Raw genomic sequence first — 42,248 nt, 5'->3', positions numbered from 1 at the left:
CAGCCAGTCGGTGTGATTTCCCTCGCCGGGCCATGTTAGCTTGCGTGTCCACATGCATGAACATTTGCAGAACTTTAGTTGATTCGGGAAGAAGGTCGCGTGTTGATCATCCTCGCGCCTGATGCCTGCTGGTCAGGCCAGCTTCATGCTTCCCCGCTTTTCGTATCCAAACGCGTCGTAGTCCTCTGTGTATAACCGCTCAATGCTCGCCACGAATTCAGCATTCAGTTCGGGGTTCTCATACTTGCCCGCAAGCTTCTGACCCACCTGGGCAGACGTCTGCTCGCCCGTCAGCGCCTCAAGCCAGGCATAGAAGCCGTCAAAGCCGTCCTCCAGCTTGAAGACCTCACACCACTCGGGAACGAACGTCACCTGTGGGAGGAAGTGGTTATCATAGAGAGCATGGCGCTCGGGATCGAATTTCGGCAAATCCGTCAACCACTGCTGCGGCGTGACGTTTGCCGCGATCTTCCCCCGCTTCACCTGGTGAAAGTTGAAAGCGCTCAGGAAGCGGTCGACAGGATTGCGCACAAAGGCAAAGCCAGCGTCGAAGAACCCTTGCGGGAACAGGGTAGACAGTTGCGGCGCGGGGATATGCTGCGGCGAGTTCGCGAGCCAGTTCTTGCTGTGGCCCGGCTTGAATTTGCGGTTCTGGAACGCCAGCTGCCCGAAACGTTTCGCAAGGTAATCCTCAATGCTCGTGCCGGCGCACTTAGGAACGTGTGCGAAGAAGCACACCTGCTCACCTACCTTGAAGATCGGCATCCATGTCCCTCGCGTTGCTGGCTTATCCACTAGAATGAAACACGCGCAAGGCGACTGGGTAAAGGTAAAATCTTCTATAGATTGCTCATCGCTAGGTACCAATCATGTAACGTTGGGCGTAAGTCGAGAGATTGGAGCGCTCCGCGGCGGTCAGGGCACGGGGCACGATGACGACCTCGGCGATGTCGCCACCCAAGCGGTAATCGAAGCGCGACCCGCCAAGGGCGCGGATCAGCCACGTGTCGGTGAAGTGCATTTCCTGCAGGCACGCCTTGCCGCTGGCGAACAGCGCGTCGTGCGCTTCGGCCCGGGTTGCGGGTGACACGAGCACACCGTTGACGCGCCATGTCAGAACACCCCGGTATCGCTGCCAGGCCGTGCTGGTGGAGTTCTGCCCGCCGATGGGCACGATCGGGACGGTGTCCGGCGACGTCGTGTCGTCCAGCCCGAAGCCGACCAGCGCCCGCAAGGGCGATAAGCCCGCGACACATTGCAGGATCGCGACGATTGTCGCCTCATTGGGCAGGACCGCGTCGAACGCCAGCTGGTGGGGCGACGTCGCGAACCGGGGCACCGCCTTTCCGGCGATCACGCCATCGAGGCCAGGTTGCCGCTCGACGACCGTCTGCGCCAGCCCGATCGTCCCGGATCTGGGCGAGATGCGCGACACGCGACCGTTCGTCAGTGTCCGGCGGCTGGCGTCCGTCATGTCGACCCACGAGGCGTCGGCGATGCTGGCCGGCGTCCACGCCATCGGCTTGGCCCAGGCAAAGCCCGACCCCTTCAGGGCCAGCACCTCGCCCGCCGCGCCCTTGATCTGCTTCGCCGTCGTCAGGTCCAGCTTCGGCATCAGACCCTCACGATCAGTTCGGTGGGCCCTGGCACAGCCGCGTCATAGGCCGCCTGCGTCGTCACGGTCGTGATGGTCACGCTGGCGCCGGCCGCGCCTGTTGCGCCAGTATCGCCCTTGGGCCCTGTCGCGCCTGTGTCACCTTTCAGACCAGTCGCCCCGCTGTCGCCTTTCGGCCCGACTGGTCCGACATCGCCCGTGGCACCAGCATCGCCTTTGGGACCGACAGCGCCCGTTGCTCCGGCATCCCCCTTAGGGCCTCGGGAGCCGGTCGGGCCTACATCGCCCGCATCGCCCTTTTCCCCTTGAGGCCCCTGCGCGCCGACATCGCCTTTTGGCCCCGGCACACCTTGAGGGCCCGCGGATCCAGCGGCTCCGGGTGCCCCGCGAAGATCCCCCGTCCGCGACATGGTGTTGTCAGTGTAGGCGAAGGTCACGATCCCCGTGTCAGGATCGTAGCTGGTGGAGGCAATGCCGCGGCCCGCCTCTCCCGATCCGGGATAGGTCGGTACCGGCGCCGTTCCGCTGGCAGACTGGAGCCCGCGCTCGATGGTAATCTGGATGTAGCCGCTCTCGGGATCTGTTTCCGAGGTGCCGTCCGCGTAGAGGATCGTAAACTCGCCCCGCATCACCCCCGACACGCCCGTATCGCCCGCCTGCCACTGATAGACCGCATGCCCGTCCTCAATGGTCGCCTCGGCACGGTTCACGATGACGCGGTCGTTGTGGGTCATGGTGAAGACGGCCGAGGCTCCGGCCAGATCGCCCGCCACTTCCAGCTTGTGGCGCAGCGCCGGGGCGGTGTTGCCCTGCTTCAAGGTGATGTTCATGTGCGGCATCCCCGCTCGTGCAGCGCCACCCGACGCTGGTCCGATACCTGCATGATGTTCTCCAGAGATAAGGAAGCCGACCGGATGCGAAGTGCACTCGATCCGACATATGAACGTTGGCGCTAAAGAGGATCGTCGTGGTTGCATCCTGCGGCCCGGTGCAAACCTAACGGCATCACAGCGGACCCACGAGCAGAGTGCCAGCGCGGCGTTAACGGAAAATTAATTGTGCATGATGAGTCGAATTCGATCCTGCCCGGCAACCGCTGCTCCTAGACCTCGATGATCTGAAGCAAAGGAATATGTGTGTGGTCAAAAGGTTGGGTGGAGGACATCCTAGACACAGGTGTGTTCTTGGCTTGAATCAGCCTTGTGACAGACGCCTGCCAAGTGTGGCAAATAAGCCAAGGTTCAACGCGGGATTGACGACCCTGCAAACTTTTACCAAATGGTAATGACGTTTCTGCATATATGCGCACAAAATCGCCGAGAAGCGCATGAGGGACGATATGGACGAACGCCACAAGGGATTGCAGGGCGGGCTTCTTAGCCTAAGCGCCTGTGCCTATGCCGCTGGGCTGCCGAAGCTGGCGGAGGAACTCGTCCGACTGATCGGCATCATTCCGACGCCTTTGCATGATGAGGTTCAAGCCGCTCCCGTGAAACTCGTGCACACCTCATCGCTCGTCCGCAAAAATGCGGTGCATGAACACTGCGCGATGCGGGCCGTTTCCTGATCAGAATCAGTCCGAAGTTCGCCCAACGCGGCAACTAGGACAGAGCGCGGAACACCCTGCTCTTCCAGCATGTGAGCCAGCTTGAGAAGTGCCAGAGAGCCAGCTCGACGGACTGCCACTACCTGGTCTTCTAAGCCGTAGATGTAGTCCATGACGCAACTCCACTTGCGGTTGTGGAATTGTACTTGAAGCATGTGCGTCGTCCAGCTTCTTATTAAGTATTGACGGTTGATCGGCAGTTTTGCGCACGCTGGAAGTGTGGCAGCCTACGGGATCTTGCCTATTGATGCATTGTGAACCTTGGTGTCGCAAGTCTGTCATATGGAGGATCCAATATGATCGATCGAGCAAACCTGATGGCGAATCCCCTGCTGAGCTTGAGTGCGTGCGCTCGCAGCGACGGTTTCACGGAAGTTGCCGCCGCTCTTGAGGAGCTTATCAAGCGCCTCCCTACCCCGGATGACACCTGTCTCTCGCAAAGGCCGCTCCCGGCCGCTCCGCCGTACCTTAATATGAGGAGGCGCAGGTACCCTAAGAAAGTCGGTACCCCCGCGACGACGGCCTCCGATCCGGCCGAAGTGCATGTTGCAGTTCGCTAACCAACCCATTGAACGCAAATACAGTACCGTCAAATTTGAGTGACTGAGGCAGGCAACATACGGGCAAAAGCGGGGGCGGTCCGGCGACCCCCGCCGCCTGCACTATCTCAGAGGTCAAAATGCCATTTCAGCAGGAATACCGTGGCTACGTGATCCACTTGGACGATCCGGCCTCACAGCTGCATCCACTATCCACTTGGAAGATCACTGGCTATGGGCGGGAGCACGCTTCTGGTGACAGTATCACGCCTTTAGAAGCACTAGCTGCCGCGCGTGCCGTGATCGACAAGCTAGAGACTAACCCCTATCGCTTTCCAATCAACCTGATAGGGTATCCTAGTCAACCTGAAGGCGACGTCGTAACTAGGGACGGTGAGGTCATCGGGCGCTGGTGCTTTGACCCGGTTTTAGAAGAACTGGATTGCGTTGACTTTTATCCTAATGGCGCATCCGATCCGATATTTTCTGGGCACTTCATAAGTCTACTCTGCGACGAAATACGAATTTGGCATGAGTGTAAGTGAAAACTGATACGCGTCGTTTGCGTTTTTAGGATCTGCAATGAATTCTTGGATAATGAAACTTGCATCCTATGCAGCGTCTGCCATCGGCGCCATACTTGCGTTCCTTCTTCTTGAGGACAACAGAACTTGGGGTCTTGTTGTTGCTGCTTTTTCGGTCCTTAGCGTTTTGTTGGCGGTAAGGGCGGACTTGATGTCTAACCGCTTGCAGAAGCAGAAAGAGCAGGAGCTTACGAAAGCACAGCAGGATTTGGGGGAGGTCTATCGAACCATCGGATCACGCGTTCTTTCAGGCAAACAACGCTCAGATTTGATATCGCGATTAGATGATCCGCGTCTTAGGGGGGCAGTGATTGAGATAACAAAGGCTAGCGGTCAGGAAACCGCAGATTTCGCGAACTCATTGCGAGACGCTTTAATTGCATCCGGAATGAATGTCGGTCCAGTCACAGGGAGCTTCACGGTCATACACACATATACAGATCCAGATTGGGGACAAATCAACTACGTAAGAACCGAGTCAGCCTTAAGACTGGCTAAAATTCTTAATGAGGTTTTTCCCAAATTCCGTCTTAAAGAAATATCTGAATTCAAGACCGACGGGTTTGTTAATCCGGAAGTGGAGGAAGAAACCAAGTGGAGGAAGTGGCTCTCTATAAGCATCACGACGAAGGGCCAATCCACCCTTCGCTAACTCGATGTGCAATAATCAACCGATCGATTGCCGTTATCGGGGCAGCCGGTCCTTGATGACCTCGCCCAATCGCTCCATGCGCTCGGATCGCTCCTCCAGCTGGTCGAAGCGGCGCTCCATCTGATCGATCCTGCGCATTACATCGTCCAGCTTCCGGCCGAGCTGCCGCACCTCCTCCAGAACGAAGGGGATCAGCTTGGCGTTCTCCTTCACCGCCTCCATCGGCGAGGCGTGCGGCTCCGGCGGCGGACGCTTCCACATGTAGACGATGGCGAAGATGAAGCCGAGCAGCGCCAGCGTTCCGATCAGGCCGTATTCGCGCAAGGATTGTTCCGTCAAGGCATCAATGGGTGGCATAGTGGATGCGCTCCCAACGCAGGCGAGAAGCCGCGCGGAACTCGGCTATGACGAAGGCAGGATAGATGGCGAGAAGGAAGCCGGGCGCGACGGAGACGCCTGACAGGTAGTCGAACCAGACGTTGTACGACAGCATCCCGAAGAACATGCACGAGCAGAAGGACATGGCCGCGCGCCAACGAGGCGTCCGGAAGTGGAAGCCATTCACGTAGAGAGCGAGGAACCTCCAGCCCCCGAAGCCGCACAGGACGGCCGCGGCGAGGGTCTCGGACAGTCCGCTCTCGTACATCTGGCGGTAGGTGGGAAGCATAAGCGTGTTCTCGGGCAGGATCAGGATCAGCCCCATGAAGAACATGACCTTGCTCATGTGGTATTCGATCCCCCGTCCCTCTCGGTCCATGACCGAGAAGAAGTCGGCGATCATGCTGAAGAGAAAGCGTACGGCCTTCATGTGCCTACCCCCGTGATGGCGGCCTTTACGACGGCGACGGTGGTGTTGCAGCAGACGATCTTCTCCATCGCTGCCGTCACCTCCACGTCCGCGCCGACCTGAGCGACCGTCGCCGGAGCGATGCCGGACCAATCTGCCAAGCTGAGAACGTCCCCGGCCGCGAAGTCGGTGATCGTCTGGACGTGGCCCGTCCGATGGATCGCGAACGTGTCGTTGCCCGCGCCCCCGCTGATCAGGTGCTCGCCGCCGGTGACAGTGATGGTGTCCGCTCCGTTTCCGCCCCGGATCGTGTCCTTGCCCGCCTCGGCGTAGATCAGGTCGTTCCCGTCGAACCCCTCCACCACGTCGTTTCCGGCACCACCGTAGAGGGTGTCCGCCTCCTGCGAGCCGTAGAGCGTGTCGTCTCCCTCCTCGCCATAGAGCAGCGCCCCCCGCCGGATGCCCGACCGCAGGATGTCATTGCCGGCACCGCCATAGGCGATGACCCGGACCTTGTTGCCAAGGAAGGCGGGCACCACGTCGTCGTAATGGCCCTCGTGCTGGCGCACCACGTCGTCACCGTCACCCAGGTGCAGGGTGATCGCGCTGTCGACCTCGAAGCCGAGGCTGACGATCACCGTGTTGTTCAGGCCGTTGGCATAGAGCGTGTGGTTGCCCACCGGGTTGACGAACTCCACATCCTCAACGCCCTCGGAGAGGCGCATCAGGTTCTGGGTGCCGCGCTTCGACACCTTCCACAGCTTCTGATAGCCGGGCGACTTCGCGCGGACCTCCACATCTCCCGCCACGACGAAGCTGGTGGTCGGGCTGGTCACATCGACATCATAGCCGAGATAGGAGGCCAGCGGGGAGCCTGCGATGATGGACACGCCCTCTTCCACCAGCTGCATGCCCCAGTCGAAGCAGCAGGCCAGCAGCGCCTCGCGCGCGGCCGCATAGCTGGCGTGCTTGCCGGCGAGGTTGTTCGCCAGCCACGGATCGGCCTTGATGTTAAAGTATTCGGCCGAGCCGTCCTGGTAGACCGTGATCCGGTAGTCGCCGATCGCGGCCGAGGCCGACCCGAACCAGAAGGACGGGATCGTCCGCACCGGAAGGCTGCCGCCGTCCAGATAGAGCTTGAGGCTTTCACCCCGTAGGCCTTCCCGCACCGGCAGGCCGAGACAGTCCATGGCCGTGGGCCCGATGTCGATCAGGCTGACCGGATCGAACACGTCCCGGCGCGTCGTCTGACCGGGCATCGACACCATGTAGCAGGCGTTGCAGGCCTCCTCCCACAGGTCCATCTTGTGGAACTTGCCCTTGTCGCCGAGATGGTAGCCGTGATCCGACCAGAGCGTGATCATGGTGTTGTCGGCAAAGGGGCTGGCTTCCAGCGCATCCAGCACCTCGCCCAGCTTCTCGTCCAGCCAGAGGATGTTGACGATGTAGTTGCGGACGGAGTTGCGCCAGGCCGTCGTCATGGAAGCGGTCCACGTCGAGGGGTTTGCCGTCACGAGATCGAAGCCGACGTTGAGGCCGGCGGCGAAGTCGCCGCGCATCTGTTCCTGCGTGAACGGCAGCAGGGTCCAAGACAGCGGCCAGTCCTGCGGCTTGATGATCTGGCTGGTGTCGAAGGCGTCGTAGATCCGCTGTGGCGCGTACCAAGGCACGTGCGGCGCGCGGAAGCCGACCTCCCAGTGGAAGGGCTTGGACCCGTCATAGGTCGAGAGGAACTGGACCGTGTGGCGCGCGACCATGCTGTCGAAGAAGGCGTCCTCGTTTCCGACATAGCCGCGCCCGTCGATCCCGCCGTTCTCCGTCCAAGCTCCGCCGGGATGTGACGTGTTCACGTACCGCTCGTTGTCATAAAGCACGCGGTAGGTGCTCTGGCTCTCCGGCTCGTATCCGTGGAAGATCTTGCCCACGGTGCCCATGTAGTAGCCCGCGCGCTTTAGGTCGTAGGTCCAGAGGCGGTGCGGCCCGAGGAAGGTGTCCCAAGGCGTCTCGTTGGACAGGACGCCGCTCTCGGCGGGCGAATAACCGGACATGATGGCTGCCCGGCTCGGGCCACAGACCGGCACCACGGCCGAGGCGCGGCGGAAGATGGTGGACCGGGCTTCCAGACGCGCGAGGTTCGGCAGGTCCGGCGTCACCCCGAAGGGCGCCACGCCAAATCGGCCGTTGGGACGCAGGAAGTCCAGGTACTGGAACAGGTCGTCCGTTGCGATGAAAAGGTGGTTCACTGGCTCACCCCACGTACGCTGTCTTGGCGTAGTTCTCCCACCGCGCCATCAGGTTCGGTGCTGTCGTGCGGATATCGCCGGCAAAGAGCGCAAGATCGCTGACAGGCCCCGCGACCACCTGGTTCGCCGCCCCCCCGAAGTCCAAGGTCACCGACGTCACCGTCTGTGTCGCCAATGCGGCCACGTCCTTCGTCACCCACGCGGTTGTTGCGGAAGCGTTCACACACATGCTCACCTTTTTGTTGGTCAGATCCACAACAGTCGCGGCGTAGTAGAGCTTCTCGTCGATCGCGGCACCGGTCACCATGCTGGTGAAGCCCGACGTGCCGACGGCGACCCCAGACGCGCCGTTGAACAGAGGCACTCCCCTGATCTGGAACGTGCCGAAGTTGATGGCCCAGCTGACGCCGCCGGTGTTATCGGTCTGTCCAACCCGGCCGCAGTAGCCGCGCTCCAAGATCGTGAACACGTTGCCGGGCGTCGGAAGCACCGCCTTGTACCGGTCCACCCCGCGCAAGAAGTCGGCGATATTGCAGGGCCCGTCTTTGACCCAGCGGGCGGCGGCCGCTGTCGCGGTGCCCGCGTTCGCAGTCAGGTCAAGCACCATGTCCACGCCGCCAATGCGCGCAGGAACACGGGAGGCCGTCGCCGAGATCACCGCCTTGGCTTGGTAGACCGTGTGAAAAGACACCACGCCCGGAACCGCACCAAGAATGGCATCGATGTCCACGAGGTTGATGGGCGGGTTCGGAACGGTGAAGGGAAGCACGAAGGCCATGAGGCGGATCCTTATTGCACAGCGACCCGGCCCGAGAGGGCGCGGCGATAGAGGGTTTCGTTCGGGAAATTGGCGGACGGCGCCGACCAGCTGTCGCGCAGCGAGCCACGGTTGGCCGGGAAGCCGTCGCCGCGGTCGGCAGTTTCACCAAAGGCGTAGCGGAGCGTCAGCGTGCCGGTCGGCACGGCCGACATGGTGATGGTCGCCAGATCGCCGTTGACGGTTACACTGGTGATCGTGGCGCCGTTAGTCACGCCATCCACTGCGAAGCCGTGTTTGGTCGGATCGTCCAACACCAGCGACGACAGGGTGTAGAACCGCGCGGTGATGACCGCCCCGGCCCGAGTGGCCGTCTCCAGCGACGGAGGATACCATTCTCCGCCCGCCTGCACGGCCTCCAAGGCATGTGCTTCGATCTCTGCCAGGCGCAGAGCGGCGTCCGCTGTCAGGGTGCCCGCCGTCCCCGCCTGCAGAGCGAAAGGGTAGCGCGGTGTCGTGACAAGGAAGCCAAGGCTGAAGTGCCGAATGTGCAGCCGCCCCTCGGCCAGGATGACCTCGCTGGCGCCATTGCTCCGGGTGCCGGCCGATTGGGACACCACGACGGCGGGGGCCTCGCCCTGCCCGGTCGTCTCCGCGATGGCGAGCCGCAGGCTGTTCCCAACCGCCGCGTAGTTGCTGTCGGCCGTCAGCTCTAACGTGGCCGGCGCCCCCTCCAAAAGGGAAAGGTGCAGCCGATCGAACACCACCGTCTTGCCGAAGGCTTCCGCCGCAGCCACGGCCGCAGCGATCCGCGTCATGAGGGCTGTCCGTTTTGCCGAGCCTTCCAGCGCGTCTGCCTCGACCGTGCTGGGCACCGCCTCGGTCACGGCGATCATGGTGTGCCACGCCCGGGCTAGCGCACCCTGCCGGTCCAGCCATGCGGCGGCCGAGGCCTGAGCCGCCCCCGGCCGCTCCGGCTGTGCCAGAGCCTCGTTCACGAGGTGCCAGCGGTAGGGTTCCTTCGTGGAAGCGGCCACCCCGGACGCGCCACCGCCGAAGGCGGCCACGCCGACCGCGACGGACGGCGTCTGCGCCAGGATCTTCCCGTTGCGATCTTCATAGCCGATGGTCTTGCCGCGCCATGCATCCGACAGGAACCGGCCGACACCGTCGCTCTTGATGGCCTGCCATGCATTCCCAAGCCACGCAGGCTCGTAGAACTCGACCGTCGTGCCGCCGACGGGAGGTGGCGTTTCCTCCTCATCCGGGCTTGTGGGCGGCCAGAGCGTACCGGTCCGCGTATCGATCGCTAGAAGAGTATGGCCCGACTCGTCCACGAACAGATCGACCAGATGTTCGCCCGGGTCGCCGGATACCGGAAACTCCACCGGCGGCACTTCCGGCTCATCGCTTTCCGGGATCACGAAGTCACCGAGAATGCGGCCATTCTGGTCGATGGCCAGCAGCGGCTTGTTCGCGGCATCGGTGGCGAGGATCAGTCCGATCTTCCCGGGGTCGACCTTGGGCCGGAACTGCTGCTCGATGCTCTTCTCCAGCGCAGTGAGAGCGATGGCATCGGCCTTCCCGGCCAGCGCTCCCTGCCCGATGTAGACCCACGCCGTCCCGCTGTAGCTGTAGTAGCCGCCCCCGCTGGCCTCCGGGGCCGTCACGAAGCCGATGTCGTTGGCGGCGGCTCCTTGAACAGCATCCAGAAGCGCCTTGGTGGCACGGGTGTATTTGGCGGGCAGCGCATTGCCAGCCGCCGCGGCCGCGTTTTCTGTCGCAATCCGATCCTGCCGCACCTGCGCCGCACTCGCCTGCACCCCCTCGGTCACGGCCGCGGCGGCCAGCACCTGCGCCAAGACATCCGGCGGAGTGGGGGCGCTGACCGGGATCTGCAACAGGGCTGAAATATCTACCGGCCCGGCTTCAGGAACGACGACAGGCCCCATCGGAACAGCAAGGTCAGGCCGGCCCGCTCCAACCTTCAGGTGAGCGGAGACGTCGTAGACCGTGCCGCGATCGCCGCGCGCGTTCGGCCACAGGTCGATGCGGAAGGTGCCATCCTTGCCCACGGCGGCCGTGACCGTGACGGGCATCAGGACGTTCCTGCTGGCCTTGTCCACATCCAGGCTGCGCAGGGTGAACCAGATCTGCCCATAGGGCAGCACCAGATCGGTCGGCAGGGGCACGCGGCCGGTGACGGTGGTTTTCGTGAGTGCCATTAGCGAAGCTCCGACCAGCTGCGGGCGGACCCACTGCCTGACATGCGATAAAAGTGGTTGTGCGGAACGATCACCGCCACGAAGTTGCGGTTGCCGTCGTTGATGGTCTGGGACTGCCGCACCACGACCCATACAGACCCGTCAGGCGACACCTCGAAGTCCCCGCCGCCGTAGGTGCTGACCTGAATGGGACGTCCCGTGGTGTTCTGATAAATGGTCCCGTACAGCCGCTGGTCTGTCATATCTTGCCAGGTCTGCCCCCAGCCGAGGGCGTTGGCCAGCATGTGCTGCTCCGTGGCCAACGGCGTCATGAGCCGATCCGTCGCCGCGCCCGCCGCGGCCTGCGCGGCAGTCGCGGTCTTGCCGGTGAGCCACGTGCCCAGAAACTTGGTCACGTATTGCTCGACCTTAAGCGGGGTCATCAGCTTCTCGGCGTCGGTGCCCGCCTCGGCCTCGGCCCGGGTGGCCAGCCGGCTCGACAGCCACGCCGGCAGGCTGGCCGGGGTCACGATCAGATTGGTGGCCGTGCCCGCGATCACCTGGGCGGCCGTGGCCAGCCGGTCGCCATAGTGCTTCAGGAAGGACTGATAGGACCGGAGCGGGGTCATCAGTTTGCCGTTGTCGGACCCCACCTCGGCGTCGACTTGCGTGGCGATGACGATGCCAACGGAGGACGCGGTGTCCGCCGCCTGCTTCGCGCTGGCCGCGGCCGCTTTCTCGCTGCCGTCAGCCCGCAACGCGCTGCCCTGTGACGCCAATGCGCTGGCGGCGGCCTTCTCGGCGTTGTCGTCGATCGAGTCGGCGTTAGCGACGGCACGGGCGGCGGCCGCCAAGGTCTGGGCCAGCAGGTCCGGAACGGTCGGCTCCGGGGCCTCCATCGCCAGCAGGTCCGTCAGATCCACGGACGCGCTGCTGACCACGGCCGGCACCACGATCTTGCCCAGAAGGAAGGGCGACGTGCGGCGCGTGACCGGGGACATCAGGTGCACGGTCACGCGGTAGCTGGTGCCTTGTTCGCTTCGGGTGTTCGGCCACAGGGTGGTGTCGATCCGACCCTCGCCATTCAGCGCAACCGGAAGCGCCGCCGGCATCACAACATCATTGCTGGCCTTGTCGGTGTCGACGCCCGTCAGCTGAAACTCGACGTAGCTCCCCAGCCAGATCTGATCATCGGGCAAGGGCAGTCGCCCCGTGACCCGGGTTTTCGGCAGCGCCATCGGCGTCTCCATGTAGAAAAGCCCCGCGCAGGCGGGGCGTATGACAAGAAAGCGGGTGGCTTAGCCTGAGGCGGACGCCGACAGGGTCACGGCCACCGGCCCGGCCGGGGCCGAGGGAACCCCCGACGGGTTGATGGTCAGGGCCCAGTAATAGTAGGTGCCGGGGGCCGCCGGAGTGTCGGTGTAGTCTGACACGGCCCCGGCCACCCCCGCCACATTGGCCAGGAAGACGGCGCTGCTGAACTGGTTCGTGGTGCCACAGCGCAACTGCGTCCGGTAGAAGTCGTCGGCCGCGTTGGTCCAGTCCAAGGCCGCGTCCCCGCCAAGGCCCAGACCGGAGAACCGACCGGGACCATCCGGCACATCCGGGTTTGCGATGACCTCCACCGATCCCGCCAAAACCCACTCCGTCCGGCCTTTCCATCGAATCCGGATCGTGTAGGTCTCTCCATCGTCCAGAAGGCCGGTTTCCGCGCGCGCTCTTGCCGCCGGCATGTCGACCCACGCCGCACCTGCCTCGGGATCATCAATGTATCCGGGAGCGACCTGCGCCTGGAAGGTTAGGCTGTCCTTGGCGGGGTCATCGACCGTCACGACCAGCTTCACTGCCTGGACGTTCTGGTTGATGGTCACGTAGGACTGCGCGATCACCGGGTTCTGCGGCGGGGGCTGCGGATTGTTCGGCGTCCCGATCGCGGCATAGGTGGGCGGCAGCGGCTTTTCCTCCGTGGCCGGGTCCCACCCATAGGGGTTCTCGATGCTGGCAATCCCGATCTCACACCAAGCGCCCTCGATGCTGTAAGTGTGCGACGTCACCTCAAAGATGCCGTCGAGCCTGAACTCCTCCGCCACGATCCGGATGGTGTGCAGGCCATCCCCCTTCGGAAACCGCGCCTTCAGGCCAACAAGGCTCGTGCGGATCTTCCCCGTAAACTCCCGCCGGTCCTTCCCCATCTTGATCTTCATCAGACGCTGCAGCTGCGTTCCGGAGGGGCACATCTCCACCTCCAGCCGATCGGGGCGGCGGTCCTCCGTCGCCAGCGCCGCGTCGTCCCGCAGCTCGGCCACATCCACCGGCTGGTAAGCATGGGCCGGGCTGACGAATGAACCGGTCAGCACGTTGTAGACCTTGAGGGGATCGTATCCGTCCATCATCTCGATCTCGAGGATGTCGTCGCCGGTGATCGTCACGTCCGGCTCCGACCATGCCCCGCCAAGAATGCCGATGCGCCCTTCGGCCGTCTCATAGACCTGTCCATCGCACGTCGCGAGCATGCGGCCCGCAACCTCCTTCAGCGGATCCTCCAGCGTGTAGTAGCCGCACAGGCGATACCGGGGCTCAAAACCACCCCCCTTAAGTGCGACAGGCTCGGCGCAAAGGGAGGTGAAGCGGGCCCAGCTGTCCGGGTCCAGCCGCTCCATCGGGATGTTCCATCCATCAGCGTGGGTCATCAGGTCGCGCAGGCACAGGCCGGAGTTCTCGGAATAGACCGGGGCCCCGTCCAGATCGGGCACGCGCGACGCCCGAACCTCCACCTGGACCACCGTCTGCGGACCTTTCGGGAACCGCTTGGCGAAGTCTTCGTCGGAAGGATCGCCGAAGTTCGTGCAGAAGGTCGCTTGTCCCTGAAGCCGATGCTCCGAGGTCCAGAGATCGCCAAAGCGATCTAGCGTTTCGTAATCCCCGCCGACCCCGCTGCCGTCCCGGAAGTAGGCTCGCTTGTAATCGGCAAGTCGGCCCTCCATCCCGTAGGGCTTCGGCTCACCGTCCCACCAGAACCGGATCAGCCCGTCGACCGGACCGTGATGAAAGACCACGACCTGGTACAGGTTGTCGTCTTTCGCGTCGAAGAACGCGCGGACGCCGCCGAACAGGTTCCGGCCATAGGCGCGGATGCGGGGCTGATCCGACTGCGTCAGGTTGGCCTGCACCTGCTGCCGGTCCACCTTGGGCCGGAACAAGGCGGCCGAGGCCAGAGACCAAGCGACAGCTTGACCAAGGGCCACGGCGGCGCCGGCGGCCACGGCCGCAAAGCCCGACAGGCTGGCAAACCATGCGGTTGCCGCGATCGCGGAAAAGACAGCCATTCAACGCACCCATGCCAGTTCTGCCCGGGCGTAGCCGAGCCGTGTCAGATCCGGGCCGTCCGGAGCGGTTGACAGCTGCACCAGCGTCGCGCCGCGCTCCTCGGCCCATGCCTCGAAGGCCCGCAGAAGGCGGACCCCGTCGCGGCGATCTCCCGACCACCATCCCAGTTCCTTCGCCACCGGCTTGGGGCTGACCAGCGTGGGCTGCAGCAGCCCGGCAATGAATCCCGTGCGCGTGACAAAAACGCAGGCGGACGGCGACACCATCAGCTGCGCGACCGTTCGTGCGGTCCAGTCTCGGTCGACCTCCACCGGACCCTGCACGGAGGCCCGCAGCGCCACGATCATGTCCACGATGCGGGGAATGTCGGCCCGGCGGGCCGGGTTCACCCCCGCCATTTGGTCTCGTACCCGTTCGCGAAAAGCGGCAATCGCTCCAACCCCCGATCGCCGGGATAGCGGGCCTTCTGGTCCGCGTCGGTCCAGCGGCCGCGCGGCGCCGCGTTTCGGCGGAAGAACAGGCCTTCGCTTTCCAGGCTCAGCGACCGTTCGGTCGGCCCCTTGCCACCCCACGTCATGCGCTGCATCGTTCCCGAGAACAGGGAGAAGGCAGCGATCGGGCCATCCAGATCGGATCGGTAGGTCACGCCGCCGATCGTGACCGGCTCCAATGCGAACAGCGTCTGATAGATGGTGATGGCACGATCGCGCACGCGGCCTTTGGCCTCCAAGGCCAGATCCACCATCTCCGGCGTCGCGGCCAGTTGGAAGGTGACCTTCTGCGCCGACAGTGCGAAGGCACTGGTCAGGTTGCTGATCGAGATGACGTCCCCGACGCCCTGCCACAGATGGCCGTCGTAGGCCATGTCCGCGTAGCCGGTCCACCAGCGCCGCGGGGCATCGCGGAAATCCATGTGCACGAAGACCGCGTGCTGGATCATCCCGGACCGAAGAACCTCGTCCGGGATCGCAAGAAGATCGTCGCGCGCGGTCATATCGCCTCCACAAAGTTGACGTTCACGGCCGGCAGCTCCGACAGGGCCTGATCGAACAGCCCTTCCGTTTCCGTGGTGAAACGCATCCGGCACACCGGCCGGTCGATCTCGACAGCCGCGCCGGCGGCCACGGCCGCCCGAAGGGGCGGGTTGAAGCTGATGCGATGCACGCCGCCCAAGGCCTGTACCGCCTGCACCTTGTGCAGCCGGTCGCCGACGCTGAACGAATGCCCCGGCAGGATCCCGGTCGTGTCCTCATAGACGACATCCAGCCAGCGCTGGCGCAATACGGCCGCGCTGGCCACGGTGACCCGCGGTGGAAAGGCAGGGGGGATCACCCCGTTCCGGTCGGGAACGCCCGCCGGGGCACCCGACAGGGCGCGCCCAAACCGGTCGCGGGGGCGCAGGCGGGTCCGGGCCGGCACCAGCGTGGTGCCGATCCGCCCCTCCATCCGCGCGAGGAACGCCTCCCACTGCAGGCGGGCCGCCTCGCCGCTGAGCACAAACGAGGCGCTGGCCACCCACCGGCCCCGCGGGACGGGAACGATGGTCTCCACGCCGGTGATGCCCTGCTCGGGGTCCAGCGACTGGCCGACCAGGTAGAACTGGGCCGTCTGCGCCAGCGCCAGATATGGAAAGTCCGCCTGCATCACTCGTACCGCGCCTGATGGTTGCTCATGATCGCGGGCACATCAGCCCGCAGCTTGCCCATCGCTCCGTTCAGCCGGTCGATGTCGCTTTGGGTCACCTGCCCACCGATGTGGAAGACCGGGGCGAAGGTTGCGCCGCCCTTGCCCCCGCCGAGGCGATGGTTCGGGATGACCGTCCCCACCGCGCCCGGCACGATGACCTCCGGGCCGCGCTCTCCCACGACATACGCCTTGCCGGCCTGGACCGGCCCGCCGTCCGCGCGGAAGCCGCCGAAGCCCTTGGTGACCGCGCCCAGGACTGATCCCCAGATGCCGCCGCCCGACCCACCGCCCATGCCAGCCAGCGTGCCTTTCAGGGCGTTGCGGATGCCGCTGTTCAGGATGTCGGCCGCGATCCCCTTGAAGATCCCGGCCAGCCCCTGACGCAGGCTCTGACCTTGGACCAGCACATTGCTGATGGAACCGGCGATGCCGTCGACCGCCTGGTCGAACTGCGCCTGTTCCAGCTGGCCCCGTTCCAGCTCTCCGGTCAGGCGTCCGACCTCCTCCGCCTGCTGGGCGATCTTGGCCGTCAGCTCGTCGGTCAGCGGGATGCCGGCGCGGCGGGCCTCATCCGTCATCGCCCATTCGGCGCGCATCCGGGCGGTCTCGACGCTGTTCTTGCCGATCAGCTCGATCTGCCGCTCCAGCGCCGTGATGTCGTCCCCGTCCAGGATGTCGGCGAGCTTCTCGTCCTTCTTCTTTGCCTCCTTGGCCGCGTCGCTGGTGCCCTTGCGCCCGGACCGGGACGCCTCGGCCGCCGCGCGCTCGGCCGCGATGCGCTGCTGGTTGATCCGCTCCTCCTCGGCCGCATTGGCGGCATAGGTGGCCTCTCGTTCCGCAAAGTCGGCCTGCTGCTCCGGCGTCAGGGTGACATCTTCCGGCAACGTGCTGCGGAACTCGTCGCGGGCCAGCGCCTCGGCCTCTCCGACCGGGTTGTTGAAAAACTCCTGCCGGATCCGCGCGCGGGCCAGTTGGCGCGCCTGGCTGGATTCCAGATCAGCCAGCTTTCGTGCCGCTGTGGAGAGGGCGTCCGCTAGATTGAGAGCGCCGTCCACGGCCCCGTCAAAGCTGATCCCACCGGCGGCGAGAGAGATGTCCTCCACGCGCAGCGCCACCTCACCGGCGACCTCTGCGCCTTCGCGCAGCTCGACCGTGATTTCATCCAAGCCGTCCGCAACGTCGGCCAACTCCTTGCTGCCCGTCGACCGGAAGATGGCTTGGATGTGCTCCAGTTGATCTGCAGCTTCCGTGAAGTTCTTGGCGTCCAGAGCTGCATCCAAGGCGCGCCAATATTCGTTGACGCTTTCGATCTGCGCCGGCTTGATCCCGAACTGCGCCACTTCCTCGTTCAAGCGGCGCGCCTCTTCCTGGAGGTCCATCAGGTTCAGGCGCTCGGTTGCCTCCTGCGCACCGAAGACGGTGCGATCATTGATCTTCGGCCGAGCTTCAAGCTCGGTCAGCCGGCTTTGCGCGGCCTCCTGTTCGGCGCGCATCTGGTTGAAGCGGCCGAAGATCTCCGCAACGCGATCTTGGGCATTCCCCAAACCGCCCATCGCCTTGTCGATCGACAGCTCGAATCCCTCGAAAGCCTCCTCTTGGGACGCTTCCCGCAGACGCTCCATCAAGCCACGCACGGCAGCGTCCGCGCGCCCGAACCGCTCGATCATCGCTTCGGTGGCCTCGGCCCCCCGGGTGTCGGCCACGTCCGCGAAATCGGCCATTGCCGCGCGGACCTCTGACAGCGCGTCGTCGAAGGTCTTGGACTTGTTGGCCGCCTCTTCGCTGTCACGGCCGGCCCGGAACAGCGCTGCGCCCACCGGGATGGCAAGGGCCGCGACAAGGCCCAGAACCGCGCCCAAGGCACCGAATGCCCCCAGAAGCTGGGGAAGCTGCTGCGCGGCCGCCGTGGTGGCGGCGGTCCCGCCTTGCACCTGAACCACGAAGTCCTGGAATTGGAAGGCGGTGTTCTGCACCTGACCGCGCAGGGCCGCCATGCCCCCGCCGGCCTGATCCGTGCCGCGTTCCAGCGCCTGCGCGCTGGTCTCCGTGCGGCGGAAGGACGCCAGCAACTCGTTGTTGGCAGAGCGGGTGGTCGTCGTGGCGGCCTGCAGGGCACCAGCCGCCTGCGTGACCTTGGCGGCATACTGCTCCTGCGAGATGGCGCCGACGTCCATCGCGCGATCGAGGCGCTTCACCTCGTCCTCGTATTGCTTGGCCGCGCGATAGGCCGGGTCGTAGGACCGGGACAGGCGGTCCAATTCCTTGGCGTGGGCCCGGGCCGCCTGCGTGTTAATCACGCGGCCCTGCGCGTCCTGGAACGCCTTCTGGGCTTCTTCCCCCCGCCTGCGGTAGAAAGCGACGACCTTGTCGGCCTCCTTCACCAGTTGGGCGTCGGAGAACCCGGCGGATACGATCAGGTCGGGTTCTTGCCCTTGTGCCATCAGATACCCTCAATCCCCAGTTCGCGCATGCGCTCGTCGCTCATCGGCTTTCCGCGCGACTCGGCCTTCCAGCCATTCGCGCGACCAAATCCTTCAAGGCAGGCCATGAAATGCCAGGGCGTCATCCGCCCCACCTGTTCGGGCGCAAAGCCCATGGCGGCGCCCAGCCCGTAATAGGTGCTGAAGCGCCACTTGCCGTTGTTCAGTCTTCCGGTGTCGGCGTCACCGGCAAAGGCTCCCCCGGCTGATCCTCCGGAGGGCCGTAGAGGCAATGGGCCAGCACGGCCTGCGCGGGCACCTTGAACGCGATGCCCGGATGATCCTCGAACGCGCCTTGGATCATCTTCAGCGCCTGGACGTGCGGCATGCTTCCGCCGATCAGCCCGAGGCGCAGGACTTGGATCAGGTCGCTCAGATACCACTGGCCCGCGTTGATGCGGTTCAGCAGGTGCTCGGGCCCGCAGTCGGTCCGCTGCTGAAGCGCCTCCAGATCGGCGATGCCGAGGCGGAAAGGATGCTCCCCGCCCGGCCAATTCAGAACGATCGGCTGCATCAGGCGGCGTTCGTGAATTCGACGCCTTCCTTGAACCGAATGTTCAAGGTTGAGGTCAGCGCGGCACCCGTGGTGTTGCCGATGCCGTCGATGTTGAAGCTGGGCAGCATGCCGATGCCGTCGATATATTCGACCTCGCCTGCGGCGGCGTCGACCATGTGCAGGCGCAGCGGGATCAGCAGCTGGTCGGCCGCCCAGCGGATCAGCTTGTCCCGGTTCGACTTGGCGAACTGGGCGTTGATCGTCATCGTCACGTTCTGCGCGCCGTAGGCCACGACCACCTTCGACGGCAGCGACCAGTCATCGCAGTCGCCGACCGTCTCCTCGGTCACGCTGTTCTCGATCGCCAGTGTGATACCGGTCGCACCGCAGAAGTTGGTGAAGGTCGCCGGCGCGGCCGGGTTGAGGGCAGCCATGACGACCACATCGCCACGGTAGGAAAGTTCAGGAATCGCCATGTCGTTGGTCTCCAGTTGCGGTGCGGGTTGATCGTTTCCGGGGAACGCGCGTGGCGGCACCGGCTTCGACGGCGCGGTCGATGACCCACGCCGGGAATGTCTGAGGGCGGTCGGAGGCTTCGATCCGTATCGACACGCCCTTTTTCGTGTCGGTCGCATCGAAGCGGCGGGTGAACAGGGCCTTAGCCATTGCGCCATGCCTCCCGAATGGCCGCGCGGACGCGGTCGCGGATCTTCTTGCGGAAGGCAGCTCGCTTCGCCTTCCACCCCGGGAAGAAGAAGGGATGCGCCGGCATGTCGACGGTGCCGAACTCCTGAAAGCGGGCGTAGAAAGCGTCCTTGTCGCCAGCGTAGATCTTAATGCGCAGGGTGGCGTACTGGTCGCCTTGGTTCTTCCCGCTCCGGATCTCGTCGATCATGAACGACCCGGGTGGCACCTCACCCCAGGTCCAGGAGATGCTGCGGACTAGATCGCCGCTCTCCTTGGGCGCCAGGCGGCGCATCTCGTCGACCACATCCTGCGCGGCCTCTTCCATCGCGGCCCGGGCGGCCTCGACTGCGACGTCAGGAATTCGCTTGAGCTTGGCGACAATGCGAGGAGATAGTTGTGCCATTCGGAAAAGGAACCTTCATGAGATTTCGTATCGCCGCAGCCATTGCCGTCATCGCAACTCCCTCATTCGGTCAAATGCCAACACCGGAGCCGACCGAGTGCCGCGAAATAGTTGCGGCCGCTGACTTCATGCTGGGTTCACAAGAGTTGCTTTTTCGGGGCTTGACCCAAGCCTATGGCGATGGAGGCGAACAGGAAAAAGGTGTCCTTTCGTCATCGGAATTAATGCTTTTCCAGAGCAGAGCTCAGTTCGCGCGTATCAAAGAAATCTGCGGGGCTGATTAGGTTTCTACTATCACCCGAAGATCAAAAGGCGGCCCGCTGGGGGGGCGCCTGCCGTGGGAAGTAACTGATCGCCTGAACTCGAAGCGCCGTGCCTTAACTAGTCACGCCACGACCGCCTTCCTGGACAAGCCGCACCTTTCTTGAGCGCGCCTCAACTCGACCGCCTAGCCCGACCGTGCCCTGCCTAGCCTCGTCTTGCGGCGCCGTGCCTCACCATGACCGCCTCGACGTACCTAACCAAGTCGCGCCTTATCTAACCTAGACCGCCATACCCCGCCTTACCGGGCCTAGCCACGGCTCGCGTTGCCAAGACCGCCTTACCTCGACCAGCGGGCGCAGCCTAAGCCGCATCCACCACACGGCCATCCAAGGACGCCGCGATTTCTTCGATCGGCGTCACGTCGACACCTGCCACATCAGCCACCCCGCCGAAGCGAGCCAGCCAGCCGCGCAGGGCAACTGCGCCCTGACGCCGTAGTTCAGCGACCATTTCCGGATCGTCTGGATGAAAGTGCGAGTAGCCACCACCTTCCTTCCGTCCGGCGACCGGTGAGACCAGAGCCGGAAACTCGCGCACCCGAACGTTGACCGTCGACGTGGCCTCAGGCATGGCGTTTACGCGCGCAACGATCCGTAGGCCGCTAGCCATCTGCCGCGCCATGGCAATCCGGTGTTCGCGCGCCGCGGCCTCATCCCCCTGCCCGAAGAACCACTCGTGTGCTTCGTGCTCGGGATGTTCGCCCAGCCAGTCGATGAACTCACTGGGCACGAACTGATTGCTGCCAGTCGCCGCAAGGTAGCCGTCGATGATCTTCTGCCGGTCCGTCTTGGTGAAGGCCATTAGCTGGCCCTCCGCTGACGTTCCTCGCGAAGCATGTCGAACAGCTCCTCGGTATCAAGATCCGCGCATTGCGGCTCGATCATCGCGGCTTCTTGGACCTCACGTCCTTCCGCGGTGATTTCCGCCCACTGGTCCGCCCACGGCCCCAAACACGATCACCAGCGACAGCACCATGACCGCGCATATGAGTACGGCCCCTTAAGGGACCGTTGAGTTGCTTCCGGTGGCAACCTTGACCTCAGGCTAGGTCACCGGTCGCAAGCAATCCCATCGCCATCGCGGTCCAAGCCATAGACGTCCGGTCCGACAACTTTGACCGGGCCGCGGACGTACGCAGGGCCGTTCCCGCTGCCACCGGCGCAATCAACGTCGCTAGCGATGGGGACGCAAGCGCCCTGATAGCTGGGGTGGCATTCTTGTGACCATCCGGCCGATGGGATCAGCAAGGGAAGAAGAAAAAGGACACGCTTCATGGGGTGCTCCAAAGGACAATGTCCAAGAAGCCTCTTCACAACCTTAGGTAGAGTCAACGCCAATGGTTAACGGTTTATTAAGATGTCCTTCCTCAACCCTTCGACCTGCACCATCCCGTGGACTCGATCTATGATCCCCTCACGGAACAAGATCACCAGCGACAACGCCACCACACCGGATACAAGTGCGGCCCCGATGAATCGCTTGGTGGCCAGATGATCGAGCATGTCGTTCCCTACGCAGATTCGTATAACGGTCATGTGGGGATGATAGGTGCTCTCGCATGAAGATGAAGAAGAAGTCCGAGCTGCCAAGTAAGGTCTGCCCGGTCTGTGGTCGTCCGTTTTCGTGGCGCAAGAAATGGGAACGCGACTGGGATCAGGTCGTCTACTGCTCCGAACGGTGCCGCCGGGAGGTAAAGGGCAAGCTGGCGAGCGATAAGTAGGCCTGCCAAACCTGCGCCTAAACCCTATAGCCCACCGCCCAAGCCTGCGGCACCTCGTGTCCCAGCCAGTGGAAGATCACCCCCTGCTTGGCTTTGCTGGCCGAGCCATAGACGGATGATATAGAAAGCCCCGCACTGGCGGGGCTTGGTACTCTCAGGTTTCAGGACTTGAGCCTGATCTACATTCAGACGAGCGGCGGCGCGTAGACCGTAAAGCCCACGTCGTCATCGGTCCTCACGTGCTCCGGCCGTTCCTTGAGCTCTTCTTTCGTCCAGCCGATGTGCGCATGGATGTCACCACCCACACCGTCATGTACGAACTGAAGCGCTTCGAACGGAACGGCGACGTGTTTGGCGCCGATGCCTAGGAAGCCTCCGACATCGATCACCGCGGAACGGATCATTTCATCTGCCGACAGCAGCAGATCGCCAACAACGCCCACCTTCTCGTGTTCCGGACCATAGACGGAAACCCCCGTCAGGTTTTCGATCGTCAGTTCAGCGCCCGTCAGGATAACGTGTTCATGTGACATGGATTGTCTCCTTCTGGCACACAAACAACAGCGGGGTCATTCCGTTCCACTTTGCGTCAGCGTCTTTCAGTCAAGATCCTCCGGTTAGTGGAACGTTCCCGTAGACGGGCGTGCACGATTGTCAGACCATTCCACGAGTGGCGATAGACGAGGCGGCACATGGCGCTTGAACAGCTTGTGACGGATTTTGGTGCGGTCGGGCTGTTCCTAGGAGCGGGGTTCGAGGGCGAAGGCGTCGCAATGATGGGTGGCGTTCTGTCCCATCGCGGCCTGCTGCACTTTTGGCTGGCCATCCTGTCCGTGGCGTCGGGATCCTTCCTTATAGACCAGCTGTTCTTCTTGTTGGGGCGGCGCTACCGCGGCCATCCACGGGTGCGGTCTGTCCAGGCCAGTTCAGCGGGTGCCAAGGTGTTGAGGACGTTCGAACGGCGCCCGGATCTGTTCGTCTTCGCGTTCCGCTTCCTCTACGGCCTGCGGATTGCAAGCGCGATCACGATCGGCACCACGACGTATCCGTGGGGTCGTCTCATCCTTTTGAACGCCTTGGCCGCGCTGATCTGGGCGTCCCTCTTCGTGACGATCGGCTACCTGTGCGGTCAGGCGATCGAGGGGATGTTCGGTCATCTCCATGCAGCTTTGCATTACCTGATCGCCGGCACGGGCATCATCTTCATCGTCGTGCTGATCACTGTCGTCACTCGCAGAACCCGCCGCAGGGCGACACCGGATGTGAGTAAGGTGGATACTTGAGGCGGTAAAGGTCTTGGAAGCCGCTTACGCTGCCGGACTACCCGCCTTGGCGTCTGCTTCTGGGACGAAGCGGACGTTCGACGTCTTGCCGAGATGGAGCGGCGAAGATTGGTTCTCGTTAAGAGGCCAAAGTGCGGGTTGGTAAGTTCTTGTTTGTCTAGTAGCTCGGATCACGGTGATGCCATCGGCTGTCTTTTGAAGGTGACATGGATGCCGTTTCGGTCCATGAGATATGAAGGAAAGAAAGGTTACATTCGTGGATCTGCCAAGCAATACCACCGGGGCGGAACCCATGCTGCCGAACCTTGATGACCCTTTCGCCGCTGCCGTCGTGGCCACGCGGATGCCGATAATCGTCACCGACCCGCGGCTGCCGGACAATCCCATCGTGTTCGTGAACGACGCCGTCACGAAATTGACGGGCTACAGTCGGGAAGATCTTCTGGGGCGCAACTGCCGCTTCCTTCAAGGTCCAGGCACCAACGTCAATGACATCACCCGACTCCGTGATGCCATCGCCCGTCGCGAAAGCATCGAGATCGACCTGCTGAACTACCGCAAAGACGGATCGTCCTTCTGGAACCGGCTTCTGGTGTCGCCCGTATTCAGCAAGACCGGCGAGTTGACCCATTTCTTCGCTTCGCAGTTCGAAGTGTCGCCTGAGCGCAACCGCGTGGCGGAGCTGACTCGCACGCAGGGGGAGTTGGAGGTTGAGATCGAGCGCCGGATGCATGATGTTGCCGCGAGCGAAGCTCGGCTGCACTTCATCCTGAGCGGCGCAAAGATGGGCACGTGGACATTGGAGATCGCCACGAAGCGTCTCGTCAGTTCCGTTCGATGTCGTGCCATCTTCGGTCGAAATCCCGAAGACAGGTTCGAGCCTGAGGATGTGCTGTCGTCCATCCACCCCGAGGATCGGGATTGTTGGGAGGCGACCCTTGGCAAGGCCATTGAGGATCGGTCCAGTTTCGAAATCGAGTATCGCATCCATACACCCACCGGCGAGCGGCGCTGGATCGATTGCCGGGGCGAGGTATCATCCGACAAGGGGGATGTGGCCCTGACCATGGTGGGCGTGTGCCAGGACATCACCGAGCGCAAGGAAGCCGAAGAACATCGCAAGCTTCTGGCGCGGGAACTGGCGCATCGCGTCAAGAACACCCTTGCGACCGTGAAGGCCGTGGTGGTGCATTCCCTGAAAAATTCTGTGGACATGAAGGACGCGCTGGAACGGGTGTCCGGGCGCATTCAGGCCATGTCCGCCGCGCAGGACACCTTGACCAACGACAGTTTGACCAGTGCCGATCTTCGCGGCGTCATCGAGCAGGTTCTCGAACCCTTCAAGACCTACGACATCCGCTACGACGGTCCTCGGCTCGTTCTGGACGAGCGTGGCGTGTCTGCCCTGACGCTCGCCCTCTTTGAGCTGGCGACGAACTCGCTCAAATACGGTGCCCTTAGTGTCGAGGGCGGATCGGTTTCGATTTCGTGGGAGATCGTCGGCGAGGACCGTGATCGTTTCATCTTCCACTGGTCGGAGATGGGCGGCCCGAAAGTCAAGCCCCGCACGCGGCAGGGGTTCGGGTCCACCATCATCGAGAGGGTGGCGGCCGCGGACATGAACGGCACGGCACGCCTGTTGTTCGAGCCGGCTGGTGTGGAGTTCAAGCTGGAAGCGCCGATCCCGATGATGAATGGCGACGAAGCGTCTACCGCACCCGGTGCTTCAGAGTTTCGGGCTTCTCGCCATCGGGCAGAAGCTCCTGCAGCCGGTCGTAGACGACATCCGCGCTGAACGGCTTGCCAATGAACACCCCGCCCTTCGGCATGTCGCCGAGGCCAGGTTTCGCGCGTCCTGATGCGACCAGTATCTTAATGTGCGGCCAACCCTTTGCACACTCCCGTGCCAGCTCCAAGCCGTCGCGCTTGCTTGGTGGCATCTGCACATCGGTGAACAGGAGTCGGATGCTGTCGCCCGCATGATCAAGGATCGACAGGGCTTCTTCGACATTGGCTGCTTCGTGAACACGGAACCCTGCGTCTTCGAGAATATGAACCACATCCATGCGGATCAGAGCGTCATCGTCAGCGATCAGTGCGAAGGGGATAAGGTCGTTCGACATGAGAGCTCCACTACATAACGGGAGCCAACTTTTCGCGGTGCCCCTTTGATCCATGGTCGAGAGAGCATTTTCAAAGATCGTGTCCGAACGCATTGTCTGACGTTTGAGCCGTGCGGTAATCCCACATGGTTTCCGACGGCAGCCGTCTAGGTCAGCTTAGGGCTCTTTGCGTTGATCATGGGACGGATCCGACCTTCACCAGACAAGCTTGACGCCCGACATGAATAAAAGGATCGATAATATCCCACGCAACCAGAGGTCAGAAAGATAGCGGCTTCCAATATAGGCACCAATGGTGCCGCCTACCGCAACAGCAACCAGCCACGCTGGAAGCGCTGATGGGATATGACCCCAAGCGGCATAGGCGCCAAGCAGCGCTGCGCAGGAATTCATAAGGTTGTAAACCGCCGTGGTGGCAGCAGCTTGGCGGGCTGTAGCCCACCGCATAGTCAGGATAACTGGCGCAAGGAAGACGCCGCCCCCGGTTCCCGTCGTTCCCGAAACGAACCCGATCACTGCCCCGACAGCCAAGGCTGCTGTGAAGGGAGGTGTGACAGGCGCCTCCGCCTCCATTCTCGTGTCAAAGAGCGCTGTGCGAGCCATTTGAAATCCAGAAAGGATTAAAACCGCCCCGACTAGCGGAAAATATATGCTCTCAGGCAGGTGAAGCGCGCCTCCCAGCATCGAAAAAGGAAATCCCAGTAAGGCAAATGGCCAGACATTCCGCCACGATAACCGCCCCGCCCTCAGAAACAGAGCGGTGCCTATGGCGGCAACCAAAAGGTTCAGAGAGAGCGCAGTCGTTTTCATGGCAAGGGGGCTAAAGCCTGCCAATCCCAAAATGGCGATGTAACCCGATGCCCCGGCCTGCCCGACCGCTGCGTAAACCATGGCGGTGATCAGAAATGCTATCGAGAGTAGAATCGTTGGGCTGTCCAAGTCGAAACCGGCATGTTGTTTACGCCTAAGCTATGACGCATTGCGTGGTCGTGACCAAGGGCAGCTATGGGCTCTGAACGCCGAGGAGGAACTTAACCGACCTTCAGTCATATAAGACGACGGGCCATGATCACTTCATCGACCTCTTCACCCTCGTGGATCATCCCGGCTGGAATGAGGCCGATGGCACGGAAGCCGTTCCGCTCGTAGAAGCGGATTGCCCGGCTGTTCTGGCTGCTCACATTCAACTCGATCTGCAAAATCCCGCATTCCGTAGCGAACTTGGCTACAGCGTCCATAAGCCCCTCTGCCAGCCCTTGTCCCCGTGAGCTGCTACGCAAATAGACCATGATGAGCGTGGACCGGTGCTTCATCTTGCTTGCCTGCTGGCGAAGCAAGCCCATGACACCCACAGGCTCCCCAGACTGAAAAGCTACGAACACAGGCAACTGCAACCTGCTGGCCCATTCGTCATCAGACAGGGATACCCAGTCTTCCACGCCGCTGGCATATGCCGCTGGTTCCATCTGAAGCGCTTCCAGCCGTATCGCCTTGAACGCGGAAACATCATCCTTCGTGAGCTGGCGGATTTCTATGTCAGGCACGGGGAAGCTCCTTTTTCGCCGGAGGATCCACGACTAGTCCTTCTTGTGCAATGGCACAGGAAGGGCAGCTTCGGGCTCATAGTCACCTCTGCCCCTGCTCAGCCATGGTCACTCAGCATGCTGATTTAGATCTGCTAGCCCTCCAGCAGCGCCTCCACTTGCACCACGCCATGCACCCTATCGCCAGGCTCGTCCAAGACGCGCACCAAGCTGATGACCAGCGGTCTCATAGTGATCCGGACAGGATCGCTCCAGCCGGCCAATGCCGCAGTCACATCGTCAACCAGATCCTCGACCACGCCCTTGTTCGCTTGGCTGTGCCAAATGTCGATCTGCAGTGTCATCTGGCGTGCCGTGACACATTCCACGCTGGCATCGGTCCAGTAGCTGGGTCCGAGGGTGCACGACGGAAAGCTTGTTCCTTCCGTCGCACGGTCATAGACCCGTCCCTCCAGTGCCGGCACCTGCGCGATGATCCGGTCCATCACGATCCGTCGTAGGGTGCGCCCTGCCCTCATCGGTCTCGCGCCTCCACCAGAAACTCAAGGAATGCGCGGTCTTGCGTTTCGCGGGGGTCTTCCTTCACGTCATACTCGCGCCCGTCGATCGTCACGCGCCACTCGCTCGTGACGGATCGTGTCAGGGGCGAAGCCCGCACGGTCACGATCGCTGGGTTGCGACTCTCCATGCGCGCCTGCATAACGCTCTCCCCGCCGCGCAGGGGAAGGAGGTTCGCCCAGACAGTGCCACGGTCGGCATAGCCCTGGATGATCTGGCCGTCCTTGTCCCGCCGCTGCACGGGCTCCAGCAGCGTGGCGCGTCTCGTCAGATCGCCAGCCGAGAAGGACTTGGGACGGTTATGCAAGGGTCGGGGTCCTCAGCGGGTAGAGCAGCGATATCACGGGCGTCGGCAAATATCCCGGCTCGAACGCACGCTCCACGTCGTTGTCAGGGTTCCGGCGGAGCATCCCGACAAGCAGCAGCGTCGCCACCTTCACCTGCGACGGGACCTCACCCTTCAGCTTGCCATCAGCCCCGACGAACGGATCGGCGGCCGTCTTCAGGTAGGTAAGCACGGACGCGCTGGCGGCGCTGATGAGCAAGGCGAGGGCCGCATTGTCATCCTCACCGTCGATGCGCAGCATCTTCTTGGCTTCGTCCAGATCGACAAGGTCAGGCATGTCAGCCTCCGCTCTTGGAGAGTTTGGCCGGCACCATAGCGCCGTCTTTACCGTCGCGGCCCTTTTTGACTGCCAAGCGCCAGTCCTCGCTCTCGCCCGGCTTGGCGTTCGTGTCCTTCTGGCAGATCCAGAAGCTGCCGCCGAAGGTAACGCCGTCGCCCGGCAGGTAGCCTGAGCCGTCCTTGAAGACGCCGCGATCGACGAAGCCGGGGATCGGGATTTCCTTCACCTTGCCAGCGGTGATGCAGCGAAGGACCGGGCGCGGGCCATTGATGTCGACGGTGAAGTCCTGCAGCGAGGCCCCGTCCGCGCCATCGCGGCCATCCTTGCCGTCATGGCCATGTCGACCGTCGGCTCCGTCTTTGCCGATGATCCGGCCGAGGTTCTTCATGCGACCGTCCGTCATGGAAGCGATGAGCGCGCCGTCGCGATCAATGATCAAGTCAGCGATGCCGGCGCCATCACGCCCGTTCGCGCCATCCTTGCCATCGGCCCCGTCGCGGCCGTCCTTGGGCATAGGAACGCCCTTTATGGCCTTCCCGACATGCTCCTCGATCAGAGGGGCCATGTCCTCGATGGTAATGCTCAGACCATCTTTACCGTCGCGACCGTCTTTGCCGTCAGCCCCGTCCTTGCCGTTCTGGGGCACAGGCAACTCGGCCATCGTACGGGCAACTTCTGCCGCGATAAGAGGGGCAACGTCCTCGGCCGTGACACTGGCACCGTCCCTGCCGTCCTTGCCCTTGGCGCCATCTTGCCCCTTCTCCGCCGGCGGAAGCGCCGCAACCACGCGGGCAACCTCTGTGGCGATCAACGGCGCGATATCTTCGATAGTCACGCTCTGACCATCACGACCATCTGTGCCGGGCGCTCCGTCCTTCCCATCTTGCGGCTGCGGGATATCCTTCAGGCGCTTCTCCATCTCGGACAGCCGCGCCAGCAAAGGCGCCGTCGCGCGATCAATCGCCTTCATCGTGTGGACGACCATCGCGTCGGTCAGCTTCTCAATGTCGAGCATCGGCGGCCCTCATCATCTTCGCTTCCAGCATCCAGAGGGCCTCGTCGGTGTCGTCGGGTTCCGGCTCAGGCGCGGGAGGCGCCACCGGTGCCGGGGCTTCAGATTGCGCGATCAGCAGCTTGTCGCGGGCCGCAATGGCTTCGATGCTGTGATCCTGCTCCTGCATGTAGACGGTGGCGCCGCCGGTGATCGGCTTGCGGTCCAGCCGCGCGCGGCGCTCGTCCAGCGTCAGGACATTCTTGGATCTCTCCAGCACGTCCATCTGGGTCACGCTGTCCATCCGCAGCAGGCCGTCCAGGTCGAACTCCGTGCCGATGCCGTCGGACATCGCCAGCCCTTCGTCCAAGCACAGTTCGGCCTCCTCGATCAGCGACTGGAGGCACTGAGTGTAGTATTCGACGTTCAGCGCCTGGACGTTGTTGTACGACGGCAGCGCCCCAACCCCAATCTTGTAGGGCGGGACGTGGAAGGTGCTGCACACCACCTCGGCCGTCCACTTCAGCTGGTCCACCATCTCGGCGTCCTTGGCCGTCACGGCAAGGCGCTCGAACTTCAGGTTGTCGCCCAGCACCGCGATCTTGCCCGCGCTGCGGCCGGAGTAGTTCGTCTCCCAGTGGGACTTCAGACGCTGCGCTGTCTCGTCGGTGATCGCACCGGGCGCCGAAAGGATGCCGCCGGGGGTCGAGGCGTTGCCGAAGAAGGCTGCGCTGTTGTTCTGGATGTTCAGGCCCTGCGTTGCGGCCAGTCCGCTCGCATAGATCGGCGACAGGCCAACCAGCGGGTGGAACAGGGTGTTGAACCGATCGTGGATGATCTCGCGCGCCGGCACGACAACCTGCTGAGTGCCTGCGGCAAGGTTGTCCGGCTGGATCTCGTAGAAGACCTGCCCGTCGTCGGAGATCAGCGGCCGGACCCGGTGGGGGTCAAGCACGTGCATCTGGATCACGACGCCGCGGTTGTCGCGAACCTTCAGGATGTAGGCGTTGCCGTGGGACAGCTTCGACAGGATCCAGCTTTCCCAGAACTGGATGCGGGTCTGGTAGCTGTTGGGCTTCCGCAGCACCGGCGAATACGCCGCGTTGGACGTCTCCGACCAGATACCCGAAGTGTCCCGGACCACCAGCTTGACCCGCAGCTTGGCGATGTCGCGGGCGATCAGCGTCATGCAGGCGAAGACCGCGTGGAAGGCCAGCACCGCGGTCTGGTCGATCTCGACGTTGCGCTGCCAGTTGCCTGGCGCGGCCTCGTGGATCATGGAACGCCAGCCCCCGCCGGTCGCGGGCTGTCGCAGCGCCTTCTCGCGCGCCTTGCGCCGGAACAGCCGGAGCATGCGTTATTCCTCGCCGGTGTTCGTCGCCTCGGCGATCTTCGCGCGCAGCGTGTCTGCGTCCCAACCGTGATAGGCCTTCTTGCCAACCACGTCCTGATACTCGGCGCGCAGCTCCGACAACGCGTCCTCCTCCTCGTGAGCCTGCACTGCCGCGGCCAGATCCGACCGCTGGTAGCCAAGCTTACCGAGAACGCGGGCGTAGCGCGGATCGGCCGCACGCAGCGCGCGGTCCATATACGTCGATTTCTTCATGTCCCGCCTCCGTCAGAGGGAGGGGGCGACCGAAGCCGCCCCGCCCGGACTATCAGACGGCCGGGGCCGCGGCCGCACCCCAGGTGGCGCCGGTCAGGATCGCCACGGCGGACGGACGACGCCGCGACCAGTTGATGAACCGCTCGACCCGGAACGCAACCGAGTTCGTCTGGAACATCGAGACCAGCGACGTCGCACCGGTGGGCGTGGTGGAGTTGTGCACCGGGTTGTCGGCCATCTCCAGCGAAGCCTCGCGGGACATGTCGACCTGGATGCCGCCCTCGTCCGCCAAATAGATGTCGCTGGCGTTGGCGAGGATCACCGTGCCGGCCGGGATGTAGTCGGACACGATGGCCGGCATGCCCGCGAAGGTGCCGCCCGTCATGGTGATGCCCGGGAATTCGGCCTGCCCCAGCGGGTTGACCATCATCGACGTGGCCAGAGCCGTGGTGGAGCCCATAAGCCAGACGCCCGTGGTCGGGGCATTGTTGGCCGCGATGAAGGTCGCCATCAGCGCACGGATGTCCGCGCGGATCGCATCAGCGTCGCCACCGGTGGAGGCCACAGGGGTCACGCCGTTGGTGATAGCCGCCGGGGAGACGCCGGCCACGGCCGCTTTGGCGGGGTTCACGAAGTCGGTGTCGAGGCGTGCGATGATGGCGGCGGCAAGGCTGTCGCGCAGCAGGCCTTCCGCCGCGGGGCTGGAGCGGCGGAGCAGCTCCTCGGTCGCGACGGCGATGCTGGCCACCTTGTAGATGTCGAGGATGTTGCGCTCGAAGCCGAAGTTGGTCAGGGGCTTCGCACGACCTTCCCCGACCCAGTAGCCTTCGCCCCCGTCGGTCTGGCCCACCAGCGGGACATTGAACGGGACCTGACGCAGTGCCGGGATGCCGTTCTGGCCGAAGCGCCCGAGGATCGTGCGGGGACGCAGGAACTCGACGAAGTCCGCGATGACATCGGTGCCCTCGCCATACAGAGGCGCGGCCCAGTTGCCGTCCTGGGTGGAGCCTGCGGACACAGCGGCCTTGCTGACGATGCCGTAGACGGCGGAGTTCTCGCCGTAGAGCTCCTTGGCCACGGTGCGGACGCTCTCGCCATCCAGCTTGGCCAGCGCCTTGACCTTGGCCAGACGGGCAAAGCCGACGCCCTTCTCCAGCTTCTCGGTCATCTTGACCTGCGCCGGCACGCGGGGATCGCGCGACTGGCCTGCTGCCGTGGGGTTCTGGCCGTCGACCGCCTTGGCGGTGTCCATGGCCGCCTTCTCCATCGCGCGCAGGCGGGACAGGTGCTTGTCGACGGCTTCGTTCTCGGCCTGCAGCTCGTCGAACTGCTCCTGACCTTCCGCGTCCAGCGTCTCGCCCTTCTCGGCGGACGCGTCCATCAGCGACTTCATCGACGCGACGTTGGCCGCGCGCTTCGCCTCGAATGCGGCGATCTGTTCGGCATAGGTTGCCATTGTGGTTCTCCATGAGGGGTTGGGACGCGGTCGCGACCCGCTGGCCTTGTCCAAGGGCAGGATGAGGACGGGGCCGTCAGCGGTTGATGCGGCGGATGACGAAGGGTTGCGCCTTCGGCTCCTTGTGCAGCTTCACCACACGGACGGCTTGCCCCTCGGCGGAGGGCGCGGGGTTCGACGGCGACGGCAGGCGGCCCGACGGGGCGAGGTCGACATCGAGGGATTTCACAAGCTGGAGCGTCGCCTCGGCATTGGCCGGGATCGTCACCAGCGACAGTTCGTAGATCTCGCTTTCGAGGAAGCGGTAACCGCCCCCTTCCATCAGCGAGTATTCCAGAGGGCGGAAGCCGATCGAGACACCGGCAACAAGGCCATGCGTCACGGACTGCCAGGCTTCATCCACGCGATCCTTCAACACGCCCGGCTCATCGATCCGCGGCAGCGTCGCCTCGAACTCGATGCCGGCCGCCGTCGGCGCACTGAACTTGACCGTGCCCACCGGCTTGTCGTGCCGGTGCTGCCAGAGGAGCGGCATGGGGTTGGAGAACTTGACGCCAAGCGGTTCGACCACGTCGCCCTCGCGATCCGGCGTGGGCGTCGTAGCGATGCCGCGCAGCACGCGATCGCCCTCCCGGACGGCTTTCACCGTCAGGAGGCTGTGGGCTCTGTTCTTCATGGTGTCCTCTCAGACGAAGATCATCTGGTATTCGGGCGCGCGCGCCACTTCCGGGTTGCGGCTCATCACGGTCACGGCGTCGAACAGCGCCATGGCTGGGTCGATCTTGGCGTCGCCTGCGTTCTGCTTCGTGGCCCGGATCGCGGTTGCGGTGGGCTCGATCTTGATGTTGCCCACGCACCAAGCCATGAGCGGTGCCCCAGAGTGCCGCAGCGTGCCGTTAGCCAGCTTCCGCTCCGTCGTCTTAATGGCGTTCATCATGGCGTAGCCCTGAGGCGCGCCGACCAGCAGTCCGGCCTCCTGCGTGACCTCGATCTCCGCCAGCGCCTCGATCAACTCTCCCAATCCGGCCGGGTCAACCGCGACCGACGCCAGAACACCGCGGGCCTTCACGTCGCCGATGATCTCGATGATGGCCGAGATGTCCTGCAGCTCGTCATCCACGATCGTCAGATCCCCGTTCCCGGCGAACCCTTCCAGCTTCGTGGCGATCGTCTTGCGCCGCTCCAGAACGCCCTTGTGACACCAGGCGTGGGACCATGCGAGCCAGTCCCGGCTGCCGCGCTCCCGGCCAACCACGGACAATCCGAACAAGTCGTCCAGACCGCCGCCGTCGATGCCGACCACGACGACCTCGCTGCGCTCCAGAACGGCCTCCAGCGTCAGGCTCTTGTCTCCGCGCGACGCCCAGAAGTCCGCACCCGGCCACCGGTTGGCCCGGAGGTTCATCCCAATCTCGACGTTCAGGTGCTTGGCGAAGAAGGTGGCGCGCGTTGCCGCGTCCTTCCCGAGCTCCTTCTTTAGCTCGCGCTCCAGCCATTCCTTCGACACCGACCGGCCCATGTTCGGGTTGGTGATGTAGAAGTTCGCGGGGTCCAGATAGCCTTCTCCGGCGATGATCGCCTTCGGGAACTCGTAGATCACCGGCAGGAACTTGGGGTCGTTGATCCGGCCGTCCCGCACGTCACGTGCATAATCCAGCTTGTCCTTAAACACGCCCGCCGGTGGCGCGTCCGATTGCGTCGTCAGGTAGATCACGAAGCCCTCGGGCCGCGATACCAGCCCGCCTGTCGCCTCGCGCAGCATCGCGTCGGCTGTGGGCCGCTTGCCGAAGATCCACAGCTCGTCGATCAGGATGCGGCCTGACTTCTTGCCGCCTACCGTGTCCGTGTCAGCGGCCACCACCTTCAGCGCCGACTTGTTGACACGGTGAGTAATCGTCCGCACATGGTCCTGCACATGCAGCAGGTCCGAAAGCTCCGGATCTGCTCGCACCATCGCAGCCGCCGGCTTGTAACTGTTCCCTGCGACCTCGACCGTAGGGGCAAGGATCAGCAGCTCCTCTTCCTCACGCCAGCCGATGATCAGCGCCGTCAGCATGATCCCGGCGGCCAGCGTCGATTTCGTGTTCTTCTTTGAGATGCAGAGGAAGAACTCCGAGATCAGCTGATCGCTCGTCTCGGGATCATTTGCCCCGAAGATCGCGGCCACGAAGTCGAAGACCCACTCCTCGGTGCATTCCCCAAATGTCGGCTTGCCCGGCAGATCCGGCACCCGTAGCGACTTGAACACGCCGAGGGCATAATCGGCTTCCGACTGGAACAGCGGGCGGAGCGGGATCAGCCCCTGCCCCCGGACGATCCGATCCTCCCAATCCGGGCAAGCGGTGGACCAGTCCAGCATCAGCCGTTATTGACCGCCAGCTTGGGCCCGCCCCGCGGCGCGAACTTGCCGGCGGCGACCCTCTCGGCGGCCTCTTGCTTCTGTTCCTTCTTGCCGGACGCCGCGGCCTCAGCCCGGGCATGCATGAACGGCGCCGCCGCGATGGCCAGCCGGTCACGCCGCGCCTCATCGGCTGTCGCGTCGTTCATCACGCCGAGCATGTATTCCAGCGGGGTCTTCTGCTTTGGAGCCGCCGCCCCATCCTCAATCACGGCGTTATCCTTGGTCTCGACCGGCTTCGCCGCCGTTCCCTTTGCAACCGGGACCGTTCCGGCCTCCTTGCGTGGCCGACCAGCCCCAGGGCGATATCCACCACGGGCCATTTAATTACCTCTGATTTCGGATTGATTGCGGGGCCCGGAAATCAAAGACCCGGGTTTAAAGTGCGAATGTTTGGGACGCGGGTCTAGGCGGCCTGCCCCTTCGGGATCTTGACCTACCCCCCCCGGCACGTCAGGCATGGCCGCGCCGTTCCATCCGCTGCTTCGCGCTGTCGTGGCAGCCCTTGCACACGCACCAGAGGTTGCCTGCATCCCAGAACAGCGGCTCGCTGCCCCGGTGTGGCGTCCTGTGGTCAGCGACCAGCTTGGAGGTGTCGCTCTCGATCTTGCCGCACATGCCGCAGGTGAAGGTGTCGCGGACGAGGACGGACCAGCGCAGCTTCTGCCAGCGGCTGGTCTTATACCAGCGGCGCCAGTCCTGCGTCTCATCACGCTCCCGATGACGTGCGGTCTCGTCGGCAGGGAGGCGGCCAAGGCGCGGGGCGAGCATCTGGACCTTGGGGCGCAGCGTGGTCAGCTTGGCCATTGCTTCACCCTGTATCGCAGCCAGCGGCGATTGCGATTTTCACCAATCAGGCACTAGATGCCAATTTATCTCACTGATTGGTGCATTTATCCATTGCCAACATTCACCAATTGGTGCATATTGAGCATACGAAAGGGGCGGAATGACCCGCCCCTAACCTAGCAAGGAGAGAAAGGCATGAAGTTACCACACCTTGCCTTCATCCTTCAGGTCATCGTGGCAATGGCGTTGATCGTCAACATCATCCACCACTGGTGATCTGAAGGTGCCAGCCTCGGTGACGCGGGGCTGGCGCTCTCTCCCTTCAATATAGGAGGCTCTCGATGACCGCTCAAGACTTTCTCGCCTGGATGGACCACTGCGGCCTCAAGACGGCCAAGCAGGTCGAGGAGGCGCTTGGATGGGGGCGCAATGCTGCCGCGCGCCATGTGGCATCCGCAAAGGTTGGGCGGTCCGTCGATATTCCTCGCTATATGTCTCTTGCGATGTCAGCCTATTCGCAAGGTCTGAAACCTTGGGACGAATACAGGAGGTAGTCCGATGTCCGACCGTCTCGCCTACGCATCCATTGCGGTGTCTCTGGTCACGCTCGTATTGCTGGCCGTGAACTTCGCGGTTCAGTGACCCTCGGGGCCTCCGGTTCGCCGGGGGCCCGCCCTTCATGTGAACGCGGCGGTGGCGATCAACTCCACCGGGTCAGCATCGCGGCGGCGGCTCTAACCTCAAGTGCCCTTCCTACGCGATCAAGACGTAAGCAAACACACTTACGTAGATCAGCACGATGAGAGCTAACATCTTTTTATCGATCATGCGCCGACCCTAGCGCAGGTACGTTGCCGCATCAACGTTCTTGTTTGGTTCCGGAAAGCTGAACCTTAGCTACCCGCAAATTATCACTGCGCAACCAATCACAGTTATGGCGAAGAAAGCGCCCAGAACCCATACCCACACCATAAGCCACTCTCGCACGTTCGTTTCTTGTCAGTCAACGATTGATAGCGGGGTTAGTTCGCATCCTATGCAACGACGATTGGTAAGCGTACGATCCGTCCTCGGGAGGATGACGCCGCACATCGCGTGGCCCGAACCCTTAAGGTGCACCTGAGGCTCGAGAACGTCACCCACCAGAAGGCGGCATCGAGAGCGCGGCACTAGGTGACCACGCGAATTGTGTATCTATCCTGCGGCAAAGGCGTAGTGTGGGCGACCCGTCGATCCTCGTCGGACCATACAGGAGCCAGACCATGGCCAAGGGCATGAACAAGCGTAAACGCGATGAAAAGAAGCCCAAGAAGGAAGTGCCAAAGGTAATCGCCGCAGCGCCGAGCTTGAAGGACGCCGTGTCCAAAGCGGTTGCGAAGGGGCGGTAAGGCGGAAGCGCGGCACCGTCAGAGGTAGCCGCGCCACCACACCCGCAGCTTGCCTAACCATGACAGCGAGGCGTGCAGATCGTGAAGGCGGACGGCCATGTCTCCGATCTGATGCGCGGCGGAGATGAGGCTTCGGCTGTCCATGTGACCCTAAGGAAAGGCGCGGCACCCGAAGGCCCGTGCGCGTACTCAAGCACAATCGTGCCCCTTCATTATAACCACGATGCCACAGATTGTAGGGGTGTCAACCCTTTTCCGCCATATCTGCCAAGTGGCGCAAGGCATCGAGTGTCGCGATCCCCTGCCCCGTGGGATTTCCATCCTGCCAAAGTGCCGGCCCCGTCTCACGCCGAGCCGCGTGCAGCGCCGCTTGATCCACCGACGACAGGTGGCCGAGATAGCCCCGCCACCGCATCCAGCCATTCACCGCATCCCGATCGCGCTCGTCCGGCGTGCGGGTGTCGACGCTGTGGCCGTCGTCCGCCTGCATGGGTTCCGGCACCATCGCGATGGCCGAGGATTGCGCCGTCTCGCTCTGCCCCAGATACCGCAGCCGATACGTCCGCTCGGCCGCGCCCCACGACTGCCAGACCTGCCAGAGGCGCGACACCTCGGCATCCCCGCAGCGGGCCTCCAGCACAAAGCCGATGTCGCAGGCCATGTGCTGGCCGCTGACCTTGTGGCGGTTGCTGCGGTTGGGGCTGAGCCCGAAGCGGATGCAGCGGATGTTCAGCGCGGCGTTGCGCGGATCTTCCTCGGCTTTCACAAAGCGTCCCTTCTCCCTGGCCTGTTTCTCACGGCGCGGCACCGGTGCGAGGTCAAAGCCCGCGATCCGCGCCTTCTTCCGGCGCTTGCGCTCTGCGATGCTGCTCATTGCCTTGCCTCCTGACGCATATCGGCGCGCTGGATTTTTCCGCTTCGACACTCGGTCAGGCTGCGTTGCATAATTCTTACGCTTTCCATCAACAGATTACTCGTTAAGCAGAAAATTAGTTTGGTGGTTAATCGATGAAATGCTGGATATGTTCTTTCACCGTCCTGTCTCTTGGTAAGAGAGTCTGGTCGGAGCCACTTATGAGCCACGTTTGGGAAGAGCCGATTGCGTTCGCAAACCCGGAGACAGGCACGTTCCACATCATCCGCGCGACAGGCCATGCGTTGATCTTCCTCACCGAGAGCTGGCTCTGGGGAAGATCCACGGCCTATTACGACGCTGTGGCTCGGTGCACTGCTGCGTTCGAAGCGAGCGAGTGCCAAGACGATGCGCGCGATGCGTTCTTGGCCGCGCTGATCAGTGCCGGCTTGCTTGATCGCCTGCCAGAAGCCGTTGATCCGCGGCGGCGTTCGGCAAGCTGATCGCAACGCGTAGGGCTGACCCGCTCCGTCCGCGCTGGTGGTCATTGCCGCGCCTCGTAGGCCTTCAAAATGGCGATGAGCCACGCTGCCGCATGAACCCTGCATTGGCCTGAATACTGCGGTGTGGCTTTGGCTACATCGCAGACGAAGGCGCTGCCATTCGTAATGTCGAAGGTCCATCCGGGCACCAGTGCGTCATGCAATGCTCGCGCAGCATCAAGAGACCCGTGATAGGCAGCGATGAAGTTCCCCCACTGGCGCAAGGGAATTGCTTTTTCCATCACCTGCACCTCGAAGTAGTCCGCCTCCACCATCTCAATCAGCTTCCTCAGGTCGCTCATTGTTGTTGTCCTCTGCTCAGGCTTGGGCGGTGCGATCTCTAATCCGCTCATGCTGGTGGCGACGCTCTCTGCGTTATCAAATGTGTGGTGCGCCGCAGCGTATTTGAAGCATGGCGCAGGCACATGTAGATGTTGATCCTGCATCAGTGCTTCCTCCTGCGGAATGGCTTGGCGTAGGCGTGGGTGACGTGATGCTGGCCGCAATGCTTGCAGCGATAGACACCGATCTGCTTGCCGGGCCGACGGGCGATCTCGTGCGCCTGCGCCGGAGTCAGGCGGTCCTTCCCAACGCATTGCGCGAGGATGGCCTCTGCGGACTGGGGAACGCTGTGGATGCCCATCACGCCTTCCTCCCGCGGATGCGGCGCCACCGGTCGGCCACCGAACGCTCGCTGCGGTCCATCTCGTCGGCGATGACGTGCAGCTCGGAGCCGTTCTCCATCATGCGGCGCAGATCCTCGTCGTCCTGCTCCGTCCAGGGGTCGCCGGAGTTCTCGCGGCCGGCCACCGGATCCGTGCCGACGTCCAGCTTGCGGGTCAGGCGGTAGCCGGTCCCCCAGACTGTTTCGATCAGGTCCGGGTGCTTTTCGCGGACCTTGCTGGCCATCACGGCGACCGACCGTATGTCCTGCTCCCACCCCGGGCCGTGGATCGCAGTCATGATCTGCTCCTTCGTCAGCGTGCGGGGGAACGCCGCGTTGCGCGCCAAAAGCATCTGCGCGTGCTTCTTGGAGACGCCCAGCTGCTTGCGGACGCGAACGACGTCCTCCGCAGACTGCCCCGTCAGCTGCTGGAGGAGTTCCAGCGCGTAAGGCAGCCGTTCCGCGGCGGGCAGTGCCATGATCTCCTTGTGGATGGCGTTCATGTCACCCCCACTGGATTGCGATAAGGGCGACGAAGACAACCAGCCCGATGCCGAAGGCGTGGATCCAGCGGAGGCGCATCATGCGTCCTCCTGTGGGGCGGGAGGTAGGGGCATCCATGCCACGACGCGTAGGGTATTGCCCCAGTCCGTGTCTCGGGGATGGGTGCGCTCGATCGGCAACGACGTTCGGCCCTGCGAAACATACCACCTGGCATAGTCGCCTTCTTCCGAGCGATCGGTGATGATCTCGTGCCAGCCATTCGACAGAGCGGCCAAGACGGCCAACCCCTTAGGGATCGCGTCCATGTCCGTCCGCCACCCCTGCACGGGCGCAGGCTCAAGGGCGGCCAAGATGCGGGCCTCGTAGTCGGATTGGGCAGCGGCTTTGGCGGCGTCGGCTGATGGATATGCTTGGCTCTTGGCCCCGTGCATCATGAAGGCGCATCCGTCTTGGAAGCCCCAAACAACGTTGATCAAGCCAAAGCCACTCTCTGCGCGCTCGCACTCTTTCCCAAAGCAATACCACACCAGCGCCTTCACCCGCACGGCGGGCGTCTCGGCCTCGGGGGTGGCGCGGGCCACCAACGCCCGCAGCATGTCGGCGGTGCGGCGGTTGCCGAGGGCGTCATCATAGGCCGCGCGTTCCAGCACAGCGGCAGGGGATGTGTCAGCCATGGCTTGCCTCCTCTTTCGCCAGTCTCTGCCGCACGACCTCCGTAAACGGCAGGTTGCGGTCCTTGGCTTCCCGATTGATCCGGTCGAACATGTCCGACGGCAGGCCGACGACGATGCGCCGCATGTCGACCTTCCAGGAGTCGTCGACGTGGCCTACGGCTCCGACATGGCGGCTGCGAGTGGTGAAGCGATGGGGTTCCGTCATGCCAGCCCCCGGATGATTGCGCGGATGATCGCGGCCCAGATGCAGGCGCCGCCGAGGATGCAGGGGATGAGCCACCAGCCGGAGGGAAGGATACGGTCGGTCATTGGATCTCCAGTGCGGTGATGGCGGCGTGAAGGCGGAAGCGCAGCGTGTCGTCGTTCTCGCCGTTGCGGAGCTTGGTCGAAACAAGATCCCCGGCGCGGTTGAACATGAAAGCGCGGTCGTCGCTGTAGGACATGCAGTGCTCGTGGCCATCCGGGACGGCGAGGGCAAAGCGGTCCATCATCTTGACTAGGGTGCTCATACTGCCTCCTTCGGCGGGTGGTTCTCGTCCAGCCACCGGGTGAATGTGTCGTGGTTGCGAATGCGGCCGCTGGCGTCGAACAGGTGCGGCTCGGTGCGGCGGGCGCGGCAGATGATCGGGCGGATCCACTCGTTGAAGTCGGTGGAGCGCAGGGCCGTCTTGCAGACCGGCAGACCGTGGTGGCGGAGGAAGATGGCCTCGCGTTCGGTCATGCCAGATCCCTCGCGATACGGGCGCGGTCCTGCTGGATGCCGTAGACCACAGTGGAGTGATCGCGGCCGGTGAGGTTGCCGATACGGGTGGTGGACCAGCCGAACCGTTCCTTGGCGAGCAGGTAGAGATGCTGGCGGGCATCCACCCAGAGCCGAAGCCGCCGGTTGCCCAGCAGGTCGGCGCGGTCGATCTGGTAGGCCTCGGCCACCTCGTCAGCCAAGGCCATGAAGCGGGCGCGCGGAGCGTTGGCGATGGTGCGAAGGTCCGTCATAGCGGCACCTGCGCTGCCTTGTGCCGGCGCTCAATCTCATGCTGGAGATACCACGCTGCCTTCTGCAAGTCCTCCAGCGCCGCGCCCTTCAAGTCCGCGCGCCAGACGTATTTCACCACGTTCCCGAGAGAGAACCCCATGTGGGAAGTCACGTCGATGCACTCGATGGGGCAGCCGCACTGGGCGCACACCGCGGGGCCGCTGGTGTAGTGGGGCGGATGGTTGATCAGGTCGGTCATGCCGATGCCCTCGCCTTGTAGGCCTTCATGTCCTTCTGACTCTGCACCGCCATGGCGCGGCCCAGCAGTTCGTCGGTGCGCCCCTGCTTCTTGAGCAGTGATATCTTCTCGGGACGAAGGCCCAGTTCCGCCGCAGCCTGCCGATGACTGGGCCAGTGGAAGGGGCCTAGGATCAGCGGGACCGACTTGTAGTGGCTGTTCGCATGGGCGCGGGAAACGCTCAGGCCGATCCGGTCGGCATCGCCGCGGCAGACCATGGAACGGACCGTCTGGACGTGGAGGCCGAAGTGCGCGGCGCACGCGGCGGCGTCGATGAAATCCATGTCCCGGACCCGGACCGGCATACCGACGCGGAAGGCGACGCCCCGGCGGTCGGGCAGGTTCCAGCGCAGCGCCAGCTTGGTGAGCCAAGCGCGGCTGATCCCGAGACGCTCGGCCATGTCGCGCACTGTGACGGTCCGGTCGGGCCACCACTGACGCAGCAGGCGCTCGGCCTCGGCGTGGCTGACCTTCATGGAGCGAGAGATGTTGGGCGACCCTGCCCCGATGTTCCGGCTCTTGGTCATGCGAACACCTCGGTATTGGGCGCCACGCGCTTGTCCGGCATCGCGAAGGCACCCCTTCGGCGAGATTGCGTCTGGCGATGAAGCTGCTCCGCTTCCTCATGCCGGCGGATCAGGTCAGCCTCGACGCGGCGGGCCTTGTCCTCTCCCCAGGTCTCCTTCATCGAGAAGAACAGCGCGGAGCGATACCGGCGCAGGGCACCCTGAATAGCCCCGAGTTTCTTAGACGCCTTCACGTCTCATCATTTGCTGCCGCTCGAACTCGGTGGGCGACAGCATCCCGTTTCTCACGTGCTTTCGCTTCGGGTTGTAGAACATCTCGATGTAATCGAACACGTCCTGCC

Annotated in this window: 59 protein-coding genes; 10 read left to right on the top strand and 49 right to left on the bottom strand. The window is 63.4% G+C overall.

The window, feature by feature from the left end; all coding sequences use genetic code 11:
- Nucleotides 1–132: 132 nt before the first annotated feature.
- The 3 genes from PIJ50_RS15350 to PIJ50_RS15340 all read right to left on the bottom strand — a co-directional run bounded on the left by PIJ50_RS15350 (nt 133) and on the right by PIJ50_RS15340 (nt 2,445).
- Complete coding sequence (locus PIJ50_RS15350) at nt 133–765, bottom strand: sulfotransferase family 2 domain-containing protein (RefSeq protein WP_271976428.1); 633 nt, start codon at nt 763–765, stop codon at nt 133–135.
- A gap of 91 nt (nt 766–856) precedes the next feature.
- Complete coding sequence (locus PIJ50_RS15345; RefSeq protein WP_271976427.1) at nt 857–1,615, bottom strand: hypothetical protein; 759 nt, start codon at nt 1,613–1,615, stop codon at nt 857–859.
- A complete protein-coding gene (locus PIJ50_RS15340; protein WP_271976426.1) occupies nt 1,615–2,445 on the bottom strand; it encodes a collagen-like domain-containing protein in 831 nt (276 codons plus the stop codon). The genes PIJ50_RS15345 and PIJ50_RS15340 overlap by 1 nt, the downstream gene beginning before the upstream one ends.
- 509 nt (nt 2,446–2,954) lie before the next feature.
- Here PIJ50_RS15340 and PIJ50_RS15335 point away from each other — a divergent pair.
- From PIJ50_RS15335 to PIJ50_RS15325, 3 genes are all read left to right on the top strand, one after another.
- Entirely contained in the window at nt 2,955–3,182 is a 228-nt protein-coding gene (locus PIJ50_RS15335) for a hypothetical protein (RefSeq protein ID WP_271976425.1), read from the top strand.
- Between the two features lie 718 nt (nt 3,183–3,900).
- On the top strand, nt 3,901–4,305 hold the full coding sequence (locus PIJ50_RS15330; protein ID WP_271976424.1) for a hypothetical protein: 405 nt from the start codon (nt 3,901–3,903) through the stop codon (nt 4,303–4,305).
- 52 nt (nt 4,306–4,357) lie between these two features.
- Nucleotides 4,358–4,996 (top strand): hypothetical protein, encoded by a 639-nt coding sequence (locus PIJ50_RS15325; protein WP_271976422.1) that lies wholly within the window; start codon nt 4,358–4,360, stop codon nt 4,994–4,996.
- 33 nt (nt 4,997–5,029) lie between these two features.
- Here PIJ50_RS15325 and PIJ50_RS15320 read toward each other — a convergent pair whose 3' ends face one another.
- The 15 genes from PIJ50_RS15320 to PIJ50_RS15250 all read right to left on the bottom strand — a co-directional run bounded on the left by PIJ50_RS15320 (nt 5,030) and on the right by PIJ50_RS15250 (nt 20,066).
- Complete coding sequence (locus PIJ50_RS15320; protein ID WP_271976420.1) at nt 5,030–5,320, bottom strand: hypothetical protein; 291 nt, start codon at nt 5,318–5,320, stop codon at nt 5,030–5,032.
- A 19-nt stretch (nt 5,321–5,339) separates the two neighbouring features.
- Nucleotides 5,340–5,804, bottom strand: a complete 465-nt coding sequence (locus tag PIJ50_RS15315) for a hypothetical protein (RefSeq protein ID WP_271976419.1) — start codon at nt 5,802–5,804, stop codon at nt 5,340–5,342.
- Nucleotides 5,801–8,026 carry a sulfatase-like hydrolase/transferase gene (locus PIJ50_RS15310; RefSeq protein WP_271976418.1) on the bottom strand — a complete coding sequence of 742 codons (2,226 nt, stop codon included), beginning with the start codon at nt 8,024–8,026 and terminating at the stop codon, nt 5,801–5,803. The genes PIJ50_RS15315 and PIJ50_RS15310 overlap by 4 nt, the downstream gene beginning before the upstream one ends.
- A 4-nt stretch (nt 8,027–8,030) precedes the next feature.
- Entirely contained in the window at nt 8,031–8,804 is a 774-nt protein-coding gene (locus tag PIJ50_RS15305) for a hypothetical protein (RefSeq protein WP_271976417.1), read from the bottom strand.
- A gap of 11 nt (nt 8,805–8,815) precedes the next feature.
- Complete coding sequence (locus tag PIJ50_RS15300) at nt 8,816–11,008, bottom strand: hypothetical protein (protein WP_271976416.1); 2,193 nt, start codon at nt 11,006–11,008, stop codon at nt 8,816–8,818.
- The gene (locus PIJ50_RS15295) at nt 11,008–12,225 is read right to left on the bottom strand and encodes a hypothetical protein (RefSeq protein WP_271976413.1); all 1,218 of its coding nucleotides are present in this window, start codon (nt 12,223–12,225) and stop codon (nt 11,008–11,010) included. Before PIJ50_RS15295 ends, PIJ50_RS15300 begins: the two co-directional genes overlap by 1 nt.
- Before the next feature lie 60 nt (nt 12,226–12,285).
- Nucleotides 12,286–14,313 (bottom strand): phage tail protein, encoded by a 2,028-nt coding sequence (locus tag PIJ50_RS15290; protein ID WP_271976411.1) that lies wholly within the window; start codon nt 14,311–14,313, stop codon nt 12,286–12,288.
- On the bottom strand, nt 14,314–14,712 hold the full coding sequence (locus PIJ50_RS15285; RefSeq protein ID WP_271976410.1) for a hypothetical protein: 399 nt from the start codon (nt 14,710–14,712) through the stop codon (nt 14,314–14,316).
- Nucleotides 14,700–15,308 carry a hypothetical protein gene (locus PIJ50_RS15280; RefSeq protein ID WP_271976409.1) on the bottom strand — a complete coding sequence of 203 codons (609 nt, stop codon included), beginning with the start codon at nt 15,306–15,308 and terminating at the stop codon, nt 14,700–14,702. Before PIJ50_RS15280 ends, PIJ50_RS15285 begins: the two co-directional genes overlap by 13 nt.
- On the bottom strand, nt 15,305–15,958 hold the full coding sequence (locus PIJ50_RS15275; RefSeq protein WP_271976408.1) for a hypothetical protein: 654 nt from the start codon (nt 15,956–15,958) through the stop codon (nt 15,305–15,307). The genes PIJ50_RS15280 and PIJ50_RS15275 overlap by 4 nt, the downstream gene beginning before the upstream one ends.
- On the bottom strand, nt 15,958–18,441 hold the full coding sequence (locus PIJ50_RS15270; protein WP_271976407.1) for a coiled-coil domain-containing protein: 2,484 nt from the start codon (nt 18,439–18,441) through the stop codon (nt 15,958–15,960). The genes PIJ50_RS15275 and PIJ50_RS15270 overlap by 1 nt, the downstream gene beginning before the upstream one ends.
- On the bottom strand, nt 18,441–18,596 hold the full coding sequence (locus tag PIJ50_RS15265; RefSeq protein ID WP_271976406.1) for a hypothetical protein: 156 nt from the start codon (nt 18,594–18,596) through the stop codon (nt 18,441–18,443). Before PIJ50_RS15265 ends, PIJ50_RS15270 begins: the two co-directional genes overlap by 1 nt.
- A gap of 47 nt (nt 18,597–18,643) precedes the next feature.
- On the bottom strand, nt 18,644–18,994 hold the full coding sequence (locus tag PIJ50_RS15260; protein WP_271976405.1) for a gene transfer agent family protein: 351 nt from the start codon (nt 18,992–18,994) through the stop codon (nt 18,644–18,646).
- Complete coding sequence (locus PIJ50_RS15255) at nt 18,994–19,512, bottom strand: phage tail tube protein (RefSeq protein ID WP_271976403.1); 519 nt, start codon at nt 19,510–19,512, stop codon at nt 18,994–18,996. Before PIJ50_RS15255 ends, PIJ50_RS15260 begins: the two co-directional genes overlap by 1 nt.
- 122 nt (nt 19,513–19,634) lie before the next feature.
- The gene (locus PIJ50_RS15250) at nt 19,635–20,066 is read right to left on the bottom strand and encodes an HK97-gp10 family putative phage morphogenesis protein (RefSeq protein ID WP_271976401.1); all 432 of its coding nucleotides are present in this window, start codon (nt 20,064–20,066) and stop codon (nt 19,635–19,637) included.
- A gap of 17 nt (nt 20,067–20,083) precedes the next feature.
- Between PIJ50_RS15250 and PIJ50_RS15245 the strand changes: the two genes are divergently transcribed.
- The gene (locus PIJ50_RS15245; protein ID WP_271976400.1) at nt 20,084–20,350 is read left to right on the top strand and encodes a hypothetical protein; all 267 of its coding nucleotides are present in this window, start codon (nt 20,084–20,086) and stop codon (nt 20,348–20,350) included.
- A 340-nt stretch (nt 20,351–20,690) separates the two neighbouring features.
- Here the strand turns inward: PIJ50_RS15245 and PIJ50_RS15240 are convergent, their stop codons facing one another.
- Nucleotides 20,691–21,191 (bottom strand): hypothetical protein, encoded by a 501-nt coding sequence (locus PIJ50_RS15240; protein ID WP_271976399.1) that lies wholly within the window; start codon nt 21,189–21,191, stop codon nt 20,691–20,693.
- 539 nt (nt 21,192–21,730) lie between these two features.
- Nucleotides 21,731–21,892, bottom strand: coding sequence for a hypothetical protein (locus tag PIJ50_RS15235; protein ID WP_271976398.1), 162 nt, complete (start codon nt 21,890–21,892; stop codon nt 21,731–21,733).
- A 56-nt stretch (nt 21,893–21,948) separates the two neighbouring features.
- On the opposite strand from PIJ50_RS15235, the gene PIJ50_RS15230 reads away from it, so the two are divergent.
- The gene (locus PIJ50_RS15230) at nt 21,949–22,110 is read left to right on the top strand and encodes a DUF2256 domain-containing protein (protein ID WP_271976396.1); all 162 of its coding nucleotides are present in this window, start codon (nt 21,949–21,951) and stop codon (nt 22,108–22,110) included.
- A 185-nt stretch (nt 22,111–22,295) separates the two neighbouring features.
- Here PIJ50_RS15230 and PIJ50_RS15225 read toward each other — a convergent pair whose 3' ends face one another.
- Entirely contained in the window at nt 22,296–22,643 is a 348-nt protein-coding gene (locus tag PIJ50_RS15225) for a PRC-barrel domain-containing protein (RefSeq protein WP_271976395.1), read from the bottom strand.
- 159 nt (nt 22,644–22,802) lie between these two features.
- Between PIJ50_RS15225 and PIJ50_RS15220 the strand changes: the two genes are divergently transcribed.
- Nucleotides 22,803–23,393 carry a DedA family protein gene (locus PIJ50_RS15220; protein ID WP_271976393.1) on the top strand — a complete coding sequence of 197 codons (591 nt, stop codon included), beginning with the start codon at nt 22,803–22,805 and terminating at the stop codon, nt 23,391–23,393.
- Nucleotides 23,394–23,649: 256 nt separating this feature from the next.
- Nucleotides 23,650–25,188: a PAS domain-containing protein gene (locus tag PIJ50_RS15215; RefSeq protein WP_271976391.1), complete on the top strand. Its 1,539-nt coding sequence runs from the start codon at nt 23,650–23,652 to the stop codon at nt 25,186–25,188.
- Here the strand turns inward: PIJ50_RS15215 and PIJ50_RS15210 are convergent.
- From PIJ50_RS15210 to PIJ50_RS15145, 14 genes are all read right to left on the bottom strand, one after another.
- The gene (locus PIJ50_RS15210) at nt 25,103–25,516 is read right to left on the bottom strand and encodes a response regulator (protein WP_271976390.1); all 414 of its coding nucleotides are present in this window, start codon (nt 25,514–25,516) and stop codon (nt 25,103–25,105) included. The two genes, PIJ50_RS15215 and PIJ50_RS15210, sit on opposite strands and share 86 nt — an antisense overlap.
- 195 nt (nt 25,517–25,711) lie before the next feature.
- Nucleotides 25,712–26,455: a sulfite exporter TauE/SafE family protein gene (locus PIJ50_RS15205; protein WP_271976388.1), complete on the bottom strand. Its 744-nt coding sequence runs from the start codon at nt 26,453–26,455 to the stop codon at nt 25,712–25,714.
- 107 nt (nt 26,456–26,562) lie between these two features.
- A complete protein-coding gene (locus tag PIJ50_RS15200) occupies nt 26,563–27,060 on the bottom strand; it encodes a GNAT family N-acetyltransferase (RefSeq protein ID WP_271976386.1) in 498 nt (165 codons plus the stop codon).
- A gap of 134 nt (nt 27,061–27,194) precedes the next feature.
- The gene (locus tag PIJ50_RS15195) at nt 27,195–27,545 is read right to left on the bottom strand and encodes a DUF3168 domain-containing protein (protein WP_271976385.1); all 351 of its coding nucleotides are present in this window, start codon (nt 27,543–27,545) and stop codon (nt 27,195–27,197) included.
- A gap of 29 nt (nt 27,546–27,574) precedes the next feature.
- Nucleotides 27,575–27,925: a phage head closure protein gene (locus PIJ50_RS15190; RefSeq protein ID WP_271976384.1), complete on the bottom strand. Its 351-nt coding sequence runs from the start codon at nt 27,923–27,925 to the stop codon at nt 27,575–27,577.
- Nucleotides 27,918–28,241: a head-tail connector protein gene (locus PIJ50_RS15185; protein WP_271976383.1), complete on the bottom strand. Its 324-nt coding sequence runs from the start codon at nt 28,239–28,241 to the stop codon at nt 27,918–27,920. The genes PIJ50_RS15190 and PIJ50_RS15185 overlap by 8 nt, the downstream gene beginning before the upstream one ends.
- A gap of 1 nt (nt 28,242) precedes the next feature.
- Nucleotides 28,243–29,259 carry a collagen-like domain-containing protein gene (locus PIJ50_RS15180; protein WP_271976382.1) on the bottom strand — a complete coding sequence of 339 codons (1,017 nt, stop codon included), beginning with the start codon at nt 29,257–29,259 and terminating at the stop codon, nt 28,243–28,245.
- Nucleotides 29,246–30,589, bottom strand: a complete 1,344-nt coding sequence (locus PIJ50_RS15175) for a phage portal protein (protein WP_271976381.1) — start codon at nt 30,587–30,589, stop codon at nt 29,246–29,248. Before PIJ50_RS15175 ends, PIJ50_RS15180 begins: the two co-directional genes overlap by 14 nt.
- A 3-nt stretch (nt 30,590–30,592) precedes the next feature.
- Nucleotides 30,593–30,841 (bottom strand): hypothetical protein, encoded by a 249-nt coding sequence (locus tag PIJ50_RS15170; protein WP_271976380.1) that lies wholly within the window; start codon nt 30,839–30,841, stop codon nt 30,593–30,595.
- Nucleotides 30,842–30,893: 52 nt separating this feature from the next.
- Complete coding sequence (locus PIJ50_RS15165) at nt 30,894–32,297, bottom strand: phage major capsid protein (protein ID WP_271976379.1); 1,404 nt, start codon at nt 32,295–32,297, stop codon at nt 30,894–30,896.
- Between the two features lie 76 nt (nt 32,298–32,373).
- Nucleotides 32,374–32,973, bottom strand: a complete 600-nt coding sequence (locus PIJ50_RS15160) for an HK97 family phage prohead protease (protein WP_271976378.1) — start codon at nt 32,971–32,973, stop codon at nt 32,374–32,376.
- Nucleotides 32,974–32,982: 9 nt separating this feature from the next.
- Nucleotides 32,983–34,656: a terminase large subunit gene (locus PIJ50_RS15155; RefSeq protein ID WP_271976377.1), complete on the bottom strand. Its 1,674-nt coding sequence runs from the start codon at nt 34,654–34,656 to the stop codon at nt 32,983–32,985.
- Entirely contained in the window at nt 34,656–34,907 is a 252-nt protein-coding gene (locus PIJ50_RS15150) for a hypothetical protein (protein ID WP_271976376.1), read from the bottom strand. The genes PIJ50_RS15155 and PIJ50_RS15150 overlap by 1 nt, the downstream gene beginning before the upstream one ends.
- A gap of 241 nt (nt 34,908–35,148) precedes the next feature.
- Nucleotides 35,149–35,502 (bottom strand): HNH endonuclease signature motif containing protein, encoded by a 354-nt coding sequence (locus PIJ50_RS15145; protein WP_271976375.1) that lies wholly within the window; start codon nt 35,500–35,502, stop codon nt 35,149–35,151.
- A 323-nt stretch (nt 35,503–35,825) separates the two neighbouring features.
- Between PIJ50_RS15145 and PIJ50_RS15140 the strand changes: the two genes are divergently transcribed.
- Entirely contained in the window at nt 35,826–36,038 is a 213-nt protein-coding gene (locus tag PIJ50_RS15140; RefSeq protein WP_271976374.1) for a hypothetical protein, read from the top strand.
- 708 nt (nt 36,039–36,746) lie between these two features.
- Nucleotides 36,747–36,872 (top strand): hypothetical protein, encoded by a 126-nt coding sequence (locus PIJ50_RS15135; protein WP_271976373.1) that lies wholly within the window; start codon nt 36,747–36,749, stop codon nt 36,870–36,872.
- Between the two features lie 18 nt (nt 36,873–36,890).
- Here PIJ50_RS15135 and PIJ50_RS15130 read toward each other — a convergent pair whose 3' ends face one another.
- Entirely contained in the window at nt 36,891–37,016 is a 126-nt protein-coding gene (locus PIJ50_RS15130) for a hypothetical protein (RefSeq protein ID WP_271976372.1), read from the bottom strand.
- Between the two features lie 100 nt (nt 37,017–37,116).
- Nucleotides 37,117–37,746 carry a hypothetical protein gene (locus PIJ50_RS15125; protein ID WP_271976371.1) on the bottom strand — a complete coding sequence of 210 codons (630 nt, stop codon included), beginning with the start codon at nt 37,744–37,746 and terminating at the stop codon, nt 37,117–37,119.
- Nucleotides 37,747–37,946: 200 nt separating this feature from the next.
- Here PIJ50_RS15125 and PIJ50_RS15120 point away from each other — a divergent pair, with 200 nt between their 5' ends.
- A complete protein-coding gene (locus tag PIJ50_RS15120; protein WP_271976369.1) occupies nt 37,947–38,228 on the top strand; it encodes a DUF982 domain-containing protein in 282 nt (93 codons plus the stop codon).
- A 41-nt stretch (nt 38,229–38,269) separates the two neighbouring features.
- On the opposite strand, the gene PIJ50_RS15115 is transcribed toward PIJ50_RS15120, so the two are convergent.
- From PIJ50_RS15115 to PIJ50_RS15060, 12 genes are all read right to left on the bottom strand, one after another.
- Nucleotides 38,270–38,713, bottom strand: coding sequence for a hypothetical protein (locus PIJ50_RS15115; RefSeq protein ID WP_271976368.1), 444 nt, complete (start codon nt 38,711–38,713; stop codon nt 38,270–38,272).
- On the bottom strand, nt 38,713–38,910 hold the full coding sequence (locus PIJ50_RS15110) for a hypothetical protein (protein ID WP_271976367.1): 198 nt from the start codon (nt 38,908–38,910) through the stop codon (nt 38,713–38,715). Before PIJ50_RS15110 ends, PIJ50_RS15115 begins: the two co-directional genes overlap by 1 nt.
- On the bottom strand, nt 38,910–39,410 hold the full coding sequence (locus PIJ50_RS15105; RefSeq protein WP_271976366.1) for a winged helix-turn-helix domain-containing protein: 501 nt from the start codon (nt 39,408–39,410) through the stop codon (nt 38,910–38,912). Before PIJ50_RS15105 ends, PIJ50_RS15110 begins: the two co-directional genes overlap by 1 nt.
- Before the next feature lie 102 nt (nt 39,411–39,512).
- Complete coding sequence (locus tag PIJ50_RS15100) at nt 39,513–40,109, bottom strand: hypothetical protein (protein ID WP_271976365.1); 597 nt, start codon at nt 40,107–40,109, stop codon at nt 39,513–39,515.
- A complete protein-coding gene (locus PIJ50_RS15095) occupies nt 40,102–40,314 on the bottom strand; it encodes a hypothetical protein (RefSeq protein WP_271976364.1) in 213 nt (70 codons plus the stop codon). The genes PIJ50_RS15100 and PIJ50_RS15095 overlap by 8 nt, the downstream gene beginning before the upstream one ends.
- A 100-nt stretch (nt 40,315–40,414) precedes the next feature.
- The gene (locus PIJ50_RS15090) at nt 40,415–40,618 is read right to left on the bottom strand and encodes a hypothetical protein (protein ID WP_271976363.1); all 204 of its coding nucleotides are present in this window, start codon (nt 40,616–40,618) and stop codon (nt 40,415–40,417) included.
- Complete coding sequence (locus PIJ50_RS15085) at nt 40,615–40,830, bottom strand: hypothetical protein (protein WP_271976362.1); 216 nt, start codon at nt 40,828–40,830, stop codon at nt 40,615–40,617. The genes PIJ50_RS15090 and PIJ50_RS15085 overlap by 4 nt, the downstream gene beginning before the upstream one ends.
- Nucleotides 40,827–41,102, bottom strand: coding sequence for a helix-turn-helix domain-containing protein (locus PIJ50_RS15080; protein ID WP_271976361.1), 276 nt, complete (start codon nt 41,100–41,102; stop codon nt 40,827–40,829). Before PIJ50_RS15080 ends, PIJ50_RS15085 begins: the two co-directional genes overlap by 4 nt.
- Nucleotides 41,099–41,341, bottom strand: a complete 243-nt coding sequence (locus PIJ50_RS15075; RefSeq protein ID WP_271976360.1) for a DUF3310 domain-containing protein — start codon at nt 41,339–41,341, stop codon at nt 41,099–41,101. Before PIJ50_RS15075 ends, PIJ50_RS15080 begins: the two co-directional genes overlap by 4 nt.
- The gene (locus PIJ50_RS15070; RefSeq protein WP_271976358.1) at nt 41,338–41,907 is read right to left on the bottom strand and encodes a hypothetical protein; all 570 of its coding nucleotides are present in this window, start codon (nt 41,905–41,907) and stop codon (nt 41,338–41,340) included. The genes PIJ50_RS15075 and PIJ50_RS15070 overlap by 4 nt, the downstream gene beginning before the upstream one ends.
- A complete protein-coding gene (locus tag PIJ50_RS15065; RefSeq protein WP_271976356.1) occupies nt 41,904–42,140 on the bottom strand; it encodes a hypothetical protein in 237 nt (78 codons plus the stop codon). Before PIJ50_RS15065 ends, PIJ50_RS15070 begins: the two co-directional genes overlap by 4 nt.
- Nucleotides 42,127–42,248, bottom strand: a 122-nt coding sequence (locus tag PIJ50_RS15060) for an IS3 family transposase (RefSeq protein WP_271976430.1), incomplete at its 5' end; no start/stop codon positions are given. The genes PIJ50_RS15065 and PIJ50_RS15060, both read right to left, overlap by 14 nt.

This window comes from Falsirhodobacter sp. 20TX0035 (assembly GCF_028307215.1).
Taxonomy (GTDB): domain Bacteria; phylum Pseudomonadota; class Alphaproteobacteria; order Rhodobacterales; family Rhodobacteraceae; genus Falsirhodobacter.
Note: the sequence above shows the minus strand (reverse complement) of the source record. Positions and strands in the feature narration are given on the sequence as shown.

Coding starts and splice junctions, on each gene's coding strand:
- PIJ50_RS15350 (WP_271976428.1), bottom strand. CDS start 765: ATGCCGATCTTCAAGGTAGGTGAGCAGGTGTGCTTCTTCGCACACGTT.
- PIJ50_RS15345 (WP_271976427.1), bottom strand. CDS start 1,615: ATGCCGAAGCTGGACCTGACGACGGCGAAGCAGATCAAGGGCGCGGCG.
- PIJ50_RS15340 (WP_271976426.1), bottom strand. CDS start 2,445: ATGAACATCACCTTGAAGCAGGGCAACACCGCCCCGGCGCTGCGCCAC.
- PIJ50_RS15335 (WP_271976425.1), top strand. CDS start 2,955: ATGGACGAACGCCACAAGGGATTGCAGGGCGGGCTTCTTAGCCTAAGC.
- PIJ50_RS15330 (WP_271976424.1), top strand. CDS start 3,901: ATGCCATTTCAGCAGGAATACCGTGGCTACGTGATCCACTTGGACGAT.
- PIJ50_RS15325 (WP_271976422.1), top strand. CDS start 4,358: ATGAAACTTGCATCCTATGCAGCGTCTGCCATCGGCGCCATACTTGCG.
- PIJ50_RS15315 (WP_271976419.1), bottom strand. CDS start 5,804: ATGAAGGCCGTACGCTTTCTCTTCAGCATGATCGCCGACTTCTTCTCG.
- PIJ50_RS15305 (WP_271976417.1), bottom strand. CDS start 8,804: ATGGCCTTCGTGCTTCCCTTCACCGTTCCGAACCCGCCCATCAACCTC.
- PIJ50_RS15300 (WP_271976416.1), bottom strand. CDS start 11,008: ATGGCACTCACGAAAACCACCGTCACCGGCCGCGTGCCCCTGCCGACC.
- PIJ50_RS15295 (WP_271976413.1), bottom strand. CDS start 12,225: ATGGCGCTGCCGAAAACCCGGGTCACGGGGCGACTGCCCTTGCCCGAT.
- PIJ50_RS15290 (WP_271976411.1), bottom strand. CDS start 14,313: ATGGCTGTCTTTTCCGCGATCGCGGCAACCGCATGGTTTGCCAGCCTG.
- PIJ50_RS15285 (WP_271976410.1), bottom strand. CDS start 14,712: ATGGCGGGGGTGAACCCGGCCCGCCGGGCCGACATTCCCCGCATCGTG.
- PIJ50_RS15280 (WP_271976409.1), bottom strand. CDS start 15,308: ATGACCGCGCGCGACGATCTTCTTGCGATCCCGGACGAGGTTCTTCGG.
- PIJ50_RS15275 (WP_271976408.1), bottom strand. CDS start 15,958: ATGCAGGCGGACTTTCCATATCTGGCGCTGGCGCAGACGGCCCAGTTC.
- PIJ50_RS15270 (WP_271976407.1), bottom strand. CDS start 18,441: ATGGCACAAGGGCAAGAACCCGACCTGATCGTATCCGCCGGGTTCTCC.
- PIJ50_RS15265 (WP_271976406.1), bottom strand. CDS start 18,596: ATGGGCTTTGCGCCCGAACAGGTGGGGCGGATGACGCCCTGGCATTTC.
- PIJ50_RS15260 (WP_271976405.1), bottom strand. CDS start 18,994: ATGCAGCCGATCGTTCTGAATTGGCCGGGCGGGGAGCATCCTTTCCGC.
- PIJ50_RS15250 (WP_271976401.1), bottom strand. CDS start 20,066: ATGGCACAACTATCTCCTCGCATTGTCGCCAAGCTCAAGCGAATTCCT.
- PIJ50_RS15245 (WP_271976400.1), top strand. CDS start 20,084: ATGAGATTTCGTATCGCCGCAGCCATTGCCGTCATCGCAACTCCCTCA.
- PIJ50_RS15240 (WP_271976399.1), bottom strand. CDS start 21,191: ATGGCCTTCACCAAGACGGACCGGCAGAAGATCATCGACGGCTACCTT.
- PIJ50_RS15235 (WP_271976398.1), bottom strand. CDS start 21,892: ATGCTCGATCATCTGGCCACCAAGCGATTCATCGGGGCCGCACTTGTA.
- PIJ50_RS15230 (WP_271976396.1), top strand. CDS start 21,949: ATGAAGATGAAGAAGAAGTCCGAGCTGCCAAGTAAGGTCTGCCCGGTC.
- PIJ50_RS15225 (WP_271976395.1), bottom strand. CDS start 22,643: ATGTCACATGAACACGTTATCCTGACGGGCGCTGAACTGACGATCGAA.
- PIJ50_RS15220 (WP_271976393.1), top strand. CDS start 22,803: ATGGCGCTTGAACAGCTTGTGACGGATTTTGGTGCGGTCGGGCTGTTC.
- PIJ50_RS15210 (WP_271976390.1), bottom strand. CDS start 25,516: ATGTCGAACGACCTTATCCCCTTCGCACTGATCGCTGACGATGACGCT.
- PIJ50_RS15195 (WP_271976385.1), bottom strand. CDS start 27,545: ATGGACCGGATCATCGCGCAGGTGCCGGCACTGGAGGGACGGGTCTAT.
- PIJ50_RS15185 (WP_271976383.1), bottom strand. CDS start 28,241: ATGCCTGACCTTGTCGATCTGGACGAAGCCAAGAAGATGCTGCGCATC.
- PIJ50_RS15180 (WP_271976382.1), bottom strand. CDS start 29,259: ATGCTCGACATTGAGAAGCTGACCGACGCGATGGTCGTCCACACGATG.
- PIJ50_RS15175 (WP_271976381.1), bottom strand. CDS start 30,589: ATGCTCCGGCTGTTCCGGCGCAAGGCGCGCGAGAAGGCGCTGCGACAG.
- PIJ50_RS15170 (WP_271976380.1), bottom strand. CDS start 30,841: ATGAAGAAATCGACGTATATGGACCGCGCGCTGCGTGCGGCCGATCCG.
- PIJ50_RS15165 (WP_271976379.1), bottom strand. CDS start 32,297: ATGGCAACCTATGCCGAACAGATCGCCGCATTCGAGGCGAAGCGCGCG.
- PIJ50_RS15160 (WP_271976378.1), bottom strand. CDS start 32,973: ATGAAGAACAGAGCCCACAGCCTCCTGACGGTGAAAGCCGTCCGGGAG.
- PIJ50_RS15155 (WP_271976377.1), bottom strand. CDS start 34,656: ATGCTGGACTGGTCCACCGCTTGCCCGGATTGGGAGGATCGGATCGTC.
- PIJ50_RS15145 (WP_271976375.1), bottom strand. CDS start 35,502: ATGGCCAAGCTGACCACGCTGCGCCCCAAGGTCCAGATGCTCGCCCCG.
- PIJ50_RS15140 (WP_271976374.1), top strand. CDS start 35,826: ATGACCGCTCAAGACTTTCTCGCCTGGATGGACCACTGCGGCCTCAAG.
- PIJ50_RS15135 (WP_271976373.1), top strand. CDS start 36,747: ATGGCCAAGGGCATGAACAAGCGTAAACGCGATGAAAAGAAGCCCAAG.
- PIJ50_RS15130 (WP_271976372.1), bottom strand. CDS start 37,016: ATGGACAGCCGAAGCCTCATCTCCGCCGCGCATCAGATCGGAGACATG.
- PIJ50_RS15125 (WP_271976371.1), bottom strand. CDS start 37,746: ATGAGCAGCATCGCAGAGCGCAAGCGCCGGAAGAAGGCGCGGATCGCG.
- PIJ50_RS15120 (WP_271976369.1), top strand. CDS start 37,947: ATGAGCCACGTTTGGGAAGAGCCGATTGCGTTCGCAAACCCGGAGACA.
- PIJ50_RS15115 (WP_271976368.1), bottom strand. CDS start 38,713: ATGCAGGATCAACATCTACATGTGCCTGCGCCATGCTTCAAATACGCT.
- PIJ50_RS15110 (WP_271976367.1), bottom strand. CDS start 38,910: ATGGGCATCCACAGCGTTCCCCAGTCCGCAGAGGCCATCCTCGCGCAA.
- PIJ50_RS15105 (WP_271976366.1), bottom strand. CDS start 39,410: ATGGCACTGCCCGCCGCGGAACGGCTGCCTTACGCGCTGGAACTCCTC.
- PIJ50_RS15100 (WP_271976365.1), bottom strand. CDS start 40,109: ATGGCTGACACATCCCCTGCCGCTGTGCTGGAACGCGCGGCCTATGAT.
- PIJ50_RS15095 (WP_271976364.1), bottom strand. CDS start 40,314: ATGACGGAACCCCATCGCTTCACCACTCGCAGCCGCCATGTCGGAGCC.
- PIJ50_RS15090 (WP_271976363.1), bottom strand. CDS start 40,618: ATGAGCACCCTAGTCAAGATGATGGACCGCTTTGCCCTCGCCGTCCCG.
- PIJ50_RS15085 (WP_271976362.1), bottom strand. CDS start 40,830: ATGACCGAACGCGAGGCCATCTTCCTCCGCCACCACGGTCTGCCGGTC.
- PIJ50_RS15080 (WP_271976361.1), bottom strand. CDS start 41,102: ATGACGGACCTTCGCACCATCGCCAACGCTCCGCGCGCCCGCTTCATG.
- PIJ50_RS15075 (WP_271976360.1), bottom strand. CDS start 41,341: ATGACCGACCTGATCAACCATCCGCCCCACTACACCAGCGGCCCCGCG.
- PIJ50_RS15070 (WP_271976358.1), bottom strand. CDS start 41,907: ATGACCAAGAGCCGGAACATCGGGGCAGGGTCGCCCAACATCTCTCGC.